This is a genomic window from Thermococcus fumicolans (genome assembly GCF_055386755.1).
Genome location: NZ_AP042424.1, coordinates 761051 through 813841, shown reverse-complemented (window position 1 = coordinate 813841; position 52791 = coordinate 761051). Strand labels below are relative to the sequence as shown.

Below are 52791 nucleotides of genomic sequence, written 5' to 3'. Positions count from 1 at the left end.
AGCTGCACTGCCTCTGGAACCGACGTCACAGGCGGGATCTGCAACAAGCTCCGCGAGGCCAAAAAGATAGCCGAGCACTCCGAGGTCTGGTTCGTGAACGGGAAAGTTCCGGGAAGGCTGAGCGGCGCCGTAAGGGGAGACGGCTTCGGGACGAGGATAGGGGGGTGATGGCTTGCTGGCCGAGGTCATAACCGTTGGGGACGAGCTCCTCACTGGAAACACCGTCGACAGCAACTCGGCATTCATAGCCAAGAAGCTGACCGAGAGGGGCTACTGGGTGAGGAGGATCACCACCGTTGGAGACGACGTTGAGGAGATAAAGAAGGCAATCAACGAGGCCCTTGGGAGAAAGCCGGAGGTTCTCGTTATCTCCGGCGGACTTGGGCCAACGCACGACGACGTTACGATGCTGGCCGTTTCAGAGGCTTTGGACAGGAGGCTCGTCCTTTGCGAGGAGTGCCTGGAGAAAATCAAAGCCTTCTACGAGCGCCTTTACAGGGAGGGCTACATAGACGATCCTGCTTTGAACGAGGGCAGGAGGAAGATGGCCTACCTACCAGAAGGTTCCGAGCCGCTGGAGAACAGCGAAGGTGCTGCCCCAGGAGCTTTCATAGAGCACGGCGGCGTTAAGATCTTCGTCCTCCCAGGGATGCCGCGGGAGATGAAGGCCATGCTTGAGAATGAAGTCCTCCCGAGGCTCGGCGAGAGAAAGTTCGTCCAGCTCAAGTTCCTCGCTGAGATAACCGACGAGAGCAAGCTCGCGCCAATCCTAAGGGAAGCCCTGGAGCGCTTCAACGTCAGGATCCACTCGTCGCCGAAGGGCTTTGGAAAGTACATAGGCGTCATAATCTTCGCCGAGAGCGAGGAGAAGGCAAGAAAGGCCGCCCGCTTTCTGGAGGAAAGGGGGATCCCCCTGGAGAGGTGGAAGCTCTGATCATCAAGCTTTTCGCACTTTTTTCGCAGAAGTTTTCATCAGAGACCTGCAACTCGAAACCCTTTCGCAAAATTTGGTTAAACGGAGAAGCTTATTTGGCCTTTTCCGTTAAACTAGAATGTTTTAGGACATGGGGAGAATTAAAGCCTTCTGTGAACCCAAAAGGTTTATTAGAACCTGCACACAAGTGAACGCGGGTGATCTTCTATGCATGGGTACTGGGGAAAGATCCTTAGGGTAAACCTGACTACAAAGGAGGCCAAGGTGGAGCCCCTCCCGGAAGAGTTCCCGAGGAAGTACCTCGGCGGCGTTGGCTTTGGAACGAGGCTTCTCTACGACGAGGTGCCGGCCAAGGCAGATCCCCTCGGGGAAGAGAACAAGATGATAATCACTCCGGGCCTCTTCGTTGACACAGGCATAGGAACCGGCTCGAAGACGGCCTTTAACTTCAAGAGCCCGCTGACAGGTGGCTACGGCAGGTCGATGGCCGGTGCCGAGCTTGGAGTCCAGCTCAAGAGGGCCGGCTACGACGTGCTCATAATAGAGGGCAAGAGCGAAGAGCCGGTTCTCCTCGTCATAAACGACGACGAGGTAAAGATCGTCCCAGCGGACGGCTACTGGGGACTCACCACCGGCGAGGCTAGGACTAAGGCCAAGGAGGAGTACCCGGGCTACGCCACGGCCTTCATAGGCCCCGCCGGCGAGAACCTCAGCCTCATCTCGATAATCGAAACCGACGAGAGACAGGCCGCTAGAGGTGGCCCCGGAGCAGTTCTCGGAAGCAAGAAGCTCAAGGGAATCCTCATCAAGGGGAGCAAGAAGGTGCCGATAGCCAACCCCGAAAAGCTCCGCGAGCTGATAAAGAAGTGGGCCCTCATCTTCAAGGACCACCCCGCCACAAAGGCCGACATGGACTACGGAAGCGGTGAGTTCCTCGACTGGATGAACAGGGAAAGGGGAACCTTCCCAGTCAGGAACTGGCAGATGGGCTTCTTCAAGAAGGCCTACGAGAAGGCCAAGGAGGAGGGAAGGGAGCACATAGGCCTCGACCCGTACTTCTGGGCCCCGAAGTACAGGAAGGGAAGGAGGCCGTGCCCGCTCTGTAACAAGCCGTGCAGCCAGTACGTCCACGTGGAGAGCGAGAAGTGGGGAACCTTCGAGGTCGACGGTCCGGAGTACGAGACCCTCTACTCCTTCGGTGGAGTGCTTGAGATAGACGACTTCGAGACCGTTGCCTACCTCAACAAGCTCGCCGACGAGTACGGCCTCGACACCATCTCCGCCGGTGTCACCATAGCCTGGGCCATGGAGGCCTACGAGAAGGGACTGCTCACCAAGGAAGAGGCCGACGGCCTTGAGCTCACCTTCGGCAACGGCGACGCCGCTGTGCAAGCCCTCAGGAAGATGGCCTACCGCGAGGGCAACCTCGGAAAACTCCTGGCTGATGGTGTCAAGAGGGCCAGTGAGAGGCTTGGTAAGGAGAGCTGGAAGTTCGCCATGCACGTCAAGGGAATGGAGCCTCCAGCCTACGACGTCCGCGGCATAAAGGGAATGGCGTTGGCGTTCGCAGTGAACGTCCGCGGTGCAGATCACCTTACAGCAGGAGCCTACGGAACCGAGCTGGTCGGCAAGTGGTGGAAGTTCGACGGCGTTGACAGAACCAAGGGCGAGAACAAGGGCTACGAGATAGCGGTGCACGAGAACCTAATGGCCGTTTACGACGCGCTCGGCGTCTGTAAGTTCTCGAGGCACATGTACTTCCTCGAGGGCTTCCCGGAGCTCATCGAGGCCGTTACTGGCATGCACATGAGCGAAGCCGAGATAATAACGGTCGGCGAGAGGATAATGAACGTCGCCAGGGCCTTCAACGTCCGCGAGGGCTTCAGCAGGAAGGACGACACGCTCCCGTACAGGATAATGTGGGAGCCGATCCCAGAGGGGGTCAGCAAGGGCCTCCACGTCCCGCCGTGGGAGCTCGACAGGATGCTCGACGAGTACTACCAGGCAAGGGGCTGGAGCAGGGATGGAATTCCGACCAAGGTCAAGCTGCTCACCCTCGACCTGCCGGACATCGCGGAGGACGTTGGGGCGGGGATCTGAAGTTTCCCCGTTTCTCTTTTGAATTCCTTTCCCTTATTGAGAAACCAAAAGGGCGGAAAAGTTTTATACAATCGAGTCGATATGATGACACGCATAAAACAAGAGGTGAACGAAGATGGTTAAGATCCTTGCCTCAAAGCTAAGGGACGTTGAGCTGATTACCGACACCGGCGTAAGGCTCGGCTGGGTCTACGACCTCAGCTTCGATGAGAAGACCGGGGAGCTTCTCGTCATCGTTGCCGAGCCCGATGAAGACCTTGACACCAGCGAGTTCGTGACCGACCACGAGGGGCTCCTTCTGATACCCGTCAGCGCCGTCAGGAGCATAGGTGAAGTTATAATCATCGACTCGGGCAAGCTCGCGGTTAAGTCAAAGCTGAGGGGGATAAGGCACCGTTAATAGCCCTCATAGAGCCTCTCCGCGAGGAAGCGCGGGAGGCCAGCTTCCAATATCTTTCTGGCCGCTTCTTCCACATCGTACTCAACGCGGCGAAACTCGACGTTGTCCGGCGGTTCCTCTTCGGTGTCCACAATGGCGTAAGCGGACCTCCAGTCCCCGTCCCTCGGCTGCCCAACGCCGCCAGGGTTGATTATCCTCCTCCCATCTATGACCCTCATCATCGGCACGTGGGTGTGGCCCACCAAAAGGTCGTCCTGCCTGATGTAGCTCAGAACTGCCCTGAACTCGCTATCCGGGAGCCAGGGAAAGAGGTACTCGTCGAGGGGAGCCCTCGGCGAGCCGTGTATGAGAAGGTAGCTCCGCCCGGTGTCGTCGGTGAAGAGCCTCCTAACGGGAAGCCTCCTGAGAAACTCGAGGTTCTCAATGGTCATAACACGCTGGTGCCACCGCACGGCTTCTCGCGCGTAGGGGTTGAAGCCCCACTCGGCCCCGAAGGCTATCGCGTTGTCGTGGTTCCCGCGAACGCAGAGGAAAGTCCGTTTCTTCATCTTCTTTCTCACAAACTCAACAACCTCGTTTGGTGAAGCTCCGTAACCTACTAAATCCCCCATGCAGAGAATCGCGTCCGCTTTCTTAACCTCCCCCCAGACGGCCCGAAGGGCCTCAATGTTGGAGTGGATGTCCGAAATGAGGGCGATGATCATGGCACCACCGGGATAAATATGGAAGGAACCTTAAAGGCCTTTGCCGGCCCTCATGCCCATCCCGAAGGTAGCCAGACCCAGCAGCATAAGGGCAAGACCTGCGTAGGGCTGGTACCTTGGGGAACCGCCCTCCTCGCACCTCCTCTTGACTTCCTCAAAGTTCCGGCTGCAGTTCCAGAACTGGAGGTAAGCCCCGGGGTCATCGTAGAGCTCGAGCTCCTCAACAGTGAGGCCCCTGACGAATAGAACCCCCTCGATATCTACTTTCAGGTTTTCGCCCCGACCTTCAAGGACTCTGAGAGTGCCGTTTGTGTAAACGAGGGACAGGTTGTGTTCCCCACCGTTCCGTATGACGAGCGTTTTGCCGTTCACTTCCCATGAGACGCCTTCTTTCGATCCAACCACGAGGGCGAAGGAGCTGATCTTTAGCGAGTAGTTCTCAGTGAAGGTGAAGGAGCCGTCGGTTTCCTGAACCTGAGGCGGCAGTTTTCCAAACCCAGTGGACAGGGGACCCAGAGGGGGCAGCATGCACGTAACGCCGCCGCAGTTGGCAGGGCTGTACGTCACCACCAAGAGCATCCCGAGGACGAAGAGCAAAACCCCGAGTGAGTACAAGGCATTCCTCATGGCCATCAAAATTACCATGGAGAAAAGGTATAAAAGGTTTTGGGCAAAATGCCCAGAGGTATCACTTCTTCTGCTTCTTCTTCCAGTTGCTCCACTTGTAGAGCGCCGCGAGGGACTTGATGGCCCTCTCCGGCTCCGGATAAGCAGGAATGCCCTCCTCGTTGAGCATGTCGATGGCTTCCTTGGCCTCTATTCCACCGACGATTGCAACGACGAGCGGCTTCTTCCTTCCGCTCTCGTTGTACTCGCGGATGACTATCTTCGCCAGATCCCTCGGGTCGAGCACAGCCGTCTGGCAGTAGAGCACCGCTATGGCGTGCATGTTCGGGTTGGCGAGCGCGTCGCGAACGGCACCCTCGTAGGCCTCAGCCCCGGCCATACCGGTGAGGTCAACCGGGTTCTTGTATGAACCGAAGGGCGGCATGTGGTTGGCGAAGACCTTGAGGTCCTCGAGGTTGTCGTAGAGGTGGAGCCCCTCCTCCTCTGCCGCGTCGGTGGCCATGACGCCTATTCCACCGCCGTTGGTGAGGATGACGACGTTCTCTCCCTCAGGCTCCGGCAGGTTGCTCAGCGTTCTCGCCCAGTCGAAGGCCTCTCCGATGGTTAAAGCGCGGAGAACGCCGCTCTGCTTGAACGCTGCCTCGTATATCTTGTCGCTTCCGGCGAGTGAACCGGTGTGGCTTGCTGCAGCCTTGGCACCGCGCTCGCTCCTCCCGGCCTTTATGATGATTATCGGCTTCTCCTTGCTGACCTCCTTCGCGACCTCCATGAACTTCCTCCCGTCTTTGACGCCCTCCATGTAGATGAGTATCGCACCGGTGTTCTCGTCCTCCTTGAAGTACTCGAGCAGATCAGCGTCGTCTATGTCGCTCTTGTTACCGATGCTGACAACAGCTGAGAGGCCCACCTTCTCAAGGATCGTCCAGCCCATTAGGGCTATTCCCAAGGCCCCGCTCTGGCTTATGAGGGCGAGCTTTCCGGGCATAACGTCGGTGGGACCGAAGGTGGCGTTGAGCTTGGTGGGGGTGTAGACGACGCCGAAGATATTCGGGCCGAGGATCCTCATGCCGTATTTGCGGGCAGTCTCGACGAGCTGCTCCTCGACCTTCTTGCCCTCTGGACCAAGTTCGCCGAAGCCGGAACTTATGATCGGGAGAACCTTAACCCCCTTCTTTCCGGCCTCCTCGACGACCTGCGGAACGAACTTGGCCGGGACGATTATGACGGCCATGTCGACCTCGTCGGGAACGTCGAGGATGCTCTTGTAAACCGGGAACCTCCTCCCGCTGATCTCTATCTCGCCGCCCTTAATGTTGACGGCGTATATCTTGCCATCGTAGCCGTACTCGATCAGGTTTTTCATAACAGCGTACCCTATCTTTCCCGGCTTTCCTGAAGCGCCTATAACCGCGACGCTCTTGGGCTTGAAAAGTGCCTCAATCCTTGGATCGGCCATTCTTATCACCTCGATGAGATTCACAGTTTCACGTCGATAAAAGCCGTTAAAACCTTTCCCCTCTCCTTTTGACGATGATATCATCGACGGTCGTTAAAAGCAGCCGAAGGCCAATTCCCAACCGGTTTCATCGCCAAACGCCTTTCTCGAAGTAGTTTCGCTTTCCCACATGTTTTCGAAAAACTTTTTAGGAGACTCTGTACCCCAGATGGCAGACCCTCCCAGTATGGCCGAACGGGGTTTCCCATAAAGTCATAGCCCTTGGAGGTGGCCGATGAGGAACCTTCCCCTCCCTGAGGGGTGATGAGCAATCCGGTAGGCCGAGGCAAACCCTAAATACTCCCATCACCTCTCTTTTTCCAGGTGGTGCGTATGGGCGTACAGATAGGTGATCTTGTGCCGAGAAGGGAGATAGAGCTCCAGAACCTCTACGGGAGGAAGGTTGCCATCGACGCTTTCAACGCCATGTACCAGTTTCTGTCGACCATAAGGCAGCGCGACGGTACGCCGCTCATGGACTCAAAGGGCAGGATAACCTCCCACCTAAGCGGCTTCTTCTACAGGACGATCAACCTCATGGAGAACGGTGTGAAACCGGCCTACGTCTTCGACGGAAAGCCGCCGGAGTTCAAGAGGAGGGAGATAGAGAGGAGGAGAGAAGCCAGGGAGGAGGCAGAGGAGAAGTGGCACGAGGCCCTCGAGAGGGGTGATCTGGAGGAGGCGAAGAAGTACGCGATGAGGGCAACGCGCGTTAACGAGGGGCTCATAAACGACGCCAAGAAGCTTTTAGAGCTCATGGGGATCCCGGTTGTTCAGGCGCCGAGCGAGGGTGAGGCCCAAGCTGCTTACATGGCCGCCAAGGGGAAGGTCTACGCCTCCGCCAGTCAGGACTACGACTCGCTCCTCTTCGGGGCACCGAAGCTCGTGAGGAACCTAACGATAACCGGGAGGAGAAAGCTACCGGGTAAGAACGTATACGTTGAGGTCAAACCCGAGCTGGTGGTTCTGGAGGAGGTGCTCAAAGAGCTGGGAATAGACAGGGAGAAGCTCATCGAGATGGCCATTCTAGTCGGAACCGACTACAACCCCGGGGGGGTAAAGGGTATAGGGCCGAAAAAGGCCCTGACGATAGTCAAGAGGAGCAAAGACCCCCTCAAGAAGTACAATCGGGAGAGCGAGGTTGACCTCTACGCGATAAAGGAGTTCTTCCTCAATCCCCCAGTGACGGATGAGTACGAGCTGAAATGGCGCGAGCCGGACGAGGAAGGCATTCTGAAGTTCCTGTGCGACGAGCACGACTTCAGCGAGGAGCGCGTTAAGAACGGCCTTGAAAGGCTTAAAAAAGCCGTGAAGGCTGGGAAACAGAGGACGCTGGAGAGCTGGTTCGGGGGGTGATCAGCCCATCGGAACCTTCAGGTTCAGTTTTTCTATCAGCTCTTTGTAGCGGTTCCTCACGGTCACCTCGGTGACCCTCGCGACCTCCGCCACTTCCCTCTGAGTGCGCTTTTCCCCCTCGATCAGACCGGCTATGTAGAGTGCCGCCGCGACGAGGCCGGCAGGACTCTTTCCACTGGTGAGCCCGCGGTTGTAGGCCTCTTCAAGGAGCTCTATCGCCTTCCTCCTCACCCTCTCGCTGAGGCCCAGCTCATCGGCAAACTTGCTCACGTAGTCGGTGGGCTTGACGAAGAGCTTCTTCGGGGTGAGGTTGAGGTGCCTGGCTATGAAGCGGAAGCTCCTACCGATCTCCTTCTTGTCCACGCGGGAGACCTCGGCTATCTCGTCGAGGGTCCTCGGTATCTTGAGGAGCCTGCATGCGGCGTAAACACACGCGGCTATGACGCTCTCAATCGACCTTCCGCGTATGAGGCCCTTCCTCACGGCCTCGCGGTACAGACGAGCGGCCTCCTCCTCAACGTGCCTCGGAAGGCGGAGGTTGCTGGCGAGCCTGTCGAGCTCGCTCAGGGCAAAGGCGAGGTTCCTCTCGGCGGCATCGCTGACGCGAAGGCGGGACTGCCACTTTCTAAGCCTGTACATCTTCTCCCTCATCAGCCCAGTGAGGGAGCGGTCGATGCCGATGTCGGTTGAGAGGCCCTTATCGTGGAGGAGTATGCTCTCAGGGGCCCCTGCGCGGGCCCTCTTCTCCCTCTGGCTCGCGTCAAACGCCCTCCACTCCGGCCCCATATCGACGACGTTCTCTTCGATAACGTAACCGCAGACCTTACAAACGACTTCTCCCCTACTGGGGTCGTAAATGAATTCAGTGGAGCCGCAGACAGGGCAGACCCTCTTCTTACTCACTCAAACACCCCCACGGGCGGCCCTATCGGAACAGGCCTTATAAACCTTCCCCAGGGTTTTTCCTCCCACCCTTCTTACCCGGAAGGTAGCGGAAGATCCAGGCGACATCTTCTTTCTTGAAGGTTATCCTCTCAAGAACCCTCACGTCCTCGTCGTCCTCAACAACGTTGGCGTAGATCCAGAGGAAAACGGGATCGTCCTCACTCCCCAGGTGGAGGTTCCGGTAGAGTATGTCAACTGTGCCGTCGCGATTGTTCTTAACCGAGATGGCCTTCCAGGTATCCAGGCTGACCTCACCCTTAGAATCGAGGAGTTCTATGATCCTCTTGACGTCCATTCCTTCACCTTCCGCTACCACTTGATCCTGAACTCCCTCCTCGTCCTCGCGTCTATCTGGGCCAGGATCCTCTTGAGCTTCTCATCGCTCAGGGGCTCCCTTATCTGGCCGGCCTGGTAGAGCTGGACGAGTATGAGCTCAACCTGTCTCGCGAGCTCCGGCCGTACAAGCTTCACCCTGGCGAGCCTCTCCCTCGCCTCGGGACTGAGAACCTTCCTCATTATTGCGTTTATCTGGGCCTCAAGCTCCATCTCCTGCTTCATTGCCTCCTCCTGAGCCTTCTGCTGCTCAAGATAGCGCTTCTGAAGTTCCATGAGCTTTCTCTTCCTGATCTCCTCGATGTCCTCGGCCATGGTCTCACCCCACTCTAACCTCGGGGTCCAAGTTAAAAATGTATCCTCGGGACAAAAACATGTAGGACAAAAGTGAAGGAACTCAGTACTTCTTGAGCTCGGGGATCTGCTCCTCGAGCTCTTTCTTGAGCTCCGTCGCAACCTTATCAAGGAAGCTCTGGCCCTTGGGAGTTACGACCCTTCCCTCACCCGGAACCTTCTGGACGAAGCCTGCCTGCTCGAGCTGCTGGAGGGCCTTCCTGATTATGCTCCCGCCGGCCTTGTAGAAGTGCTCGGGGGCGTGTCCGCGGTTCTTCCTGCCGCCGTACCATGTGCGGAGCCTTTCGATTCCGACCGGCCCGTCGATGTAGACCTTCCTGAAGACGCTGGCGACGCGGTAGTACCACCAGTCCTCCTGCTCCGGAAGCCTCTCCTTGTGCCTGCCGGTCTTGACGAACTTGGCCCACTCGGGCGGCTTTATCTCCTCAACCTCTTTGAGCTTCTGGGCGACCCTCTCAACGAGCAAATCACCGGGAACGTCATAAACCGTAGCCATCCTTCAATCCCTCCCTTTCCTGAATTTCTTCCGGAATCCAGCGATATCGAGCTTGACTTTCTTAACGGGCTTCTCCTCCCGCTTTTCCTTCGAAAGCTCCTTTCTCTGGAGCTTCCTTAAATACTTTTCCCAGCCTTCCCTCGGCCTGAACAATATAAACCTTTTGCCGCGCACGTCTATGAGCTCGCTGTCCGTGAGCTCAGCCACCCTCCTCGCGAGAGCGGTCCTATCGAGCCCAGTGCTTATGAGGGCCCCCTTCCTTATTTCAACCTTAAGGATCCCGTCCTTCTCGAGCTGGGCCTTTATCTCCTCGATGACGCCCTCTTCCAATCCCCTCTTCCCTATCCACGCTCGCGGGGGAATGTCGTAGTATCTCGCGCGAATGGCCCTTCTCACCTTTCCGGATAAGCGTTTCTCCATACCTCTCACCTCTAAGCCTCTCGCGGTTTGCTGAAGGCCTTATAAAGGTTGGCCTTTTAAAGGTGTTGGAGGCTCAGCTAGACCCCGAACTTCTCCATAAATTCCCCCGGAGTGTAAACCTCGGGAAGCCAGTCGAAGTGCCTCTTGTTGTTCGTGACCAGTGGGGCGTTCAGTTTCAAAGCAAGCGAGCCTATCATGTAGTCCCTCGCGTTCTTAGAGAAGTCCCAGCGGCCGAGGACGCTTTGGACAACTATCTCAGCTGATTCTTCATCAAAATCCATGACCTCTATGGAAATCGATCCGAATACTGCCTTCAATTTGCTCTTAGCCTCGAGTAACCCTTTTCTCCGCGCGTATCTGTAGAGAACCTCCATATAGACCACTGAACTCGTCACGGGTTGAAACGGAGAATCCATAAGCCACTCAAGAAACCTTCTGTCATTGAAAACGCTAGTGTCAAGTACAACTTTCACTTTTCTCCCTCCAGCTCTTTTAGAGTCCTCTCAATGCCCCTAGCTAGGCCCCGTCTCGTTTCCTCGACGGTCTCATCGATATCTCTCATGATCTCCGTGAACTCCCGGAGGAGATCCTCGAACTTCATCAGAACATACGAATTCCCTTGGCGCACAAAAACCACTTCGTCCCCCGCCTTAATCCCAAGGGCTTTTCGAACTTCTTTCGGGATCGTTACCTGGTATTTCTTTGTCACTATCGGCATTACACTCACCGTTTAGGTATTACACATCTTGACCTAATAATACTTTCGCGGGAAAGAGTTTAAGAGGCCAGAACCAAACCCTAGCCGGTGGTAGAATGCTCGTCCATCACCTCTACTCCGGAGGCAAGGACTCCAGCTTGGCCGCGTGGATACTAACGAGGCTCGGCTACGATGTCGAGCTGGTGACGGTGAGCTTTGGCCTTCTGGACAACTGGCGCTTCGCGAGGGAGACCGCGGAAAGGCTAGGCTTCGAGCACAGGGTGTTATACCTACCACAGGAGGTTCTGGGGAGAGCCGCAGATATGGCGATAAAAGACGGCCATCCCAACAACGCCATCCAGTTCATTCACGAGAGGGCCTTGGAGGCGCTCGCTTCTCTCCCGGAAGTTGAGAGAGTAAGCGACGGAACCAGGAGGGACGACCGCGTTCCCTTCCTCGATCTGCCAAAGGCCCGCTCGCTGGAGGATCGCTTTAACGTTGCATACATAAGACCCCTCCTCGGCCTCGGCTACAAGACGATAAGAGAGCTGACCGAGAGGCTCTTCGTCGTTGAAATCAGGGAGAGCGAAGAACTCCAGAAGGCAGACTACGAGGTCGAGCTGAGGCACCTTCTCCGTGAGAATGGGGTCGATCCGCTTGAGATCTTCCCGAAGAGCCACTACCAGTCGAGGGTTTTGGGATGGAGGGATGGGAGTGGGAACGATTGACCTCAACAAAATCGCCCACGAGATGATACACAACGGCACCTGGAAGTTCGAGGATGGTGTATTCTACCAGGCGTTCCGGAACGGCATAGTGGGTTACGACGGGGAGGACTTCTTCTTTCCGGATTCGTGGTCAAGGCGAGAGAAAAAGGAGGCCAGAGAGAAGCTCTCATTCATCCTCGGCCTCGAAACGGATTTAGATTCTTTCTACTCGGAGATAAGCGACTCGCCCTTCGCATTCTTAATCGATGAGTTCTACGGTCTCACAGTCCCAGCCGCCCCGAGCCCGTACCAGGCTCTGGTTGAGGTCATAGCGCAGCAGCAGGTGAGCTTTGACTTCGCCCAGAGGACGATTGAAAACCTCGTGAGGCTCGCCGGTAAACGGGTTGGGGGTATCTATACATTCCCAACCCCAGAAGAGGTGGCTCAACTGAGCAAAGAAGAACTGAAATCCGCAAAGCTCGGCTACCGGGCTGATTACATAAAGAACATCACCAGCCTGTACCTTGAGGGTGAGCTCAACCTCGACCTGTGGGACTGGGGCGTTGAGGAGGCCATAAAGTACCTGACCCGGTTCCGCGGGATAGGGAAGTGGACGGCGGAGCTTTTCCTTGCCTACGGCCTGAGGAAGAACGTTTATCCCACAGGAGACCTCGGACTGAGGCGCGGAATAGCAAAAATTTTCGGGAAAAGCGTGAAGGAAGTAAGGGAGAAGGACGTGCGGGAGATAATTGATCCCTACGGAAGATGGAAGGGTTTGCTGGCCTTTTACGTGACCTGCTACGACAGGAAGACGGAGCTGGAGAGGAAACTTAAAATACAAAACCCGCGAAAAAGTTCCGGGTGATGGAATGCTCATCGATATGAAAACCCTCTCCGTGCTGATGGAGATCCGGTCCAAGAGAGGGGGTAAAAAGGGATCCTCCGAAAAGATGCTCGGCATACTGGAAGGAAAGCTCCCCAGGGGAATGAGCAGTGTAGAACTGCTTAGAAGGATGAGGGAGGAGGAGTATGATTAGGGTTTATCTCGACACAAACGTCCTCTTGAGCGTCTGGTTCAAAGAAGAGGATCCCAAAACCGGAGATGAGCTTTGGAAAGCCCCACTTCAGATTTTGAAACTTATCGAGAACGGAAAGATTGAGGGCCTCGTTTCGATATTCACGCTGATGGAAAGCGCCCACGTGTTCAAAAGAAACAAGTTAAACCCGGAAAGAGTCAAAGAGATTGAAGACGTTGGTATTGAGGTTTACATCCCCAATGAACTGGCCTTGATTGATGCATTCTCCTTTCAGTTGAAACTCGGCACTGACCCCTACGATTCTGTGGCTCTGGCATCTGCACTGGCATCGGGGTGTGATGTCCTGATAACGCGAGACGAAGACTTTAGAAAGAAGGCGGATGGGCAGATAATGGTTCTGAGCCCCGAAGAATTCCTCGAATGGATTGCCATGAGTGAAGAGTTATGAAGATAGAAGTCATTCTTCCCCGCGAGAGGTTCAAAGCCCTAAAGGGGCGGGATGTAAGGGAGATACTTAGGGAAAACCTGCCAGAGGTAGAGGAAACCCTCACCGCCGAGCGGGAGGAGTTCCTCCGGGAAAAGGTGGAGAAACTCGAGGAAAAGCTCCGCGAGATGGAGGGCGAAATCGAAGAGCTTAGGGAGTTCTATGAGAAAGCCCTAAGGGACAAGGAGCTGATGATGGTGGAACGCGACAGGCTCAGGAAGGAGAACGCAGAGCTGAGGGCGAAGTTCGAGGAGAAGAGAAGTGGGCTGGAGAAAGTTCACGGATCGTGAACGAGTCGTTCATGGAGTGTGAACGAAATGAAGCTCATCATCAGACCCGAAAGGGGCTTTGGAAAGATTGAAGTCGAGCTGGACGATGAACTCGCGGGAGAAATCGAGAGACTGAGTGAGAGGTACGGCGTTCCGGTCGAGAGGGTAATCGAGATAGCCCTCACCGGCGAGTTTAGAGAACCTTCGGGAGACCTTGAGGAGCTGGAGAGGAAGGTCAAAGAGCTCGAGGAGAAGACCTGGAAGCTTGAAAGGGAGTACGCGCCGCTCCGCTTCAAGGCCTACGGGCTGAGCGAGGACAACAAGGTTCTGGCTATAGAGCTTTCCGGCCTAGTGGCGGAGAACAGTCAGCTCAGGCGCTTCTTGAGGCTCAGACCGGAGAGGAACATTGAGCTGAGAAAGCTTATATCCTACTATCTACAAGGCTAAACCGCGGATGATGACAGCGAATTGCGCGGATCGGTGAAGAGCAACGCTATCTGACGCCGTCCCGGGCGGGCCGTGACGATTCCAAGACGGGCTGAGCAAGGGCGATGACGTACCCTATGAGCGCCGAGCCCGTCCGGGGCGTGAAAAGAGGTGGTCGGGATGATAATAGCCGTAACCGGAACACCCGGGGTGGGAAAGACAACGGTCTCAAAGCTCCTCGCGGAGAGGCTGAGATACAGCTACGTGAACCTTAGAGACTACGCCCTTGAGAAGAACCTCGGAGAGATGAAAGGCGACGAGCTGGAGCTGGACGTTGACGAGCTAGCGCATAACTTCGAGCGGGACTTTGCAGGGAAAAACGTCGTCGTTGACAGTCATCTAAGCCATTTCCTCAGGGCCGATCTGGTTATAGTTTTGCGCGCCCATCCAAAGCTTGTAGGCGAGAGGTTGAAGGCCAGAGGTTATTCAAAGGAGAAAATTGGGGAGAATGTTGAGGCCGAGCTCGTTGATGTAATCCTTGTCGAGGCCCTCGAGGAGAACGAGAACGTTATAGAGGTCGACACGACGGGAAAGACGCCGGAGGAAGTCGTTGACGAAATCCTCGAGCTAATTAATAAGGGCGTTAAGAGAAGGGTAGGCATTGTTGACTGGAGTGAGGCTTACGACGAGGTGATTCCCTACCTTAGGCTCTGAGTTACGGTGTTCTTATTCAAAAACAAGTTCATTCGGTCCGTGTACAGGATAATCCAGGGTTCAGCTGCACAAGATTATTCGCACAAGCTTTATAACGGGCTTTTTGAGTAGTGTCCATTAATGCCCTGGAGGTGGTTGCGATGAAATTAAAGGCACTGTTTGTTGCAGTTCTATTCCTCGGTGCCCTATTATTGACGCCAACAGCCGGAGCCAGTACCTACAACCTAAGTGGTTATACAATCTGCATCGATGCAGGCCACGGCGGAAAAGACCCCGGAGCGGTTGGATACGTAGTTGAGAAGGACGTAAACCTCGCGATAGCGCTTAAAGTTGCAAAAGTCCTTGAGATGGACGGGGCAAACGTTGTTCTCACCAGAGACGGGGACTACTTCGTTACCCTCTCCGGCAGGGTCCAGATGGCCAACTCAAACAACTGTGATATCTTCATCAGCATACACGCGAACTCCGGACCGAGTTCGGCAAGTGGCTTCGAGGTTTACCATTACTACGGCTCCTACTGGGGCAACGTTCTGGCCACCTACGTGGATCAGGAGATCGCAAAGCTAATCACGCTCAAGAACCGCGGTGTCAAAGAGGCTGGCTTCTACGTTCTCAGGTACACCAGAATGCCCGCCATACTAATCGAGACGGGCTTCGTAACGAACTCCTACGACGCGAGTGTGATAAGCGACGAGTCCTACCAGTGGCGCTATGCTTACGCTATTCTCCACGGCATTCAGAGGTACTTCGGCGTTCCAGTTCACGACCCGGTTCCGACTGTAATGGGCATAAGGTTCGCCGACCACAGGAGCTATTTCAGGGTGGTCCTTGACATGAGCGAGAAGGCCAGCTACCACGTCTACTACACCGCCTACTCCAACGGCTACCATCTGGTTATTCAGGTGGACAACGCCCAGCTTGCCGACCTCGGCTGGCCGGTTTACAACGGCTGGTACTACACCTACACCGGCTCGGGCACGGCTCCGGTAATCTACGCCACCCAGAGCGGGAGCGTTGTCTTAATCGTCGTCGAGCTTAGCAGTCCCTACAGGCCTTACAGCGACTTCACGCTCTCGAATCCGGACAGAATAGTGGTGGACATCTATCCGTGATTTCTTTTCCGCTTTTTTCTCTTCCTTGGGATTAATCTCACCGGGCTTCCGCAGTCGGGGCATATTCCTTCGGGGGGCATTTCTTTGAAGCGCTTCCCACAGCCTATGCAAACGTAGTTCCAGCGGATTACCCTTTTTATGCCCCGCTTTAGTGTTCTGAACTCTATCCCAATTGTTTTCGCTATATTCTGGAGGTTGTAGTCGTCGGTGAGGAGGATTCCTTTGAGCTCGTATGTCAGCGCGAGAACCTCCAGGTCTGCCTCGCTCAGCTCGTTAAGCTCGCCCGTTCTCCTCGCGGCATTTTTAACGGCCTCGATGCTCTCCCGCGACGGGGCTAAAACCTTAACCTTCCCCGCGCTGATCAAACCTTCCAAGAACAGCCTCGACTCGGGGTCCTTCACTTCCTCGACGACCTTAGGCGTAGTTACGCCCTCAACATCGACACCCTGTATGAATATCGCAGCGTCGATTACCTGAACCTTTTCTTCCTCCCTCATGGCCCCAACTTGGAGAAACCCTTTTTTAGATTTCCGTCGAAAGGAGAGCGGTGGTGATATGAAGGTCGACCTAAACTCCGACCTCGGCGAGAGCTTTGGGAGGTACAAACTTGGCCTCGATGAGGAGGTAATGAAGTTCATAAGCTCGGCGAACGTCGCGACGGGCTGGCACGCTGGCGACCCGCTGGTGATGAGGAGAACCGTGAGGCTCGCAAAGGAGAACGGCGTTGCCGTTGGTGCGCACCCCGGTTACCCGGATTTGCTCGGCTTCGGGAGGAGGTACATGAAACTCTCCAGCGAAGAGGCGAGGAACTATATTCTCTACCAGATTGGGGCCCTCTATGCCTTCACGAGGGCAGAAGGAGTTGAGTTACAGCACGTAAAGCCACATGGCGCACTTTACAACGCCCTTGTGAAGGAAGAGGAGCTGGCCAGGGCCGTAATTGAAGGAATAGCGGACTTCGATAAGAACCTTATCTTCGTAACCCTCTCCGGCTCCAAGCCAGCGGAAATAGCGGAGGAGATGGGCGTTAGGGTTGCCCACGAGGTTTTTGCCGACCGCGCTTATAATCCCGACGGAACGCTCGTTCCACGCTCCAGACCGGGCGCGGTGATACACGATAAGGAAGAGATAGCGGAAAGGGTAATTTCCATGGTCAAGGACGGCGGGGTTAAGGCGATAAACGGCGAGTGGGTCGAGCTGAAGGTAGATACAATCTGCGTCCACGGCGACAACCCGAAGGCAGTTGAGATAGCCAAGCACGTTAGGGAAGTCCTTGAAAGAGAAGGCGTCAAAATAGTTCCGATGAGAGAGATCGTCCGGTGAGACCATGAAAATCGAACCCCTCGGCGATTCTGCACTTTTGATTTCCTTCGGCGAGAGTATTGACGAGAAAATAAACGAAAAGGTTCACGCTCTAGCAAGGGCCATAGAAAAAGCAGGCTTTGAATGGCTTGTCGAGGTTGTTCCTGCGTACTCTTCCCTCGCGGTGATCTATGACCCGGCTTTGGTGGACTTCGAGAGCGTTAAGCGGGCCATTGGGGGAATCGAGGTTACCCGGGAGCGCTTTGAGGGAAGACTCGTGGAGGTTCCCGTTGTTTACGGTGGCAAATACGGCCCGGATTTGGAGTTCGTTGCAGAATACAACGGTTTGAGCGTTGATGAAGTCATCGAGATTCACTCAAGGCCGATCTACCGCGTCTACTTCCTCGGATTTCTCCCAGGGTTTGCTTACCTTGGCGGGATGGACAAGGGGATAGCCACTCCCCGTCTAGAGATGCCCCGCCTGAGAGTTCCGGCCGGTTCGGTTGGCATAGCTGGAAAGCAGACTGGAATTTATCCCCTTGAAAGCCCCGGCGGCTGGCGTCTCATTGGAAGAACACCGCTCAGGCTCTTCAACCCGGCAGAAGATCCGCCAACCCTCCTCCAGCCCGGTGATAGGGTGAAGTTCGTGCCAATAGATGAGAACGAGTTTATGGAGCTGTACGAGAGAGTGGGGTGAAGGCGTTGATTGAGCTTCTCCACGTTCCGTCGTTGCTGACGATTCAAGATGCTGGAAGGCCCGGCTACAGAAAGCTCGGCGTCCCGGTGTCCGGCTTCATGGATGACTATTCCGCAAGGATTGCCAACTACCTCGTCGGAAACCCGGGAGATGCTCCCCTGCTGGAGTTCCTCCTCAGGGGGCCGGCTATAAAATTCAATGCCTCCGCTGTTTTTGCCGTGGCCGGGGACGTTGATTTAACGCTCAACGGCATTCCCATTGAACCGTGGACGAGCCATTGGGCCAGGAGAGGCGATGTCCTTGAGGTGGGAACGCTGAGGAGCGGCCTCTACGGGTACATAGCCTTCGCAGGCGGAATAAAGTGCGAAAAACTACTTGGAAGCTGCTCCACCTATCCGAGGGCAGGACTTGGAAGGCCGCTTAAAGCAGGGGATAGGTTAAGCCTGGGCTACGCGCTTTTGACCGGCAGGGAGGGGCGCTATCTTCCAGGGGAGCTTAGACCGGACTATTCAAGCATGGAGAGAGAGATAAGGGTCGTCCTCGGGCCGAACCTGGAGCATTTTACTGAGGAAGGCATCGAGACGTTTCTAAGTGAGCCCTACACTGTAACACCGGAATCAGACAGGATGGGTTACCGCCTCGACGGAAAACCAATAGAGCACTCCAAAGCGGGAGCCGACATCGTAACCGAACCTCTCCTGCCTGGAGCCGTTCAGGTTCCAGCAAACGGAAGGCCGATAGTGATGATGACGGACGCCCAGACAACCGGCGGCTACGCGAAGATAGCCACTGTAATAAGTGCCGATTTGCACCTTTTGGCCCAAAGCAGGCCTGGGACGAAGGTGAGATTTAGGGCTGTGGAAGTCGAGGAAGCCCGGGAAATACTCAGAAGACGCGGGAAGATGATGGAAGCCATAAGATCCTTTTTGGAAGGAAAGATGAGAGCATATAAAGTGAAGGTTAGCGGAAAAGAGTTCACGACCTTCTCGGGAAAGGTTAAATACTAGCTCCCTTTTTCTCCGCTTGGTGGGGAAAATGAAGGTTAAGGCAATCTCGCTCGACATAGACGGCACGATAACCTACAGGGACAGAACGCTCAGCATAGAGGCCCTGAAGGCGATAAGGCTCGCCGAAAGGCTAGGCCTTCCGGTTATGCTCGTCACGGGAAACTCCGTTCCGTTTGCAGAAGCCGCTGCAGTTTTCATAGGCACGAGCGGGCCTGTCATAGCTGAAGACGGTGGTGCCCTCTCGCTGAAGGGCGAGGGAACTATGAGGAAGCGTGTTTTTCTAACGGACATGGATGAGGAGTGGATCCTCTGGAGCGAGCTCAAAAAGCGCTATCCTGAGGCGGAGCTGAGCTACTCGACGATGGAGAGGAAGGCAGGCCTCGTGATAACGCGAAAGGTTCCAGTTGAGGCGGTAAGGGAAATCATCGAGGAGCTCGGGCTGAACCTTACCGCGGTCGATTCAGGCTTTGCGATACACATCAAGAAGCCATGGATCAACAAGGGCACTGGGATAGAGAAGGCCTGTGAGTACCTGGGGATAAAGCCGAGCGAAGTGGCCCACGTTGGCGACGGCGAGAACGATTTGGACGCCTTCCGCGTCGTCGGCTACCGCGTTGCCATAGCTCAGGCTCCGGAGGGCTTGAAGGAGAAGGCCGACTACGTAACGGAAAAGCCCTACGGTGACGGCGGCGCCGAGGCGATAATGCACATCCTGGAGAAGTTCGGCTACCTCGGTGAGGGCCATGAAGATCAGGAAGGCGACACTTGACGACGTTAAAGCTATAGTTGACGTTCACACCACCGGAGAAGACCTCTCCGGCCTTTCCGTAGGGGAACGCTACCTCCGCGGCGGCCCGTGGATGAGCGTCGAGACCCTCGCAATCCACATCAACAACCTTCTCCTCGAGGGCCAGCTACCGGTAGTTGCAGAACTCGACGGAAGAATAGTCGGAGAGGCAGAGGTCTTTTTCTCGGAGGAACCTTTGGATGGAAAAACGACAAGAATAGCTCACCTCGACGTCATAGAGGTTCATCCCGATTTCCGAGGCCAAGGCGTTGGAAGGGCCCTCGTCGGGTTCGTAGAAGAAGTCGCGAGGGAAAGGGGGGCCGAGTTCATAACAACACAGCCCGATGAAGAAGCCTGGGGCTTTTACAAAAAGCTGGGCTTCAATGAGATCCTCTACGAAGGGTTGCTCGTGGAAATCCCGGTTGAGGGGTTCGTGGGCGGAAAAGTTGAGTCGCTTCCGTTCTTCCCGTGGGAGGCCGTTAAGTCCCTTGAGCTCGTCGCAGGTCGCTTCCAGAGCTCCTACGATATGTGGTTTTCGAGCTTCAGGGACATCTTCGCCGGAATTCAAGAACTCATAGAGGCCGGAAAAGCCGGGAGCTCATACTACGCTCTGAAGTCCCTTCCCGGGAGGCCCGGAAAGGTGGCCCTCTTTCTATGGGGGTCTAGTGATGACATCCCAAAAGCCGTCGGGAGGGCAAATAAGCTCGGCTTTGAGAAAGTTTTGACGGTCCTAGATGCGGAGACGGCTGAGTTGTTAGGGGCGGAAAAGAAGGGGAGAGTGCCGATAATAGGAAAGGCCCTCACCTGAGGAACTCGAAGGCCAAAGCGACCTCCATGGCAGTGCCCAGGTAGAGGACGTCTTCGTCAACGTCGAAGCGCGGGTGGTGGTGCGGGTGGACTATCCCCTTCTCCTCGTTCTTTATGCCCAGCGCCAGAAAGGCTCCCGGCACTTTCTGGAGGTAGAAGGCGAAGTCTTCCGCCCCCATAGTCGGCTGCACTTCGCCGTACTTGAGACCGTATTTCTCAGCCACTTTTCTAGCGAAATCGGCCATCTCGGGTGAGTTTATCGTTGGCGGTGTAAGCTCTTCAATGCTCAGCCCGTATCCTGCACCATGGGCCTTTGTTACACCTTCCAAAATCTCGTGCATCCTCCTCTGGATCAGCTGGCCGATTTCGGGCTTGAAGAAGCGGAAGGTGCCTTTAAACTCGACCTCCTCCGGGATGACGTTGAATGCCGTTCCGCCGTGCACACTTGTGACGCTCACAACGCCGGTCTCTATCGGCGGGACGTTCCTGCTCACGATGGTCTGGAAGGCCAAGATGGCCTCGGCCGCTATCGGGATCGGGTCAACGGTCTCGTGAGGTGAGGCACCGTGGCCGCCCTTTCCGATTATCTTTCCGCCGAATATTCCGGCTCCGGCCAGGAAGGGGCCGTCTCTGATTCCTATAAGTCCACTCGGCAGATCCATCCAGACGTGGAAGCCGAATATGGCGCTGACGCCTTCTAGAGCACCGCCTTCGATCATCTTGACCGCTCCGTTGCCGCCCTCCTCGGCCGGCTGGAAGATAAGTCTTACCTTTCCGTTGAGCTCATCTCTATGGGCGGCTATTATCTTTGCCGCACCCAGGAGCATTGCCGTGTGGGCGTCGTGGCCGCAGGCGTGCATCTTGCCCGGGATTTTAGACTTGTATGGAACGTCGTTCTCCTCCTGGACTGGCAGGGCGTCCATGTCCGCTCTTAAGGCTATCGTTCTCTTGCCTTTTCCGATGTCCGCTATAATCCCCGTTCCAATGCGCTTGATCGAGTAGCCCCACTCGCGCAGGTGCTCCTCAACTATCCTCGATGTCCTCTCCTCCTCGTAGCCGAGCTCGGGGTGCATGTGGAAGTCCCTGCGCCAGGCTATTATTTCCTTCTCAATCCCCCTGGCCTCAGAAACCGGGTCAAAGTTCATGGTCTCACCGATGGGGGGATGGCAAAAGAGGGATATTAACTTTTCGATGAGTATCTTAATGGTCAGTGCCTCCCGTGCCTCTCGTACCAGCCCCACTCCTTCTTTGGCCCGAAGGCCCTAACCCCCCTCTTCGTCAGCGTGATCCTGAGGTCTTTCGCCATCTCCGGCGTTATCTCCCCTCTCGCTTCCATCCAGTTGATTATCTCAAGGGCCTCCTCGTCGGTCTCGCATCTCCTCAGGAAGTCTATTATCGTCGGGTTGTAGCCAGAGAAGTCCTGGAGTCCGAGTTCTTCATCTTCAAGGGCCTCTTTCTCCGAGGTGCGATAGGCGGTTATCCTGAGTTCGGGTTCGTCCTCCAGCTCTCTGGCCAGGGCGGGGAAGGTTCTCTCAAACTCCTCTTTATCGTACTCCTGCCAGGCGAAGTCATCTGCAGGGCTTTTCTTTTTCTTCTCGTCCATCGTTCACACCGTATCCCCCTCGGGTCGAGGGTTTATAAATGGTGGGTGAAACCTGCTCACATGAAAGGCTCCTACTTCCTCGTGATATTCCTTGGAGAGGATAAGACGATAAGGACGAAGGCTAGAACCTTTTCGCTGAGGAAGGGCTACTACGTCTACGTAGGCTCCGCCATGAACTCCCTCGAAAAGCGGGTTAAACGGCACTTCTCAAGGGAAAAGAGGCTCCACTGGCACATCGACTACCTCCTGAAGGAGGCCGAGCTTTTGAGGGCCTACCTGATTCCCAGCGACGAAAGGCTCGAGGAGAAGCTGTCGCTGGAAGTGGCAAGGCACGGCGAGCCCGTCGAGGGCTTCGGTGCCGGCGACGTCAAGGTTAGCACGAACCTCTACAGGTTTGAGAAAGAGCCCGATACAGTTCTTGTGGATCTGCTTGAAAACCTTGGCCTACGCTGGAAAACCGTTAAAAGAGCGGAGGAGATAGATAGGTAAGGTGAGAATATGGGAACCGTGGTTGAGGCCATCTACGATGGGGAAACGTTCAGGCCCTTGAGAAAAGTTAAACTTCCAAGGGGCACGAAGGTAAAGGTTATCATCGGTGAGACCCTACTGGATCTCATGGAAGAGATTGATGGCATAAAAGTCAACGCCAACTTGGAGGAAGTGTTTGAAGATGTTAGAGGACGAAAGAGGGTTCGTTATTGATACCAACGTAATCGTTGGGGCTTTCTTTTACGGCTCGGATTATCCTCAACTCAGACGTTCAAAGGATGTGCTCTCCAAATGCAGACTTGCACTTAGACTGGCCCTCAAGAGAAACGTGGCCGTACCTAAAGTAGCGGTGGTAGAAGTAATCAGTGTTACGAAGAGAATAAGCGGAGACAGCAAACTGGCAATTCGCCTTGGAAATGCCTTAGAAAATTCCGCAGAGATTGTTCCGGAGGAGGTTGTATATAAACTTGCCAAGAAAATTGCCTCCGAGGTCTCTCCCTCCGGGTTTGATACGTACTTTCTCGCACTGGCAAAGAACTTGGGATATAAACTGATAACCCGGGATAAATCACTCTGCAATCATGCCCGCAAGGAAAACGTCGAATGCCTTCTGATAGATGAATCCACCGATGAAAGTGAAATAGAGGCATTTGTGGGGGTGTAAGAATGCCCGAGATTGGAAAGGTCGAATCTTACATCCACGAGAGGCTCAAAAAAGAAAAGCTCCACTTCGTCCTGCTCGACCCTGACGATGTCCCTCCAGAAACGGCCGGAAAGATAGCGGAGATGAGCGAGGAAATAGGCGTTGACGCTATAATGGTCGGTGGCTCCACCGGAGCAGAGGGGGATGTACTCGACGGCGTCGTGAAGGCCATAAAGGAATCCTCCTCCCTGCCAACGATACTCTTCCCGGGTTCCCACGGAGGGATAAGCAGGTACGCCGATGCCATATTCTTCATGAGCCTCCTCAACTCAAGAAATCCCTTCTTCATCACCGGAGCTCAGGCATTGGGCGCTTTCCAGGTGAAGCGCTATAACCTAGAGCCCATCCCGATGGCATATCTCATAATCGAACCCGGCGAAACCGTCGGCTGGGTCGGCGATGCCAAGCCAATCCCAAGGCACAAGCCGAAGATAGCGGCTGCCTACGCCTTAGCCGGCCAGTATCTGGGAATGAGACTCGTCTACCTTGAAGCTGGCAGCGGGGCAGAAAAGCCGGTTCCTCCCGAGATGATAGCGCTCGTAAGAAGGGTCATAGACGTTCCTCTCATTGTTGGCGGGGGTATAAGAACGGGGGAGCAGGCAAGACAAGCCGTGGAAGCCGGCGCCGACATAGTCGTTACGGGGACTGCAATAGAGAAGGCCGGTTCACTGGAAAAGGCCAGAGAAAAGCTTGAAGAGCTCAATAGGGGGATAAAAAGCTAGTCAGGCCTCGGTAAGTACCTTAACGTCCAGCTTTCCGCCCTTGATGATCCTCCTTAGTTCTTCCATCAGGCCTGCGGGGTCGTCGGAGGCGACCTCCATCCTGACCTCGGTAACACCTTGGACGTTTGGCGGGGAGAAGTGGATGTCCCTTATCCTGCCCCTGACCTTCTCAAGCAGGGGCGTTAAGATCTTTCCCCTGCCCTCGTAGGGCAGTTTGAGGTTGAGTTCTACTATTTGCATCGCAATCACCACTCGATTTTATGTAAAAAGGCCTATAAAACCTTTTTCATGCGCCATAGTAATGGGCCGGGCCCCGGGATATTCCCTCGAGTTATGCCTCTCAACCGCTTCCCTGCGGCAAACTTATATAAGAAGTGCCGCCATTTTCGGTCTTAGGTGTCGAGTATGCCGTACATCGAGAAGATTGAAATGAAGGGCTTCAAATCTTACGGTAACAAAAAAGTCGTGGTTCCGCTCTCAAAGGGCTTCACGGCCATAGTAGGGGCGAACGGTTCTGGGAAGAGCAACATCGGCGACGCGGTTCTCTTCGTTCTCGGCGGACTCTCGGCCAAGGCCATGAGGGCAACGAGGATCAGCGACCTCATCTTCGCCGGCAACAAGGCCGAGCCACCGGCTAAATACGCCGAGGTTGCCATGTACTTCAACAACGAGGACAGGGGCTTTCCCATAGACGAGGACGAGGTAGTCATCAAGAGGCGCGTTTACCCTGACGGGAGGAGCGCCTACTGGCTCAACGGGAAGAGGGCGACGAGGAGCGAGATCCTGGACATGCTGAGCGCGGCGATGATATCCCCCGAGGGCTACAACCTGGTTCTCCAGGGAGACATAACGAAGTTCATCAAGATGTCCCCGACCGAGAGGAGGCTCATAATCGACGAGATATCCGGAATAGCCGAGTACGACGCCAAGAAGGAGAAGGCACTGGAGGAGCTGAAGCAGGCCGAGGAGAACCTTGCTAGAGTTGATCTCCTAATCAAGGAGGTCAAGAAGCAGTTAGACAAGCTCGAAAAGGAGCGCAACGACGCTTTGAGATACCTCGACCTCAAGGAGAGGGTGGAGAGGGCAAGGGTGGCCCTCCTGCTGGGGGAGATAAAGAGGCTGGAGTCCCTGATCTCGGAGAGCGGGAATCGGGAGGGCAATATTGAAGGCGAGATAAAATCCGTTGAGGAAAGCCTGAAGGCCCTGGTCAAGGAGATAATAGCTAAGGAGCGCGAGCTGAACGAGGTTGAGAGGGAGCTGGAGGAGAAGAGCGAGGACGGCATTTTAGAGGTGACCAGGAAGATCAGCGAGGTCAAGTCCAAGATTGAGATGGCCAAACGGAACATTGAGAACGCGGAGAAGGAGATAGAAGAAGACCAGAGACGGCTCGCCAAGGCCAAGGAGGAGCTCAAAAAGGTCTCAGACGAGATAGAGAAGAGCAAGGGGGCGATAGTGAGGTGGAGCAAGAGGAGGGAGAAGCTCCTCGTGGAGATCAAGGAGAAGGAGACCGCTAGGAACGAGCTGGTCGTCAAGCTGGGCGAGATCGACAGGAGCTATGCGGTGGCCAGGGAGGAGTTCGATAAGGTAGTGAACGAGCTGGAGGAAGCTAAAAAAGAACTCTACACCAGGGAGGCGGAGGTAAAGAAGTTCGAGGAGGAGATAGAGAGGGCCAAAGCTAGGATAACCCAGGCAAAGCTCAGGAGGAAAGCCCTCAAAGACGCCCTCGAAAGGGCGAAGAAGGACCTGGAGGAGAAGCGCTCGGAGCTGGCAGAGGTAGAAGGCAGGATGTCAAAGGCTGAGTCGAGGCTCAGGAAGGCGGAGAAGGAGCTAGAGGAGAAGGTTGGGAAGTTAAAGAAGGTTGAGGGCGAGCTTGCCAGGGCCAGGGAGGAGCTCATAAAGGCGGAGGCCCAGAGGGAGGTAAGGGGCAACAGGGCGGTCGAGTTCCTGAAGGGGGCTGAGATAGACGGCCTATACGGCACCCTAGGGGAACTCATAAGCGTCGGAGACGAGAAGTACGCCCTGGCGGTCGAGGTGGCACTCGGCGGAAACTACGACAACGTCGTCGTTGAGGACGATAAGGTCGCGGAGAGGGCTATAAAGCTCCTGAAGGAGAAGAAACTCGGAAGGCTCACCTTCCTCCCGCTCAACAAGATAAAGCCCCGCTCGATGAAGGAGAGGCCCTCCCTGGGCGTCCCGGCTATGGACGTCGTGAAGTACGATCCAAAGTTCAAGAACGCCGTCGCATACGCACTAGGGGACACGCTGATAGTGGACGACATGGACGAGGCTAGGAGCGTTGGAATAGGCAGGGTCAGGATGGTCACCCTTGGCGGCGAGCTCCTCGAGAGGAGCGGTGCGATAACCGGCGGCCACTACAGGCCCAGGGGCAAACTGGCCGTTAACACCGACGAGATAAGGAAAAGGGTCGAGAGGCTGGAGCGGGAGAAGGAGGCCCTGGAATCGGCCGTGAACGCTCTCAAGGTCGAGATAAACGGCCTGAGGAACGAGCTCTTCGAGCTCCGCATGAAGAAGAGCGACCTCACCAAAGACCTCCAGGTGGCCCAGAGGGAGATGGAGAGGCTCCTCTCCGAGGATCGGGCGTTGGGGGAGGAGATCCGTGAGGCCGAGGAGACGATAAAGGGGCTCGAGGAGAGGATCCACGAGTACACGGGGGAGATGGCCAAGCTCAGGGGGAGGATAGAGCGCCTTGAGAAGAAGCGCGAGAAGCTCAAGAAGGCCCTCGAAAACCCTGAGGCCAGGGAGCTGAACGCGAAGATCAGGGAGGTCGAAGCGGAGATAGCCAAACTCCGCGAGGAGCTCAGCAGGGTGGAGAGCAAGCTTGAGGGCCTCGAGAGCAGGATAAACGACGAACTCCTCCCGAGGAAGGCCGACCTCGAGGAGGAGATTGAGGGTCTAGTGAACAGGATAAACGCGCTGAAGGCCAACATAAGGGAGAACGAGGAGGCAATCAAGGGCCTAGAGGAGGAGCTGAAGGAGCTCAAGGAGGCCGAGGAGAACGTCAAAGACGAGCTCAAGGAGCTCCGCGAGAAGCGCGAGAGACTCAAGAACGAGATAGTCGAGCTGAGGGAGAAAAAGGACGAGCTATCGGGCAGGCTCAACGAGCTCCGCATAGAGGCGAACACCCTGAGGATAAAGCTGGCCCAGTACGAGACCGAGCTGAAGGAGAAAAGGGCCGAGCTCAAGCACTATGACGCTAAGCTCGTCAAATCGATAAAGCCAGAGGAGATACCCGAACCCGAGAAGCTCGAGGAACTCAAGGAGAAGATCGAGGAGATGGAAGATGAGATCCGCTCCCTCGAGCCCGTCAACATGAAGGCCATCGAAGATTTCGAGGTCGTTGAGAGGCGCTATATGGAGCTCAGCAGCAAGCGCGAGCAGGTTCTGGCGGAGAAGGAGAGCATAGAGGACTTCATAGCGGAGATAGAGGGGCAGAAACGCGAGGTCTTCATGAGGACGCTCAACGAGATAGCCAGGAACTTCTCCGAACTCTTCGCAAAGCTCTCCCCAGGAGGAAGCGCGAGGCTTATCCTCGAAAATGAGGAGGATCCGTTCGCTGGAGGCCTCGAGATAGAGGCCAAACCGGCGGGAAAGGACGTCAAGAGGATTGAAGCCATGAGCGGCGGCGAGAAGGCTTTGACGGCCCTGGCGTTCGTCTTCGCCATACAGCGCTACAAGCCGGCACCGTTCTACCTCTTCGATGAGATCGATGCACACCTCGACGACGCCAACGTCAAGCGCGTGGCGGATCTCATAAAGGAGTCCTCCCAGTCGAGCCAGTTCATAGTCATAACCCTCAGGGATGTCATGATGGCCAACGCGGACAAGATCATCGGTGTGAGCATGAGGAACGGCGTCTCAAGGGTTGTCGCCCTGAGCCTTGAGAAGGCCATGAAGATCCTTGAAGAAGCCAGGAAGAGGAGCGAGGCAGAGCACGCGGAGATGTTCGGCCACCTGGCGGGGTGAAGGTGGAATGTTCGACAGAGAGGAGTTCGAAAGGTGGATAGCACAGGCTGAGTACACACTAAAGAGCGCCCAGAACGATCTCTCGGCCGGATTCTACTCGTGGGCGTGCTTCAAAGCACAGCAAGCGGGAGAGTACGCCGTAAAGGCCCTGCTCCTTGGGATGGGGATCATGGCCTACGGGCACTCAATAAAAAGACTCCTGGACGTTTTGTCCCAGCATGTTGAGGTTCCCGAGGAACTTTTTGACGAAGCTAGGCTTTTGGACAGGCACTACATACCACCTAGGTATCCCGACGCGTACATAGAGGGGGCTCCATACGAGTATTACGGAAAAAAGGACGCAGAAAATGCGATAGCCTCATCAAATAGGATTCTGGACTTTGTGAGGAGGGTGGCCGGTGACATCAAGTGAGACACCCTACAAACGCGAGATCGACGAGTACGTGAACGCTATCGTGAAGAAGTTAAAGCCTAAACTCGTGCTACTCCACGGGTCGTTGGCAAAGGGCACCTTTGGGCTGGGGAGTGACGTTGATATACTCATCGTGGCCGAGGAACTTCCCAAAAACCCCAACGCCCGGCTGGAGCTACTCTACTCCCTCGACAGGACAAGGGCACCGATAGACGCCAAGGCCTACACACCGGCAGAGGTTAGAAGAATGCTCTCCAAGGGGCACCCCCTCATAATGGACGCACTAGAGGACGGGAGAGTACTCTACGCTGATAAAGAGTATCTAAAAGAAATCCTTCGGGAGTTCAGAGATGCAAAGAGGAAATTCCGGCGGATTGAGAGGGGATGGATCCGAATTGAAAGGTGATAAAGATGGAATCCAGGTTTGAAGCCGAGATAACGCCCGTAGATATACTCCTCCAGCTTGTCAAGATGGGAAAGGTCGACCCCTGGAACATCGACATAGTGGATTTAACCGAGAAGTACATCAAGATGCTCCGCGAGATGAGGGAGCTGGACCTCAGGGTTTCCGCCAGGGCAATTCTAGCCGCTTCGATCTTGGTCAGGATGAAAACTGAAGCACTGCTGAGCGAGGAGAACGGGACGGAGGAGGAGAAAACCGAGGAGCGCATTAGGGTCGAGGTCGAACCGCTCGCGCCGCCCATAAGGAGGGTCGAGAGGTATTACACCTTCGATGACCTGCTGGAAGCCTTGATGGACGCGCTGGAAGAGGCGGAGAGGAGAAAACCGAGGAAGAGGAAGAAGGAGAACATCGAGGAGCAGGTCTTCGTGGTGGACGATTTCCGCGTTGACATAGAGAAGCACGTTTACAGGCTTCACAACATCGTGGTAAAGCTCTACAGGGAGAAGGGGGAGCCGATAAAGTTCTGGGAGCTCGTCTTCGACCCGAGCCCAAAGATAGTTGCCAGGACCTTCCTCTACCTCCTCTTCCTCTCAAACATGGGCAAGGTCGACCTCATTCAGGAGGAGCCCTTCGGGGAGATCTTAGTTGTTCCGCTTGAGGGCTCCGAGGGCAGCCAGCCAGCCTGAGGGAGGAGAGAATCTTTTCCGCCTCTTCCCGGCTTATCCTGCCCTCCTCAAGGGCTTTTTCCAGCAGGTACTCGCTCATGAAGCATTGGGCCGGGAGGAGGGGGTTCCGGGTTAGGGCGTAGCTCTGCTCCCGCTTGTACATGAAGTGCCAGTCCACCTCCGCCAGGACGATGAAGCCCAGAACCGCGATTGTGTATGCGATCACCATGAACTCCCGGAAGGTGAAGTGCCTTCCTATCCACGGAACCGAGTACAGCTCCTTGGCGAAAACGAAGAGTATCATGAAGCTGTTCGCGATGCTGAGGTAGCTCGCGGCCCTAGTTATCTTGAGCTTCCAGAGGACGACCCTATCCCTCGCGCCAACCAGTTTTCTCAGATCCATTTTATCACCCGTTCACCCTTCGCGTCTGAAAGATAAGGATTTTGCCAGATCCCTCTCACTCTTCTTAGCAGGCCGGAAGGTTATCGCCAGCAGCGGCGGCTCGCTCCCGATGTAGAGGCTCTTCTTCTCACGGTTGAGGTAGAAGCAGTAAACGCCGTCTGGGATCGTTTCCAGGAACTTCCTCGGAACGGTCTCCCTAGCGAGCCTTCCATCGAAGAAGACGCACTCGTAGGGCCACTTTATACCCTCTACCCTGCTTTTGATTTCCTCCAGTGAAAGCCTCTCGCACTCGAGCCTGGCGCAGACGAGGCTCTTCCTCCCGTCCGTGAAAATCACTACTCTCTCGTTTACCTCCACCCTGACCGAGCGATCCAGGAACTCCCAGAGTTTGGAATAGACGCGCTCGGGCTTTCTCCTCTTCGCAAGCCTCTTGACAAGCCTCTCCTTTGCGTGCCTAGTGAGGAGCATGCTTCCCGATAAGCGGAGGTCTTAAAACGTTTTCCACATGCATATGTACCTACACATGTAGGTTCTAACTAAGGCAAAAAGTATTTAAGATCAAACGAGCAAAAAGGGGCGATTGAAATGAGGGCTAAAACGGAAGGGCTAAAATACGCCCTCCTCTTCGTGGTGTTCTCGCTCATCGACGCCCTAACCACCTGGTCAGGAGCTCGCAGAGGGTTCACCGAGGCCAACCCGGTTCTGGCGGGGAGGCTATCGAGTCCGATCCTGTTCTTCGGGAGCTTCACGTTCTTCACGCTCCTCGGGGTTGGGGTCATAATCCTCTCCCCCCGGCTGGCCAGAAGGGTTCCGGCTATGGTATACTTTCCGGCGCTCTTCGTGGCCTTGAAAGCCCTTCCCGCGCTGAACAACATCGTCCTCCTAACGGGGCTTTCTCCGTTGAAGTTCATCTCGCTGACAACGGCCCGTTGGCTCCTGGGCTTTTCATGAGAACCTTTTTATCCCCCGCCTCGTTCCTTAAAGTATGGGCTACCTCAGGAGAGACTCAATCAAACCCCGCGTTTACCAGGAGGTCATCTACGCCAGGTGTAAGGAGTGCAATTGCTTAGTTGTCCTGCCCACCGGGTTAGGGAAGACCCTCATAGCGATGCTTATAGCCGACTACAGGCTCTCGAAGTACGGCGGAAAGGTGCTCTTTTTGGCCCCCACGAAGCCCCTAGCCGTTCAGCACGCGGAGAGCTTTAAAAAGCTCTTTAATCTTCCGCCGGAGAGGATAAACGTTCTCACCGGCGAGCTTTCCCCCGAAAAGAGGAGAAGGCTCTGGGATGAGAGCGTTGTAATCACCGCAACGCCCCAGACCGTTGAGAACGACATCCTGACCGGCAGGGTTTCCCTCGAGGACGTCGTTCTACTCGTTGTAGACGAAGCCCACCGGGCGGTCGGGAGCTACTCCTACGTCTTCATCGCGAAGGAGTACCTAAAGACGGCGAGGCATCCCCTCGTTCTTGGCTTAACAGCTTCACCGGGGAGTGACGAGGAAAAGATACGCGAGATAGTGGGGAACCTTGGAATAGAGCACATCGAGGTGAGGACCGAAAGCTCGCCCGATGTGAAGCCCTACGTCCAGAGGATAGCCTTCGAGTGGGTCAAGGTCGAACTCCCCGGGATTTACAGGGAGGTGCGCTCGCTCCTGAGGGAGATGCTGAAGGAGAGCCTGAAGCCGCTCGCCCACTTCAAGCTCGTCTCCACCTACTCGCCGGACATATCGAAGAGGGAGGTTCTCCAGGCAGGCTCAAAGATAAACCAGGAGGTCGCGAGGGGCAACTACGAGGGGGGAAGGCTGAGGATGCACCAGGCCAAGGCCATAAAGCTCCTCCACGCGATAGAACTCCTGGAGACGCAGGGGCTGACGGCTTTGAGGGCCTACCTCAAGAAGCTCCGCGAGGATAAGAGGACGAAGTCGAGCAGGGAACTCATGGACGACCCGCGCATGAGGAAGGTGATCTACCTCCTCGTCCAGGCCAAGGAGAGCGGAATAGATCATCCAAAGATGGAGAAGCTGAGGGAGCTGGTGAGGGAACAGCTCGGGAGAAAGCCGAACTCCAAGATAATCGTCTTCACCAACTACCGCGACACCGGGAGGAAGATCGTTGAGGAGCTTGGGGCCATGGGGATTTCCGCTGAGCGCTTCATAGGCCAGGCCAGCAGGGGAAAGGACAGGGGGATGAGCCAGAAGGAGCAGAAGGAAACCCTTGAGAGGTTCTCCCACGGGGAGTTCAGCGTTTTAGTGGCGACAAGCGTCGGCGAGGAGGGTCTGGACGTTCCCGAGGTTGATTTAGTGGTTTTCTATGAGCCTGTGCCTTCGGCAATAAGGAGCATCCAGCGCCGCGGCAGAACCGGAAGGCACAGGCCCGGAAGGGTCGTCGTCCTGATGGCGAAGGGTACGAGAGATGAAGCCTACTACTGGAGTTCAAAGCGGAAGGAGAAGGGCATGTTCGCGGCGATAAAGAAAATCGCCCGGGAGCTTGAGGAAGAGAGACCGAAAGAGGAGAAGGCTGAAATAAGGGAAAAAGCTCCGGAGAGTGCCGGAATGGGGAGGGGAAAGATAACCCCGCTGGACGCGTTCCTGAAGCCGAAACGGGAAGAGATGGAGGAATCCCCCAAGGATAGTGCAGGTAAAGAAGAAAGCCCAAAGGCCGAAAGGGACAAAGCTAAAGCCGAAAAGCACGCTGGAGAAGTTAGGGAACTCCCGATAAAGCCGATTTTCGTTAGGAAGCCAAAGGGCATCGTTGTCTACGTTGACTCGCGCGAGCTTAGGAGCGGCGTTCCAAAGCTCTTGAAGGAACTTGGCGCCGAAGTAGAGGTCAGAACGCTCGACGTTGCCGACTACGTCGTCAGCGAGGAGGTTGGCATCGAAAGGAAGAGCGCCAACGACTTCATACAGTCGATAATCGACGGCAGGCTCTTTGACCAGGTCGAGAGGTTAAAGAGGGCCTACGAGAAGCCGGTCATAATCATCGAGGGAGAGCTTTACGGCATCAGGAACGTTCATCCAAACGCGATTAGAGGGGCAATAGCCGCGGTGACGCTCGACTGGGGCGTTCCGATACTCTTCTCCTCCGGCAAGGAGGAAACCGCGCAGTTCATCTACCTGATGGCGAAGCGCGAGCAGGAAGAGAGGAAGAAGGAAGTCCGCTTGAGGAGCGAGAAGAAGGCCTTAACGCTGGCGGAGAGGCAGCGCTTGATAGTAGAAGGCCTGCCCAACGTTTCCGCGACGCTGGCGAAGAGACTCCTTAAGCACTTCGGCAACGTCGAGAGGGTCTTCACTGCCACGGAGGAGGAGCTTAAGGAGGTCGAGGGCATCGGCGAGAAGAAGGCGAGGGAGATAAGGAAGGTTATTACGGCTCCATACGTCGAGGACAGAGATGAATGATAGCCCCAGCTCGCCCAACTCCCGGGTAAGGTTGGACTGTGCCCCCGGGGAGCGAAGGGGACTCACGGCTCGCCGAGACGCTCATCCCCCGCGGTTTCCCGGGGGCAGCTTAAAATGGGCTTCAAAGTTTAAAGGCTTGACCCCGCAAAACTTAATAACATCCTGAGTTTTCTTGAAACATGCACCGTTCAAGGGACCGCAGACTGACGTACATAGGGGCAACGTACATCGGGAACTTCACCGACAAAGAGCTGATATTCGAGATCTTCGACGAGGCCAACCGCTATTTGAGCCAGAACGGTCTTCCCGTGAGGTTCGTCTACCTCGGAAAGCTCGAAGTCGGCCCAGGCTACCTTATCAACATCCCTGTTGGGAGCGAACAGGTAAAGGGCTACCCCCTGGAGGCCATTATAGAGGCACTCTACGCGAGGCTTCTGGAGGAGATCCACAGGGACGAGAAGTTCCCGATGAGGAGGATCTTCGGTCTGACGACCTTTCCCCTGGTTTCCCGCAACCAGTACTTCCACATATACGAGAAGTTCCTCGGCTTCCAGCAGGAGATACTCGGGATGAAGATAATGGTCCTCTCGATGAAGCCCTTTGAAAGCGAGAACAGGGAGCTCATGAAAGCGCGGATTTTCAAAGGCGTCCTCCACGAGCTCGGCCACAGCTTCGGCCTGGATCACTGCAACAGCGAGTGCGTTATGAACCCCCCGCTGGACATAGACGAGTGGGACAGGAGGCCCCTCTCGTACTGTCCTTCGTGCATGAGAAAGCTCCAGAGCGCCCTTCTGGCCGAACTTGCGCTTAAAAAATGAGAGGGTCGGCAACGGCAGGGTTCTTCATCGGCAAAGCCTCGCCTAGCGAAATTCTCGTCATCCCCCTCCCCATCATCTAAGCCTCTGGTAAGCGGCGACCATTCTCTGGGCAACGGTTATCCACGCGAGCACTCCGACGAGGTAGACGCCGTATTCCACGTATCTGGCTCCAGCCAGGGAGAATGCTATGAGTATGAGCAGCCTTTCGGCCCTTTCAGCTATCCCAACCGCGAGCTTGCCCGAACCCGCTAGCTCAGCCCTACAGCGCTCGTAGCTCACCAGGTAGGCACCCATAAACGTGAGGAAAGTCCAGCGCCAGTCGGCAAGACCCCCGAGGGCTATACCGAAGAGAACGGCCCCATCGCTTATCCTGTCGAGGGTTGAATCGAGGAAGGCCCCGAAGCGGCTTACCTTCCCGGTCATTCTGGCCAGAGTGCCGTCGAGGGCGTCTATGAGGGAACCAAAGAGGAGGACGAGTGCGGCAAACCTCGGCTCGCGGAGGTAGAAGAGATACGCCCCGGCGAGGCTTATGAGCAGTCCTAGGATGGTTATCGTGTTCGGGGTGACGCCAATCTTAGCCAGAGGCCTCACGATCGCTTCAAGATAACCCTTGACGTTCTCCCTGTACCTGTTGAGCACCATCGCGACCACCGGTCAGAGCTCGATTACCTTCTTCCCCCTCTCCTGCGGGACTATTTTGAGCTTGGCGTTCTGGAATTCTTTTCTAAGGCCTTCCCCATCGAGAAGCCTGTCGAGGAAGACGGCCAAAGCCGCAACCTCGCTGTGGGGCTGATTTCCGACAGCCACGTTGTAGTCGGCAATCTCGTAGACTTCCCTTGGTACCTTCTCAGCCCCGACGACGATCATGACGTCTTTGCCGGCTTTCAGGTCATCTTTTATCGCCGGGAGGGCTTCGTCAACGTGGATCCCGTACATCGTCAGGTGAACTATGATCCCACCTTTCTCCTTCCACTCCCTCATGATCTTCTTCCAGCTGGGGTTGAACCCTATCTCGAAGGGTCCCCCCCACCTTTTCACGACGTCCTCAACGCTCTCCTTGACGTGCTCGTCTTCCTCTGCCGCGATTACTATCCTATCCGCCCCAAAGGCCCTCGCCGTTAGAGCGACATGCGTTGTTATCCTCTTATCTCTCTCTGGCCTGTGTCCCAGCCTAAGCACGACTATCATGCTCCCCCTCCGGCAACCTCTTAAACGATGGGAATAAATCCTTTCCGGTGGTGGAGGTGATAACGCTCACAACCGACTTCGGGCTCAAGGGTCCCTATGTAGGGGAGATGAAGGTGGCGATGCTTCGAGTCAATCCCCAAGCGAAGCTCGTTGACGTTACCCATTCAATAACCCGGCACTCCATCGTCGAAGGTTCCTTTGTTATGGAGCAGGTCGTCAAGTACTCTCCGGCCGGCACGATCCATGTTGGCGTGATAGACCCGGGCGTTGGGACGGAGAGAAGGGCTGTAATCATAGAAGGCGACCAGTGGCTGGTCGTTCCAGACAACGGATTAGCTACTCTTCCCCTCAAACACATAAACGCCAGGAGGGCCTGGGAGATAGATTTCGAGAGGATTAAGCACTTCACCGGCTGGAGGATAAGCTCGACCTTCCATGGAAGAGACGTCTTCGGCCCAGCTGGGGCGCTAATCGATAGAGGTATTCCCCCAGAGGAGTTCGCGAGCGAGATCCCCCTAGACTCTCTCGCTAAGCTCGATTTGGAACCGAGGAGGGAAGGAGATACGTGGCTACTCAGGGTAATCTACGTTGACGACTTCGGGAACGTTATCCTGAACCTTGAAAACTACGAAAGACCGAAAGCCGTTGAGCTGCCGGATTTGGGCATCAGAATTCCATATCTCGATACCTACGGCCAGGTTAAACCCGGCGAGCTCCTCGCTTTGCCCGGAAGCCACGACTACCTTGAGATAGCCGTCAACCGGGGTAGCGCGAGCGAGAGGCTTAATCTAAAGGTCGGGGACGGGGTGAGAGTGAGACTCGTTCAAAAATCATGAACGAAAGGTTCAAAAATTTTGAACATAGCCAGTTCGAGCTGAGAAGATTTATCAACCCTACCTCCAAGATTTTAGTGGTGAGCAAGATGGGGGAAATAACGGTGCGGGTTTCAGTTCCAGATGGGCTTGAGGAGATTTTCAAAAAGGAACTAAAGGCCCTTTCAGCAGGCCTCTCACGGCTGAAGAAAAAGCCATCGGTCACCGTTGATGACGTCTTTGGCATTATGCCTTCGGAAAAGTCTGCAAAAGAGATGAGGTTGGAGCTGTATGAGGAGCTATTTGGTTGATTCCTCCGTGATCCTTGAGGCCTTGAAGGGCAATCCCCGAGCAAGGGACGTGCTGAATGACCTGGGGGAGAGTCCAAAGTTCATAAATTCCATAATATTCAGCGAGGTTCTATTCATATTTCTGAAAAACGTCACCGGGAAAAGTTACCGCTCGTTGAGGGGCAACACAAAGGAATTCTTGGCTCACAGAGAAGAGCTTTCCAAGCTTTACAGATTTCTTCGAGAAAATTTTGTTGAAGTTCCCCTGACCGAGGAGATAAGCGACCTGGCCTTTGAGCTGATGACAAAGCACGCGCTTCTCCCAAATGATTCGCTGATTCTTGCCACTGCAAAGTTTTATGGGCTGACGTTGGTAACCCTCGACTCAGATTTTGAGACGCCAGCCAAGGCGGAGGGAATTTCTCTGTTTGGAGGTGAAACCGATGGTTAAACGCGGTCTCTTCGTCGGCCGTTTCCAGCCGGTTCACAACGGCCACATAAAGGCCCTTGAGTTCGTCTTCTCTCAGGTTGACGAGGTTATAATTGGAATTGGAAGCGCCCAGGCGAGCCATACCCTGAAAAATCCCTTCACGACGAGCGAGAGGATGGAGATGCTGATAAGGGCTTTGAACGAGGCGGGTGTAAAGAAGCGCTACTACCTGATTCCGCTCCCTGACATCAACTTCAACGCCATCTGGGCCACCTACGTGGTCAGCATGGTTCCCCGGTTTGACGTCGTCTTCACCGGCAACTCCCTCGTTGCACAGCTCTTCCGCGAGAAGGGCTACGATGTGATAGTCCAGCCCATGTTCAGGAAGGACATCCTCTCGGCAACGGAAATAAGGAGGCGCATGATTGAAGGCGAGCCCTGGGAGGAGCTTGTGCCAAAAAGCGTAGCCGAGTTCATAAGGGAGATCAAGGGCTGCGACAGGATCAGAATGCTCGCGACGAACCTCGAAAAGAACGAGAAGGAATTGCAAGCGCCGATAAGGATTCCGGAGTTCTGATGCCCATTTCTCTTTCTCATCTGCTCACCTCCGAGCAAAAACCCTTTAGGGTTGAGCAGACAACCAACCAACATGCCCGATGAGGAACTGGCCAGGGAAGTCCAGGAGCTCAGGAAGGCCCTTGAAGCGCTCAGGGCCAGCTTCGAGGTCGTTTCTCGTATGGCCCAGTCCTACCTAAGGCTCCTCAACGTTTACGCCGAGTACGGCGGGCTGAGCATAGACGTCGTCGTTCCCGAGATAAAGCACGACCCGATAGCGAGGGAGATAGTGAAGGTCCTCTTCGACCTCAGGAAGGCCAACGTGAGCCAGATAGCGAGGGAGCTCAAGGGCAGGCGTGGTAGGGCCTCTAGGAACACCGTCCGGGCCAAGCTGGAAGAGCTCAAGCGGCTGGGCGTCGTGAGGGTGGTTCCCTCAGAGAGGGGCAAAACCTACGCCCTCTCCCGGGACGTGGTCAGGAGGTGGTTAGAGCTGATCGGAATGCCGATTAGGTTTGAGCAGACTAAAGATTACTGAGGTGGTTGACGTGGGGGAAGTTGAGAAGGGCAAGCTTGAGGAGCTCCTCAGGGAGCTGGTCGAGGAGATAAGGAGCGCTAAGAGCGAAGAGGAAGTTAAACTCCTGGAGAAGAAGGTTGACATGGTGGAGGACCTCATAGAGGCCTACTACGGCGACAGGGACATCGAGCAGGCGGCGAAGCTCATGGACAAGATAGGGCCGATGATAGAGGACATCCTTGAGCCCTTGAAGGACCTCCTGACCGAGCTCTACAGCCCGGAGAAGATGCAGGCCATGGGCAAGAGCGTGGCGGAGTTCTACAAAAACCTCGTCGAGGCGGGCATGGACAAGGAGGCCGCCCTCGAACTGACCAAACAGTACATGGAGAGCATCAACGCGGCCAAGATCCTCCTTGAGACCTTTACAGGGCTTATGAAAGGTAGAGGAAGCCACTTCGGAGGAATAAGCATGTCCCGCGGAAAGAAGGAGGAACCCGGGGAGGAGGACGAGTGATTCTCCGCCCCCTTCTTAAATTTCTCCTCTTCCACCTGCCGAGGATAGCCTTCCGGGTTGCCGGCCTACTCCGCGTTATAAACCGGGGGAAGAGGGCCTTTGGGAAGGCCCTTAAGGCGGAGGGGCTTCCGGAAGAACTCGTCGAGGAGCTCCTGAGGGAGTTTAATCCTCTTCAGAACGTTAGTCTCCTGGAGCAGATTAACCAGTGGAGGTTTAAAAAGGAACGCTAACAATCTTTTTCCCAAGAACTGTTAACATGGCACTGTAACCATTGAGTACATACTACAAAGGCTGTCGAGCCACTTTCTTCGCCTCTTCCTCGACGAGACTTTCAATTTCCTCCAAGAATTTGGTGTAACTTATAACATCCAAGCCGTACTTGGAGAACATCTCGTATTTCTTGGCTTTCTTGTCGTTTACTACAAGTAAAGACTCAGTAAGGATAGCCGATGTCGCAGTCATGAGATCTGAGAAATCCGGAATTATCCCCTCCCTTACAATCGCCCCACCAAGTTCGGCCATCTTCTCCATAAGCTGATCCGAGACTTCTACAACATTAAATACCTCCTTGAGGGCTTTTATTTCCTCACCAATATCTCCCATTAGTAGGGCTTTTGTTATAAGATACGAATTTGCAGAGGGCAGGGGAACGTAGACCTGAAACTCAGCCAGAATGAACTCAAGTATCTCCTTGTTCTGCTTCCTTGTTATCTTAAGGAATGAAACTGGATCAAAGGAAATTCTCTCCGGAAGCATCCTCAAGACGAACCCTCCCTCCTCACTCCTCATAACTCTCAAGCAGGGATATTATCATGTCGGCCTTGTCATCATCCAGAGCTACCTTCTCGGCCTTCATGTCAAGCTCAACTGAATGCCAGACTTCTATGAGCTTCTTTAAAACCTCAGTATAAGACCTTGCGTCCAGCTTGGCTTTCAACTGCTTTATTGCCTCCCAAGTTTCTTCATCAACGGCTATGGTCTTCATACACCCCATCACCCCTTATTGCTTGATCCCAAACTCTTTGTGGAGTCCCCTTGTTGTTCCCTCTGACACTATCCTGCTGAAAACTTCTACACTTCTCTTTCTGGGCTTTCTTTCTTTTGTTATTAAGTTTACCTCATAAAGGCCAAAGCGCATCCTGAACCCTAGAGGCCACTCGTAATTGTCAGTTAGGGCCCAATGAAGGTATCCATTTACCTTATGACCCTCTTCATAGGCCCGTTCCACCATAGCCAAATGACTGACAAGGTAGTACGGCCTAAGCACATCCTTTGAATCCGCAACTCCGTTTTCGGTTATATAGAGCGGAAGCCCATACCTCTCCGCTTCGACTATGGAATCGTAGATACCCTCCGGGTAGATCTCCCACCCTATGTCACTCACGGGTCTCCCGGACTTAGAAGTCATCCCCGGCCTACAGGCGTAGCCGTATCCCGGAACCCCCTTAAAGGACACAAGGGGCAACGTTGGGAACTTTGGATCCTGCCACTTAACGACCTCCCTAGTGTAGTAGTTTATGCCAATCCAATCGTTGCCCTTTAGGTAGGGCAGATCAGCAAAAGTCTCCCCATCGAACTCAATGTTGAGTTTTCCCCATGTTATTGCCTCCAGAAATAGCCTGCTGTGGAAGAAGTTGTCCATCTCAGCCGCTTTAACGTCCTTTTCATCCCTCGGGTTTTCAGGATACGCCACTCCTATGTTATTATAGATTATGCCAACATCAGCTGGCGCCTTGGAGTCCCTGTCCGCCCTCTCCCTGTCGAATTTCTTTATCATCCTGTAGGCGAGGGCGTGGGCATTTATCATGTTCAGCATTGCAAGTCTAACAGCCTCTGGATTCATGACCCCCGGAGGGAACCCGGAATATGGAGCTAGGTAGCCGAGTTCGACAACAACCATTGGTTCATTAAAGGTGCTCCACATGTCCACAATATCGCCGAATTTATGAGCCATATAAGCGGCAAATTTAGCAAACTCTACCACGGATCTTTTACCTACCCAGCCGTTTCTGCCGTTTGTGAGTGCTTTTTCCCTCGCGGCTATTGGATCATGGAGCCAGTAGGGGAGGGTAAAGTGGTTGAGGTTTACAATAACCTTGAACCCCTTCTCCCTGAGATTGGATATGACTCTACGATAGTATAGAACCTCTCTCTGATTGGCAATCTCATCCAGCTCTTCAATGGTGTCTTTGTCGATTTTGACGCTTTCCACGAGGTCATATGAACTATCAATGGAATAATCTACATCAACTGGAGTGGTTGGCCAAGGAAATATTCGGCTCCATTCAATCCCTATGCGGTATGCATTGAGATTCAACCCCCTTGCTATCTCGTGGTCTAGTTTGTACAATTCATAACTGTTTACCCCATCCTCAGGCAGATCCCCGCTGACTAGTCCCTTCTCAATGTTATCCTTGTCCCGAACCCAGTGCCACCAATCCGTGTTTGTATCTATATGCCTCCGGTATTTATCTCCCATCTCAAACTGGAACCCAGACTGCGAAACTCCCCAATAAAAATCCTCAGGGAACATGACATTGGCCTCCCGGTTTTCCTGAGATTATAAACTTCACCATTATTTATAAATATTTCCCAGATTCCATAAGAACTGTCCCAGTATTATAAATAATAGCAAAACTTATAAGACATGGGGCCATGTTATATAACGATGATGCCCAAGTTGGAGGTGCAATGAATGAAGAAATTTATTGTGGCCATGGTTGTGGGAATGTTCTTTTTGAGTATTTTTGGTCAGTACAGTGCAGCGGCGGACCAAATTCAACTCCCCCGCGATGAAACACTCTACGTCGGAGGTGGCCTTTGGAGCCAACCAAACAACTTCAACCCCACTGTCAGCTGGGCAGCAGTTACTGGGACTATCGGGCTTATCTACGAGACCCTTTTCAGTTATGATCCCCTAAAGGACCAGCTTGAGCCATGGCTAGCTGAAAGCGGTAAGTGGATCTCAGACGACACGTATCGCGTGGTGCTTAAGAAAGGACTTACATGGCAGGACGGAAAACCCCTCACTGCAGAGGACGTAAAGTTCACTTTCGACTATGCTAAGGAGAATCAGGGGTTGAGCTACTCACCAATCTGGGGATGGCTGAAGGAGGTAAAAATCGTTGATAACAGAACCGTGGATTTCGTTTTTAGTGAACCGCACTATGAAGAATGGAAGTATTGGCTATACAGCATTGCTATAATACCAAAACACATCTGGAAAGACATAAAGGAACCGCAGAGCTTTGCAAACACTGAAAACCCAATTGGATCCGGAATGTATAAACTCTACCGCACTGACCAGATGAGGTTCATTCTCATAAGGAATGACAACTGGTGGGGAATCAAGTACTATGGAAAGCCCGCTCCGAAGTATATTGTTTACGTGATAGTCTACAGCAACAACCTCGCCCTCTCAATGCTTGTTAAGGGTGACCTTGACTGGAGCAACTTCTTCATTCCCGGAGTCCCGGACGTTAAGTCACAGTATGGGATCGTGACATGGTTTGACAAGCAACCCTATCACCTGCCGATAAACACGGCTTTTCTGTTCCTGAACACTCAGAAAGGACCCCTAAGCAACCCAGAGTTCAGGCGTGCCATCGCATATGCCATAAATCCAAAAGAGATAGCGGCAAGGGCCTCCCAGAACCAGGTTAAACCCGCCGATCCAACGGGGTTACTCATAGACTATCCAGTTTTCAAGAAGATATATTACCCAGATGCAGTTAAAGAATACGGTTTCACCTATGATCCAGCCAAGGCCAGCCAGATCCTTGACCAGCTCGGGTACAAAGACATAAACGGCGATGGTTACAGGGAGACCCCCGATGGAAAACCCCTCAAGTTCACAATAGAGGTTCCCTACGGCTGGACTGACTGGATGGAAATGACGAGGGTCATAAGCGAGAACCTTCAGATGGTAGGGATAAGGGTCGATCCAAAATTCCCGGACTACAGTAAGTACTGGGACGACATAACAAAGGGTCAGTTTGATATGGCGATCAACAACTTCGGAAGCCAAGTTTACGCGACTCCCTGGCAGTGGTTCAACTGGGTGCTCGATCCGAATGTGGCCCCCATTGGGAAAGCAACTTACTCCGGGAACTGGGGCAGATACAAGAACGACCGCGTTGCCGAGCTCCTCCATATGATAAACGTGGAGAAAGATGAAAACAAGAAGATCCAGTACTACCACGAGCTTCAGGAGATATTCCTCAAAGAACTGCCATACATACCGCTGATATACAACGGAGCCTGGTTCGAAGCAAGCCCTCAGCACTGGACCAACTGGCCGACGGAGCACAACCCCTACGCACTGCCCATAACCTGGCAGAACTACTGGCAGATGGGAGGAGCCAAGGTTCTCCTTAGCATAAAACCGGTTCATGCAACTCAAACCACCGCAACATCAAGTACGACATCATCAACAACTAGGCCATCGACTTCATCTCCAACCACAAGCAGCCCCAGCCCAAGGACAACTACCACCAGCAAAGGCAAGAGTGGAATCTGTGGACCAGCCTTGATCATTGGCCTGGCCATCGTCCCGTTACTTTTAAGAAGACGCAGGTAATTGTTTTATTTTTCTTTTTTTAAATTTCAAAATTAATAATCTGGAGGATTTCAAAATGACAGGGATAAAGAGGTACCTCCTACGAAAGACACTTATATACATACTGACCTTTTTCTTTGCAGTCACGATAGACTTTATAATCCCCAGGATAATGCCGGGCGACCCCATAGGGGTTCTCCTCTCAAGGTTTGCCACTCTACCACAGGCGGCTAACTATCTTCACAGCTATTTTATCCAAGCGTTTGGCCTTGACAGGCCTCTGTGGCAGCAATACCTCTCATTCTGGAACGCCGTCCTTCATGGTGACCTTGGCATAAGCATTTATTATTATCCCAAACCCGTGGCCCAGATACTAAAGGACGCCCTTCCGTATGATATCGCACTTCTCTTCCCGGCCCTGGTGGCAAGCTGGTTTGTTGGCAACTGGTTAGGCGCCATTGCCGGGAAAAATAGAAAGCTCGACAACTACCTGATGCCCGTTTTCTACTTCCTTCAGGCATCCCCGTATTTCTGGCTTGCGATTATACTCTCCTATCTGTTCACGTTTAAACTCGGATGGTTTCCAATATCCGGCGCTTACAGTTACGGCATAATTCCCTCCCTCAGCTGGGAGTTTATAAAAGATTATCTACACCACTGGATACTCCCCTTCCTGAGCCTTTTCATGATTCAACTTGGGGGCTGGGCTATTGGAATGCGCAACATGATACTCTACGAGGTCGAAGCCGATTATGTCAGATATCTAGAGGCGCTGGGGGCAAGCGAAAGAACTCTGATGAAGCATGCCTTCAAAAACGCCATGTTGCCTCAGGTTACTGGACTAGCCATACAGCTCGGTCTACTGGTTGCTGGAAACGTTACGGTCCAAGTTGTTTTCTCGTATCCGGGCATTGGCTACGTCTTGATGCAGGGCATAATGAACCAAGACTATTTCCTGATTCAAGGAGCGTTTCTTGTGATAATCCTGACAGTATTAGCCGCCAACTTCGTAATAGACATACTCTATGCATTCATTGATCCAAGGGTGAGGGCAAGCTACACAGAGGAGGGAGTATAAATGTCATTAAAGAACACCCTCAACGTGGCACTTAGGAATACAAAATTCAAAGTAGGCATAGGAATAGTCATTATTATGGCACTATTGGCCCTGTTCGGGCCTTTAATAACTCCCTTTGACAGCATGGGATATTATCCGATCGAATTCGGGAATCGGACGTTCCCAAAGCCCACTACTCCATCCCTTCCTCCAATGTCCGTAGACACAGTTTACGGCCCTAAAGGTGTTGCCAACGTCACCCACTACCTTGGAACCGACAGCTTCGGCAGGGACATTTATGCCCAACTGACATATGGAATGAGGTCTTCATTTCTGATCGGGATCACAGCGGGGGGGCTTGCAACTTTTCTCGGACTGATAATAGGTTTCATAGCGGGATACAGAGGAGGATGGACGGATGAGATCCTCATGATGATAACCAACATTATGCTCGTCATACCCACCATGGCCCTTCTCATTATAATTGCGGCATACCTCCCGTACAGGGGTATTGGAATAGAGAGCTTTATCATCGGGTTGACCGCATGGCCTTGGACTGCTAGGGCCGTTCGCGCTCAGACGCTGTCCCTGAAGAATAGGGAGTTCGTACACTTGGCCAGACTCTCAGGCCTAAGCGACCTAAAGATAATCTTCGGAGAGATAATGCCGAACATGATATCCTATGTGTTCATGGTGTTCATCCTGCAGTTTGGAGGTTCAATACTCGCGGCAGTCGGGTTAGACTTCATTGGTCTGGGCCCAACTAGGGGCATGTCCCTTGGGATAATGCTCCAGCAGGCTGTCCTCTGGAACGCAATAACTCTAGGATACTGGTGGTGGATCATTCCGCCGGGACTAGTCATCGCGATTTTGATAACCGGCCTTTACTTCATCAACACCGGCTTGGACGAAGTCTTCAACCCGCGCCTCAGGAGGGGTGGAGAATGAGCCTCCTCGAAGTCAAGGACCTCAGAATCTACTACAAAACACCCATGGGACCTGTCAAGGCCGTCGATGGAGTGAGCTTCGACATCAAGGAGGGCGAAGTCTTCGGAATTGCCGGTGAGAGCGGGTGTGGAAAATCAACCCTCGTCCACTCGCTCATCCTCAGAAAGCCGCCCATGTTCCACGCCGGCGGAAAGGTCCTCTTCAAGGGGAAAGACCTGATGGAGCTGAGCGAAGAGGAAGCGAGGAAAATCCGCTATACCGGGCTTTCCATAATCCCGCAGTACGCCATGAACGCGCTAAATCCAACCAAGAAGATAAAGGACATCGTCTGGGACTTGGCAAGAGAACACGGGCACGACGACAGGAACGAGGTTGAGAAACTCCTCCGCGAGAGGCTGGCAATGGTAAAGCTCTCGCCCAAGGTGGCTGATATGTATCCCGTCGAGCTGAGCGGCGGAATGAGGCAAAGAGCAACAATGGTCGTCTCCACGTTGCTCAACCCAGACCTCCTCATAGCGGACGAGGTAACCTCTGCCCTGGACGTCACAACGCAGAGGGTTGTGATAGAACTCCTCCACCACTTCATGGAGGAGGGCATCGTCAAGTCCATCATCTTCGTCACCCACGATTTAGCCTTACTCGACAAGATTGCAGACAGGACGATGATACTCTACGCTGGCAAGGTGGCGGAGATGGCTCCAACGGAGGAGATGATCTCCAACCCGGCGCATCCCTACACGAAGCTTCTCCTCGACTCGCTTCCCAAAATGGGCGTCCAGTACAGGAAGCAGAAACTTCGGGGAATTCCGGGCTATCCGATCAGCCTCCTCAACCCGCCAAAAGGCTGCCGCTTCTACACCCGCTGTCCCTACGTCATGGATCGCTGCAAAGACGAGGAACCGCCGCTCGTCAAGGTAGGGGAGGAGCACTACGCGGCCTGCCACCTTCTAGGAGGTGAATCACAATGAAAGAACTCCTCAAGGTCGAGCACCTGACGAAAACCTTCACCTCGGGAATGATCGGCGGTTACGAGATCAGGGCAGTCGACGACGTCAGCTTCGAGATAAAACCCGGGGAGATAGTCTCACTCGTCGGCGAGAGCGGAAGCGGCAAAACAACCGTCGGAAAACTCATCCTCCGCCTCCTCACGCCAACATCCGGCAGAATACTCTTCGAAGGCAAGGACATAATGAAGCTCACCAAAAAAGAAATCAAGAGGGACTACTACCGGAAGGTCCAGGCCGTCTTCCAGGACCCGTTTGCGAGCTTCAATCCCCTCCACGAGGTTGACAGGGCCTTTGATCTGGTCTTCAGCTCATTCCTTCCGGAGGTTGGGGCGGAAGAGCGCGAGGAGATGATTAACGAGGCCCTGAGAAACGTCGGCCTCAACCCTGCAGAAATCCTCGGGAAGTATCCCCACCAGCTCAGCGGCGGGCAATTACAGAGGATTCTCATAGCAAGATCCCTCCTGCTCAAGCCGAAACTCCTGGTTGCGGACGAAGCGGTCTCGATGCTCGATGCGAGCACGAGGATAGACATTCTAAACCTCCTCGGCGACTTCAGGGATAAATACGGCACCTCGGTTCTCTTCGTCACCCACGACCTGGCTCTCAGCTACTACATCAGCGACTCGACGATAATCATGTACCGCGGGACGATAGTGGAGATGGGCGACACGGAGAGGGTCTTCCACAATCCGCTCCACCCGTACACTCGGATGCTCCTCGAGAGCGTTCCCGATTTGAATGTGAAGTGGGAGTTCAAGGGGATTGAGCCTGAAAAAGAGGAGGAGGCTGTTTACTCGATTCAGGGCTGTCGTTACGCTCCAAGGTGCCCGAGGGCCAAGGATGTCTGCTTCAAAATCCGCCCGGAGCTGAGAGAACTTGAGAAGAACCACTGGGTTGCATGCCACCTCTACTAACTGTCACGGGAGAGATATTAAAGCCGCTGGCCGTGGCAACCACCCACCGTGGGTGGGGGTGACCTCCCCCCACCCTCTTTTCTGGTTGAGGGTCTTTGTGGTTTTATTACTCCTCACATTTTTCACAGCCCCCCCTGTTGCCGCCATTGACTATACGACGGTCAACTACACCACGGGAGAAGGTCTTATCTTCATTCACAACTCCACAAATAATGAGACAAAGCCCCTCTATCTTCACGGTGTCAACTGGTTTGGCTTTGAGCTCAAAGATCACGTGGTCTACGGTCTCGATAGAAGAAACTGGAAGGATATACTAAACGACGTCAAAAGGCTGGGATTCAACGCAATCCGGCTTCCCTTCTGCAGCGAATCCATAAAACCCAATACAAAACCCAATCCCGAGAGAGTAGACTACTCCCTAAATCCGGACCTCAAAAACTTAACGTCCCTTGGGATCATGGAGAGAATAATCTCCTACTCAAACGAGATCGGGCTCTACGTCCTCCTTGACTACCACAGGATAGGATGCACAGAGATAGAGCCCCTCTGGTACACTCAAAATTACACGGAGGAACAATACATCGAGGACTGGCTTTTCCTGGCTAAAAGATTTGGAAAGTACCCCAACGTAATAGGTGCCGACATCAAAAACGAACCCCACGGGGAAGCTGGATGGGGAACAAACGACGACAGGGATTTCCGTCTCTTCGCTGAAAAGGCCGGAGAGAAGATACTCAGAGTGGCCCCCCACTGGTTAATCTTCGTTGAAGGAACGCAGTACACCCACGTGCCAGAGATAGACGGCATCATTGAGAAAAACGGCTGGTGGGCTTTCTGGGGCGAGAACCTGATGGGCGTGAGGAATTATCCTGTAAGGTTGCCTAAAGAAAAGGTCGTGTATTCCCCCCACGTTTACGGGCCGAGTGTTTACGTAATGGACTACTTCAAAAGCCCGAACTTCCCCGACAACATGCCAGCCATATGGGAAGCCCACTTCGGATACCTCACAGGTTTGGACTATACCATTGTAATCGGGGAATGGGGTGGAAAATACGAAGGTTCGGACAGGGTGTGGCAGGACGCCTTCGTCAAGTGGCTGACCGGAAAGAAAATCTACAACTTTTTCTACTGGTGTTTGAACCCTGAGAGTAGCGACACTGGAGGGATATTTCTCGACGACTGGAAGACCGTCAACTGGAACAAAATGAGGCCCGTTTATCGCCTCATAAAAGCCTCCAATCCGCAATTTGAAGAACCTCTCTATATAATCTTGAAGAGCAACACGACAACGTCAGTTCTCGGATATGGAGAGAAAGTTAGGATATACTGGTATACTAGTGGAGAAGTCATTGAGTCAAACTTTGCAAAAGGAAATGAGGGAGAGGCCAACATGACGTTGACAAAGAGCACGACGTTCTACATAGTGGCGAAGAAGGGAAACCAGACCCTTAGAAAGGAGTTAAAGCTCTACATTATAGGCACAAAACCTCAGAACACCACTAACACCAGAAACAAAAGCAGTTCCTCCACAACTATTCACACGACAAAGCCACCAGAAAAGATAGGTAAAGGCCACTATTCAGCAGGATATCTGATCCTTTTTCTGACCCTTGTGATAATCCTCGGCTACCTGCTGACCTCCCAGAGAAGGGGCGAGGGGTAGTTACCCCCTCTTGAGAGAAACACAAACATCATCCCCGCCAGCATGAAGAAAGTCAAACTAAAAGCGTACGGCAACGTCGCATGGACGCTCGCGAGAAAGCCGGCTACGATGGGCGCGATGATGCCTATTACCTTTCTGTAGCTCGATATCGCCGCGTGGAACTCGCTCGCCCTCTCCTTCGGGATCAGTTTGAAGGTCCAAGAGCGATAGAAGGGGAACCAGAGGGTGTTGCCGAAGTCGCCGAGCGCGTGGACGGCCAGAACGGCCCAGAACGGTGGAGAGAGGGCCATCAGGAGGGCGTAGAGGGCGTTGAGGAACATGCCGAAAGCTATCGCCTGGAAGCCCTTCCCCCTGGGAACGCGCTCGCTCGCGTAGGTCCCTATTATCGAGGCGAGACTGCTCACCACTGCCACGAGGGTCACCTCGAAGACGGTCTTCTTCAGGGTGAAGACGATGTAGTTGATGAGGACTATCTCGGGAGCCAACTCCCAGGCGAGGGTGAGCAGGGCCTCGAACGCCAGGAGAACCTTAAACTCGCCCGCTCTGAACGTAAAACCCTCGGGTGTTATCCTCTCCTCCCTACCCACCGACGGGAGAAAGAGCTGGATGTAGGCGACGGTAAAAGCGGAGAAGAGGCCGAAAAATATGAAGGCCCAGCGGTAGCTCTCCGGGCCGGGGTAAACGTAGCCGAGGACGTAGCCCATTACCGGAAACGTCAGGAGCCTTGAGATTTCCGGCAGGCGGAGGTGCCAGGCGAATATCTCCTCGTACTTATCTTCAGGATAGATTATCTGCTCGTAGGCCCGATAGAGCGGGTAGAGCATGGCGGAGAGCTTCTCTATCGTCCTTCCTGCGAAGAGCAGGAGTGGAGCGACGGCGCCCTTCGCGAGGCCATACAGAACGTAGGCGACCCCATCGAGGACGTCAATCGCAATGAGGCCCTTCTTGATGTCCCAGCGGTTGAAGGCCCGGCCGAGGAGGTAAGTCAGCGGAATGGAGGCGAGGTTTACAGCCGTGAAGAACGCCCCCACCTCGAGGATGGAGTAGCCGGTCTCCATGAGGTAGAGCGGGAAGAGTATCCAGACTATCAGGCTCGGAGCGATGAGCGTATGGTAGAGCATGTAGGCTTTGGCATCTCGCGGAATCTCACTCCAGCGCATGTTTTCACCTTCGGCTTAAACGGCTTTAAGCAGAACGTTTAAAAAGATTTAGACGCTCTTTGTTTTGGGGATTACAATGAAGAAAGATAAGATCCTGGCCGCGCTGCTGGTGGCTCTTCTCGTTTATTCTGCCTTTGCGACGTGGGAATGGTATGAAGCGGGAAAATCCCGGGACAGGGCACTCGGCTATCTCGAGGGAACCGCCAACCACGCGGCAATCTGCCTTGAGCAGTCCGGAGTTATATCTAACCTCCTCGACGAAAACGCCTCCGATGAGACGCTCCTGGCTTATTCAAGGCTGTTTGAAGGGTGTGCATACGTCCTCGAGACGACGGAGCTTGACCTCTACATCCTCACCAAAGATTCCAAACACTACGACCTCCATGTCTTCGGGAGTACTCTGGAGACCCTCTTCCACAAGGCGGCGTTCGATTCCATAAACGGGCCGAGGCCAATCCTGCTTAAAAACAAAGATCGCATTGCCAACATTTCCAGAACACTCGAGGAGTTAATGGTGGAGAGAAAAGGACTCCGGAACCTGACTCCGGAGGACATCAAGAAGCTGAGGAAGATGGCCGAGGAAATTGAGTGGAATTGAATATCCTCTGCTTCTTTACCTTTTGAGGCACTTGGCGTAAATCAGCGCCTCCTCGCCCCACTCTGGGTAGGGGTCTATCAGGGCAACTCTGACGAAGCCCCTCCTCTCGTAGAACTTTCTTGTCTCGTCGTATGGTTTGTATGAAAGGTTGCCCGACGTTTTTACGACAAGGACTTCGAAGCTTCTCTCCTTTGCCCATTCCTCCACAAACCCCAACAGCTCACTCTCGATGCCACTTCCCCTCAGCTCTCTTCTGACGGCCATCCAAAGGATTTCAAGGGCCTTCTCATTGATGGGTTTGACGGTTATGAAGCCGAGAACTCGGTCTCTCTCAATTGCAACGAACGTTGTTTCACTTTTAAGGTCGCGTTCCATGGCTTTAAGGCCGGACTCGTTGAACCACTTGGGTAAACCCCTCGCTATCTCAAGGGATGCGCGCCTTTCAAATTCGGTCTCGAGTGATTTTATAATTGGCATCTCCCTCTAAGACAGTCTCTTCCTGAACACCAGCACGTTCGGTTCCTCGGTCTCGTCCCAGAGGTGGAGGCCTAGCCTCTTCAGGCCAATCAGGAGTGACTTAACGCCGCTGGTGAGCATGACGTCAAAACTTTCCTTTCCCTTCTTCTCGGCCACCCACGCCATGGCCGGCAGCATTGCCCTAAGAGTAGCCAGGCCGACGTCAAGGGGCGTGAAGGTAGCTCCCTCCTTTGAAACCAGAAAGTGGAAGCCGTTGAAGTCGTAAACTTTGGCGTTCCTCTGTATCCACTCCAAAGCTTCCTCGCTCCTCCTCACGAAGCGCCAGCCGACTGGAATTAGGCCGAGGATCAGGTCTTCGAGGGTTGGCTCTACCCTCTCGGGTTCCTCCGGCTCAAAGTCCTCTGTTCTTGCACCGAAAACGAAGAATTTTGCTTTAACGCGAAAGCCAGTCCTTTCCGCCAGCGAGATGCTCTCGCGGTTGAGAAAGTAGGTGGCGAACTCAAGGGCCTCAATTTTGCCCTCTTGGGTGAGCTTCTCACCGAGCTGGAGCATGAAGTTGTGCAAAAGCCTTCCGTAGCCCCTCCCGCGGTAGTCGGGGTGGACGCGAAGTCCCTCCAGCCAGCCTACTTTTCCTGGCAAAAGGGTGAGCTTCGCCGTTCCAATTACCTTACCATCAACCTCTAGGACGTAGAAGTTCCCGTCTTTTACCCATTCGTCGAATACCCTAGCCAGGTAGTCCTCGCCGCCCCAGGTCAGGCGCGCTATCTCCTCGATGAAGGGTTTATCCTCAGGTCTGGCCTCGCGGATTACTGGGTTCATGCCATCACCAACTTACCATAACCGCCGGAGGTTTTAGGCTTTTCCTCTCAGATGGACATCTTAACCGACAAATATTTATAAGAGCGAAACCAGACATCTCTATTATGGGGGACTCACTGAAGGACATGGCCAGACTGCTGGAGTACCTCAGGGGACACGCCCTCCACTTCTCCCTGGGCATGGCGTTAATGATCCTGATGGCCTACACCAGTGGGGTTGTTCCTGTCCTCATAAGGGAGGCCATCGATGGGGGAATCTCGACCGGGAACTACGGGGTTGCCATTCGCTACGCTGCCCTCGTACTCCTGGTGGGAGTTCTCAACGGTCTCTTCAGCTTCACGGGGAGGTACCTGCTGATCAAATCGGCCCAGTACGCCCTTTACCGCCTCAGGATGGACGCCTTCAGGGCCATACAGAGGCAGAGGATGGAGTTCTTCGACAGGACCTTTTCGGGCCAGCTCATAAGCAGGATAACCAACGACACCGAGAGGATAACGAGGTTCCTCTCGTTCCGGCTGAGGATGTTCGTCTACTCGGTCTTCCTGATAGTGGTCTCGCTCTACTACATGGTGAGGATGAACGCCGCCCTTACCGCCGTGGCAGTGGCGACGATAGCGGTCGTCGTGGCCCTGAACACGGCCTACGCTATGAAGGTCAGGCCCATCTACGACAGGATAAGGCACCAGACCGGGGTCATAGCCTCGACCGCCACCGGGACGATAGCGGGGGTGAAGACGATAAAGGCCCTCTCCGTCGAGGAAGAAACGCAGGAGAAGTTCGAGAGGGAGAACGAGGAGCTCTACTCGCTGAACGTCAGGGCCACAAGGATCATAGCCGTCTACGGCAACGCCTCCTTCCTCGTCCTCGGGCTGGCTATGAGCGCGATGCTCTACTTCGGCGGACGGGCCATCATAGGGAAAACGCTGACTGTCGGGGAGCTCGCGGCCTTCCTCACTTACATGCTCACCATGACGTGGCCCCTCAGAGCGCTGGGCTTTACGATAGCCGACATCCAGAGGAGCCTGGCGGCGGCTTCGAGGCTCTTTGAGGTCATCGACTCCGCTCCAGAGAGCGTTGACCCGCCGAATGCGGTCGAGCTCAAAAACCCGAGGGGCGAGGTCGAGTTCAGGGACGTGTGGCTGACATACCACACGGGGAAGACGGTGCTCAGGGGGCTGAGCTTCAGGGTAAGGCCCGGCGAGAGGGTCCTGATAACCGGCCCGCCCGGTTCCGGGAAGAGCACCGTCCTGAAACTGATAGCGAGGCTCTACGAGCCCGAGAGGGGGGAGGTGCTCATAGACGGCGTTGACGTGCGGAGGATAAAGACGGAGAGCCTGAGAAGGACAGTAGCCTACGTCCCCCAGGAGCCCTTCATCTTCAACAGGAGCATAAGGGAGAACATCGCGCTGGCCAAGCCGGAGGCGACGATGGAGGAGATAGTAAGGGCCGCAAGGATAGCGAAGATACACGATTTCATAGCC

Annotated in this window: 68 protein-coding genes (2 of these 68 only partly in view); 44 read left to right on the top strand and 24 right to left on the bottom strand. The window is 54.3% G+C overall.

Annotated features, from left to right (window positions below; translation table 11 throughout):
* From ACZ5AM_RS04630 to ACZ5AM_RS04615, 4 genes are all read left to right on the top strand, one after another.
* A protein-coding gene (locus ACZ5AM_RS04630) for an isopentenyl phosphate kinase (RefSeq protein ID WP_464915697.1) crosses the window boundary here: on the top strand, positions 1-168 show its 3' end. The gene continues 624 nt to the left of window position 1, outside the view; the window shows 168 of its 792 coding nt (coding positions 625-792); its start codon lies beyond the left edge, outside the window; the stop codon is at positions 166-168.
* A 4-nt stretch (positions 169-172) separates the two neighbouring features.
* The gene (locus ACZ5AM_RS04625; protein ID WP_464915696.1) at positions 173-934 is read left to right on the top strand and encodes a molybdopterin-binding protein; all 762 of its coding nucleotides are present in this window, start codon (positions 173-175) and stop codon (positions 932-934) included.
* 207 nt (positions 935-1141) lie between these two features.
* A complete protein-coding gene (locus ACZ5AM_RS04620) occupies positions 1142-3034 on the top strand; it encodes an aldehyde ferredoxin oxidoreductase family protein (RefSeq protein WP_464915695.1) in 1893 nt (630 codons plus the stop codon).
* Positions 3035-3149: 115 nt separating this feature from the next.
* Complete coding sequence (locus tag ACZ5AM_RS04615) at positions 3150-3434, top strand: PRC-barrel domain-containing protein (protein WP_464915694.1); 285 nt, start codon at positions 3150-3152, stop codon at positions 3432-3434.
* On the opposite strand, the gene ACZ5AM_RS04610 is transcribed toward ACZ5AM_RS04615, so the two are convergent.
* From ACZ5AM_RS04610 to acs, 3 genes are read right to left on the bottom strand one after another with little or no spacing between them, the layout of a single operon-like run.
* Complete coding sequence (locus tag ACZ5AM_RS04610; protein ID WP_464915693.1) at positions 3431-4138, bottom strand: metallophosphoesterase family protein; 708 nt, start codon at positions 4136-4138, stop codon at positions 3431-3433. The genes ACZ5AM_RS04615 and ACZ5AM_RS04610 overlap by 4 nt on opposite strands.
* Positions 4139-4168: 30 nt before the next feature.
* Entirely contained in the window at positions 4169-4771 is a 603-nt protein-coding gene (locus tag ACZ5AM_RS04605) for a hypothetical protein (protein ID WP_464915692.1), read from the bottom strand.
* Between the two features lie 55 nt (positions 4772-4826).
* The gene (gene acs / locus ACZ5AM_RS04600) at positions 4827-6221 is read right to left on the bottom strand and encodes an acetate--CoA ligase alpha subunit (RefSeq protein ID WP_464915969.1); all 1395 of its coding nucleotides are present in this window, start codon (positions 6219-6221) and stop codon (positions 4827-4829) included.
* A gap of 372 nt (positions 6222-6593) precedes the next feature.
* Here acs and fen point away from each other — a divergent pair, with 372 nt between their 5' ends.
* Positions 6594-7616 carry a flap endonuclease-1 gene (fen, locus tag ACZ5AM_RS04595; RefSeq protein ID WP_464915968.1) on the top strand — a complete coding sequence of 341 codons (1023 nt, stop codon included), beginning with the start codon at positions 6594-6596 and terminating at the stop codon, positions 7614-7616.
* Here fen and ACZ5AM_RS04590 read toward each other — a convergent pair whose 3' ends face one another.
* From ACZ5AM_RS04590 to ACZ5AM_RS04560, 7 genes are all read right to left on the bottom strand, one after another.
* Complete coding sequence (locus tag ACZ5AM_RS04590; RefSeq protein ID WP_464915691.1) at positions 7617-8519, bottom strand: transcription initiation factor IIB; 903 nt, start codon at positions 8517-8519, stop codon at positions 7617-7619.
* 37 nt (positions 8520-8556) lie between these two features.
* Positions 8557-8856 carry a hypothetical protein gene (locus ACZ5AM_RS04585; protein ID WP_464915690.1) on the bottom strand — a complete coding sequence of 100 codons (300 nt, stop codon included), beginning with the start codon at positions 8854-8856 and terminating at the stop codon, positions 8557-8559.
* A 14-nt stretch (positions 8857-8870) separates the two neighbouring features.
* Positions 8871-9209 carry a DNA-binding protein gene (locus ACZ5AM_RS04580; RefSeq protein ID WP_464915689.1) on the bottom strand — a complete coding sequence of 113 codons (339 nt, stop codon included), beginning with the start codon at positions 9207-9209 and terminating at the stop codon, positions 8871-8873.
* A gap of 82 nt (positions 9210-9291) precedes the next feature.
* Positions 9292-9744: a 30S ribosomal protein S19e gene (locus tag ACZ5AM_RS04575; protein WP_464915688.1), complete on the bottom strand. Its 453-nt coding sequence runs from the start codon at positions 9742-9744 to the stop codon at positions 9292-9294.
* A gap of 3 nt (positions 9745-9747) precedes the next feature.
* Positions 9748-10164, bottom strand: coding sequence for a YhbY family RNA-binding protein (locus ACZ5AM_RS04570; RefSeq protein ID WP_464915687.1), 417 nt, complete (start codon positions 10162-10164; stop codon positions 9748-9750).
* Between the two features lie 77 nt (positions 10165-10241).
* Positions 10242-10580: a type II toxin-antitoxin system VapC family toxin gene (locus ACZ5AM_RS04565; protein WP_464915967.1), complete on the bottom strand. Its 339-nt coding sequence runs from the start codon at positions 10578-10580 to the stop codon at positions 10242-10244.
* Positions 10581-10633: 53 nt separating this feature from the next.
* The gene (locus ACZ5AM_RS04560; protein ID WP_464915686.1) at positions 10634-10882 is read right to left on the bottom strand and encodes an AbrB/MazE/SpoVT family DNA-binding domain-containing protein; all 249 of its coding nucleotides are present in this window, start codon (positions 10880-10882) and stop codon (positions 10634-10636) included.
* A gap of 95 nt (positions 10883-10977) precedes the next feature.
* Between ACZ5AM_RS04560 and ACZ5AM_RS04555 the strand changes: the two genes are divergently transcribed.
* The 8 genes from ACZ5AM_RS04555 to ACZ5AM_RS04520 all read left to right on the top strand — a co-directional run bounded on the left by ACZ5AM_RS04555 (position 10978) and on the right by ACZ5AM_RS04520 (position 15610).
* Positions 10978-11589: a DUF7411 family protein gene (locus ACZ5AM_RS04555; protein WP_464915685.1), complete on the top strand. Its 612-nt coding sequence runs from the start codon at positions 10978-10980 to the stop codon at positions 11587-11589.
* Complete coding sequence (locus ACZ5AM_RS04550; RefSeq protein WP_464915684.1) at positions 11570-12433, top strand: DNA-3-methyladenine glycosylase family protein; 864 nt, start codon at positions 11570-11572, stop codon at positions 12431-12433. The genes ACZ5AM_RS04555 and ACZ5AM_RS04550 overlap by 20 nt, the downstream gene beginning before the upstream one ends.
* 4 nt (positions 12434-12437) lie before the next feature.
* A complete protein-coding gene (locus tag ACZ5AM_RS04545; protein WP_464915683.1) occupies positions 12438-12605 on the top strand; it encodes a hypothetical protein in 168 nt (55 codons plus the stop codon).
* Positions 12598-13053 (top strand): type II toxin-antitoxin system VapC family toxin, encoded by a 456-nt coding sequence (locus ACZ5AM_RS04540; RefSeq protein WP_464915682.1) that lies wholly within the window; start codon positions 12598-12600, stop codon positions 13051-13053. The genes ACZ5AM_RS04545 and ACZ5AM_RS04540 overlap by 8 nt, the downstream gene beginning before the upstream one ends.
* Complete coding sequence (locus tag ACZ5AM_RS04535) at positions 13050-13379, top strand: hypothetical protein (protein ID WP_464915681.1); 330 nt, start codon at positions 13050-13052, stop codon at positions 13377-13379. The genes ACZ5AM_RS04540 and ACZ5AM_RS04535 overlap by 4 nt, the downstream gene beginning before the upstream one ends.
* A gap of 27 nt (positions 13380-13406) precedes the next feature.
* Positions 13407-13805, top strand: coding sequence for a hypothetical protein (locus ACZ5AM_RS04530; protein ID WP_464915680.1), 399 nt, complete (start codon positions 13407-13409; stop codon positions 13803-13805).
* A gap of 159 nt (positions 13806-13964) precedes the next feature.
* Positions 13965-14498 (top strand): adenylate kinase family protein, encoded by a 534-nt coding sequence (locus ACZ5AM_RS04525; RefSeq protein ID WP_464915679.1) that lies wholly within the window; start codon positions 13965-13967, stop codon positions 14496-14498.
* Positions 14499-14638: 140 nt separating this feature from the next.
* Positions 14639-15610: an N-acetylmuramoyl-L-alanine amidase family protein gene (locus tag ACZ5AM_RS04520; RefSeq protein WP_464915678.1), complete on the top strand. Its 972-nt coding sequence runs from the start codon at positions 14639-14641 to the stop codon at positions 15608-15610.
* Here ACZ5AM_RS04520 and ACZ5AM_RS04515 read toward each other — a convergent pair.
* A complete protein-coding gene (locus tag ACZ5AM_RS04515; protein ID WP_464915677.1) occupies positions 15601-16107 on the bottom strand; it encodes a type II toxin-antitoxin system VapC family toxin in 507 nt (168 codons plus the stop codon). The genes ACZ5AM_RS04520 and ACZ5AM_RS04515 overlap by 10 nt on opposite strands.
* A gap of 58 nt (positions 16108-16165) precedes the next feature.
* Here ACZ5AM_RS04515 and ACZ5AM_RS04510 point away from each other — a divergent pair, with 58 nt between their 5' ends.
* Genes ACZ5AM_RS04510 through ACZ5AM_RS04490 form a run of 5 tightly spaced genes read left to right on the top strand, consistent with a single transcriptional unit; the run spans position 16166 to position 20211 of the window.
* Positions 16166-16933: a LamB/YcsF family protein gene (locus ACZ5AM_RS04510; RefSeq protein ID WP_464915676.1), complete on the top strand. Its 768-nt coding sequence runs from the start codon at positions 16166-16168 to the stop codon at positions 16931-16933.
* Between the two features lie 4 nt (positions 16934-16937).
* On the top strand, positions 16938-17609 hold the full coding sequence (gene pxpB, locus ACZ5AM_RS04505) for a 5-oxoprolinase subunit PxpB (RefSeq protein WP_464915675.1): 672 nt from the start codon (positions 16938-16940) through the stop codon (positions 17607-17609).
* A 5-nt stretch (positions 17610-17614) separates the two neighbouring features.
* Positions 17615-18616: a 5-oxoprolinase subunit C family protein gene (locus ACZ5AM_RS04500; protein WP_464915674.1), complete on the top strand. Its 1002-nt coding sequence runs from the start codon at positions 17615-17617 to the stop codon at positions 18614-18616.
* A 28-nt stretch (positions 18617-18644) separates the two neighbouring features.
* On the top strand, positions 18645-19385 hold the full coding sequence (locus tag ACZ5AM_RS04495; protein ID WP_464915966.1) for a phosphoglycolate phosphatase: 741 nt from the start codon (positions 18645-18647) through the stop codon (positions 19383-19385).
* Complete coding sequence (locus ACZ5AM_RS04490; protein ID WP_464915673.1) at positions 19360-20211, top strand: GNAT family N-acetyltransferase; 852 nt, start codon at positions 19360-19362, stop codon at positions 20209-20211. The genes ACZ5AM_RS04495 and ACZ5AM_RS04490 overlap by 26 nt, the downstream gene beginning before the upstream one ends.
* Here the strand turns inward: ACZ5AM_RS04490 and ACZ5AM_RS04485 are convergent.
* Complete coding sequence (locus tag ACZ5AM_RS04485; protein ID WP_464915672.1) at positions 20204-21355, bottom strand: M20 metallopeptidase family protein; 1152 nt, start codon at positions 21353-21355, stop codon at positions 20204-20206. The genes ACZ5AM_RS04490 and ACZ5AM_RS04485 overlap by 8 nt on opposite strands.
* Before the next feature lie 62 nt (positions 21356-21417).
* A complete protein-coding gene (locus ACZ5AM_RS04480) occupies positions 21418-21813 on the bottom strand; it encodes a DUF2095 family protein (protein WP_464915671.1) in 396 nt (131 codons plus the stop codon).
* 60 nt (positions 21814-21873) lie between these two features.
* On the opposite strand from ACZ5AM_RS04480, the gene ACZ5AM_RS04475 reads away from it, so the two are divergent.
* From ACZ5AM_RS04475 to ACZ5AM_RS04460, 4 genes are read left to right on the top strand one after another with little or no spacing between them, the layout of a single operon-like run.
* Positions 21874-22302 carry a GIY-YIG nuclease family protein gene (locus tag ACZ5AM_RS04475; protein ID WP_464915670.1) on the top strand — a complete coding sequence of 143 codons (429 nt, stop codon included), beginning with the start codon at positions 21874-21876 and terminating at the stop codon, positions 22300-22302.
* A gap of 9 nt (positions 22303-22311) precedes the next feature.
* A complete protein-coding gene (locus ACZ5AM_RS04470) occupies positions 22312-22515 on the top strand; it encodes an antitoxin family protein (RefSeq protein ID WP_464915669.1) in 204 nt (67 codons plus the stop codon).
* The gene (locus ACZ5AM_RS04465) at positions 22484-22966 is read left to right on the top strand and encodes a type II toxin-antitoxin system VapC family toxin (protein WP_464915668.1); all 483 of its coding nucleotides are present in this window, start codon (positions 22484-22486) and stop codon (positions 22964-22966) included. The genes ACZ5AM_RS04470 and ACZ5AM_RS04465 overlap by 32 nt, the downstream gene beginning before the upstream one ends.
* A 2-nt stretch (positions 22967-22968) precedes the next feature.
* A complete protein-coding gene (locus ACZ5AM_RS04460; RefSeq protein WP_464915667.1) occupies positions 22969-23727 on the top strand; it encodes a phosphoglycerol geranylgeranyltransferase in 759 nt (252 codons plus the stop codon).
* Here ACZ5AM_RS04460 and ACZ5AM_RS04455 read toward each other — a convergent pair whose 3' ends face one another.
* The gene (locus tag ACZ5AM_RS04455) at positions 23728-23967 is read right to left on the bottom strand and encodes a hypothetical protein (RefSeq protein WP_464915965.1); all 240 of its coding nucleotides are present in this window, start codon (positions 23965-23967) and stop codon (positions 23728-23730) included.
* A 165-nt stretch (positions 23968-24132) separates the two neighbouring features.
* Between ACZ5AM_RS04455 and smc the strand changes: the two genes are divergently transcribed.
* The 4 genes from smc to ACZ5AM_RS04435 are packed head-to-tail and all read left to right on the top strand — an operon-like array spanning position 24133 to position 29212.
* Positions 24133-27711 carry a chromosome segregation protein SMC gene (smc, locus tag ACZ5AM_RS04450; RefSeq protein WP_464915964.1) on the top strand — a complete coding sequence of 1193 codons (3579 nt, stop codon included), beginning with the start codon at positions 24133-24135 and terminating at the stop codon, positions 27709-27711.
* Positions 27712-27718: 7 nt separating this feature from the next.
* Entirely contained in the window at positions 27719-28123 is a 405-nt protein-coding gene (locus ACZ5AM_RS04445) for a HEPN domain-containing protein (RefSeq protein WP_464915666.1), read from the top strand.
* Positions 28110-28529, top strand: coding sequence for a nucleotidyltransferase domain-containing protein (locus ACZ5AM_RS04440; protein ID WP_464915665.1), 420 nt, complete (start codon positions 28110-28112; stop codon positions 28527-28529). The genes ACZ5AM_RS04445 and ACZ5AM_RS04440 overlap by 14 nt, the downstream gene beginning before the upstream one ends.
* A 5-nt stretch (positions 28530-28534) precedes the next feature.
* Positions 28535-29212, top strand: coding sequence for a segregation/condensation protein A (locus ACZ5AM_RS04435; RefSeq protein WP_464915664.1), 678 nt, complete (start codon positions 28535-28537; stop codon positions 29210-29212).
* Here the strand turns inward: ACZ5AM_RS04435 and ACZ5AM_RS04430 are convergent.
* Complete coding sequence (locus ACZ5AM_RS04430; RefSeq protein ID WP_464915663.1) at positions 29139-29594, bottom strand: hypothetical protein; 456 nt, start codon at positions 29592-29594, stop codon at positions 29139-29141. The genes ACZ5AM_RS04435 and ACZ5AM_RS04430 overlap by 74 nt on opposite strands.
* Before the next feature lie 12 nt (positions 29595-29606).
* Positions 29607-30062: a hypothetical protein gene (locus ACZ5AM_RS04425; RefSeq protein ID WP_464915662.1), complete on the bottom strand. Its 456-nt coding sequence runs from the start codon at positions 30060-30062 to the stop codon at positions 29607-29609.
* Between the two features lie 117 nt (positions 30063-30179).
* On the opposite strand from ACZ5AM_RS04425, the gene ACZ5AM_RS04420 reads away from it, so the two are divergent.
* The 3 genes from ACZ5AM_RS04420 to ACZ5AM_RS04410 all read left to right on the top strand — a co-directional run bounded on the left by ACZ5AM_RS04420 (position 30180) and on the right by ACZ5AM_RS04410 (position 33806).
* Positions 30180-30545, top strand: a complete 366-nt coding sequence (locus ACZ5AM_RS04420) for a DUF5658 family protein (protein ID WP_464915661.1) — start codon at positions 30180-30182, stop codon at positions 30543-30545.
* Positions 30546-30579: 34 nt separating this feature from the next.
* Entirely contained in the window at positions 30580-32988 is a 2409-nt protein-coding gene (locus ACZ5AM_RS04415) for a DEAD/DEAH box helicase (protein ID WP_464915660.1), read from the top strand.
* Positions 32989-33167: 179 nt separating this feature from the next.
* Entirely contained in the window at positions 33168-33806 is a 639-nt protein-coding gene (locus ACZ5AM_RS04410) for a zinc metalloprotease (protein ID WP_464915659.1), read from the top strand.
* A gap of 72 nt (positions 33807-33878) precedes the next feature.
* On the opposite strand, the gene pgsA is transcribed toward ACZ5AM_RS04410, so the two are convergent.
* Positions 33879-34448: an archaetidylinositol phosphate synthase gene (gene pgsA, locus ACZ5AM_RS04405; RefSeq protein WP_464915658.1), complete on the bottom strand. Its 570-nt coding sequence runs from the start codon at positions 34446-34448 to the stop codon at positions 33879-33881.
* Between the two features lie 12 nt (positions 34449-34460).
* Positions 34461-34994, bottom strand: a complete 534-nt coding sequence (locus tag ACZ5AM_RS04400) for a tRNA (cytidine(56)-2'-O)-methyltransferase (protein WP_464915657.1) — start codon at positions 34992-34994, stop codon at positions 34461-34463.
* Positions 34995-35050: 56 nt separating this feature from the next.
* Between ACZ5AM_RS04400 and ACZ5AM_RS04395 the strand changes: the two genes are divergently transcribed.
* The 7 genes from ACZ5AM_RS04395 (at position 35051) to ACZ5AM_RS04365 (ending at position 38339) form a co-directional block, all read left to right on the top strand.
* Positions 35051-35830: an SAM hydrolase/SAM-dependent halogenase family protein gene (locus ACZ5AM_RS04395; protein ID WP_464915963.1), complete on the top strand. Its 780-nt coding sequence runs from the start codon at positions 35051-35053 to the stop codon at positions 35828-35830.
* Positions 35831-35916: 86 nt separating this feature from the next.
* On the top strand, positions 35917-36117 hold the full coding sequence (locus ACZ5AM_RS04390) for a hypothetical protein (protein ID WP_464915962.1): 201 nt from the start codon (positions 35917-35919) through the stop codon (positions 36115-36117).
* Entirely contained in the window at positions 36098-36547 is a 450-nt protein-coding gene (locus ACZ5AM_RS04385) for a type II toxin-antitoxin system VapC family toxin (protein ID WP_464915656.1), read from the top strand. Before ACZ5AM_RS04390 ends, ACZ5AM_RS04385 begins: the two co-directional genes overlap by 20 nt.
* A complete protein-coding gene (locus ACZ5AM_RS04380) occupies positions 36540-37103 on the top strand; it encodes a nicotinamide-nucleotide adenylyltransferase (RefSeq protein WP_464915655.1) in 564 nt (187 codons plus the stop codon). Before ACZ5AM_RS04385 ends, ACZ5AM_RS04380 begins: the two co-directional genes overlap by 8 nt.
* Before the next feature lie 72 nt (positions 37104-37175).
* Entirely contained in the window at positions 37176-37616 is a 441-nt protein-coding gene (locus ACZ5AM_RS04375; RefSeq protein ID WP_464915654.1) for an ArsR family transcriptional regulator, read from the top strand.
* 1 nt (position 37617) lies between these two features.
* Entirely contained in the window at positions 37618-38109 is a 492-nt protein-coding gene (locus ACZ5AM_RS04370) for a hypothetical protein (protein ID WP_464915653.1), read from the top strand.
* The gene (locus ACZ5AM_RS04365; protein WP_464915652.1) at positions 38106-38339 is read left to right on the top strand and encodes a hypothetical protein; all 234 of its coding nucleotides are present in this window, start codon (positions 38106-38108) and stop codon (positions 38337-38339) included. The genes ACZ5AM_RS04370 and ACZ5AM_RS04365 overlap by 4 nt, the downstream gene beginning before the upstream one ends.
* Before the next feature lie 52 nt (positions 38340-38391).
* Here the strand turns inward: ACZ5AM_RS04365 and ACZ5AM_RS04360 are convergent, their stop codons facing one another.
* From ACZ5AM_RS04360 to bgaS, 3 genes are read right to left on the bottom strand one after another with little or no spacing between them, the layout of a single operon-like run.
* Positions 38392-38865: a PIN domain-containing protein gene (locus ACZ5AM_RS04360; protein WP_464915961.1), complete on the bottom strand. Its 474-nt coding sequence runs from the start codon at positions 38863-38865 to the stop codon at positions 38392-38394.
* Positions 38866-38887: 22 nt separating this feature from the next.
* Entirely contained in the window at positions 38888-39103 is a 216-nt protein-coding gene (locus tag ACZ5AM_RS04355; protein WP_464915651.1) for a hypothetical protein, read from the bottom strand.
* Positions 39104-39109: 6 nt separating this feature from the next.
* The gene (gene bgaS, locus ACZ5AM_RS04350) at positions 39110-40642 is read right to left on the bottom strand and encodes a beta-galactosidase BgaS (protein WP_464915650.1); all 1533 of its coding nucleotides are present in this window, start codon (positions 40640-40642) and stop codon (positions 39110-39112) included.
* Positions 40643-40804: 162 nt separating this feature from the next.
* Between bgaS and ACZ5AM_RS04345 the strand changes: the two genes are divergently transcribed.
* From ACZ5AM_RS04345 to ACZ5AM_RS04320, 6 genes are read left to right on the top strand one after another with little or no spacing between them, the layout of a single operon-like run.
* On the top strand, positions 40805-42688 hold the full coding sequence (locus ACZ5AM_RS04345) for an ABC transporter substrate-binding protein (RefSeq protein WP_464915649.1): 1884 nt from the start codon (positions 40805-40807) through the stop codon (positions 42686-42688).
* A gap of 55 nt (positions 42689-42743) precedes the next feature.
* Complete coding sequence (locus ACZ5AM_RS04340; protein WP_464915648.1) at positions 42744-43745, top strand: ABC transporter permease; 1002 nt, start codon at positions 42744-42746, stop codon at positions 43743-43745.
* Complete coding sequence (locus ACZ5AM_RS04335; protein ID WP_464915647.1) at positions 43746-44672, top strand: ABC transporter permease; 927 nt, start codon at positions 43746-43748, stop codon at positions 44670-44672. It begins immediately after the preceding gene.
* Positions 44669-45640 (top strand): ABC transporter ATP-binding protein, encoded by a 972-nt coding sequence (locus tag ACZ5AM_RS04330; RefSeq protein WP_464915646.1) that lies wholly within the window; start codon positions 44669-44671, stop codon positions 45638-45640. The genes ACZ5AM_RS04335 and ACZ5AM_RS04330 overlap by 4 nt, the downstream gene beginning before the upstream one ends.
* A complete protein-coding gene (locus tag ACZ5AM_RS04325; RefSeq protein WP_464915645.1) occupies positions 45637-46593 on the top strand; it encodes an ABC transporter ATP-binding protein in 957 nt (318 codons plus the stop codon). The genes ACZ5AM_RS04330 and ACZ5AM_RS04325 overlap by 4 nt, the downstream gene beginning before the upstream one ends.
* Positions 46556-48256, top strand: a complete 1701-nt coding sequence (locus ACZ5AM_RS04320; protein ID WP_464915644.1) for a glycoside hydrolase family 5 protein — start codon at positions 46556-46558, stop codon at positions 48254-48256. The genes ACZ5AM_RS04325 and ACZ5AM_RS04320 overlap by 38 nt, the downstream gene beginning before the upstream one ends.
* Here ACZ5AM_RS04320 and ACZ5AM_RS04315 read toward each other — a convergent pair.
* A complete protein-coding gene (locus ACZ5AM_RS04315; protein ID WP_464915643.1) occupies positions 48220-49416 on the bottom strand; it encodes an MFS transporter in 1197 nt (398 codons plus the stop codon). The two genes, ACZ5AM_RS04320 and ACZ5AM_RS04315, sit on opposite strands and share 37 nt — an antisense overlap.
* Before the next feature lie 76 nt (positions 49417-49492).
* Here ACZ5AM_RS04315 and ACZ5AM_RS04310 point away from each other — a divergent pair, with 76 nt between their 5' ends.
* A complete protein-coding gene (locus ACZ5AM_RS04310; RefSeq protein WP_464915642.1) occupies positions 49493-50014 on the top strand; it encodes a hypothetical protein in 522 nt (173 codons plus the stop codon).
* A gap of 15 nt (positions 50015-50029) precedes the next feature.
* Here the strand turns inward: ACZ5AM_RS04310 and ACZ5AM_RS04305 are convergent, their stop codons facing one another.
* Positions 50030-50491, bottom strand: coding sequence for a GNAT family N-acetyltransferase (locus ACZ5AM_RS04305; protein WP_464915641.1), 462 nt, complete (start codon positions 50489-50491; stop codon positions 50030-50032).
* 6 nt (positions 50492-50497) lie between these two features.
* Positions 50498-51310, bottom strand: a complete 813-nt coding sequence (locus tag ACZ5AM_RS04300) for a GNAT family N-acetyltransferase (RefSeq protein ID WP_464915640.1) — start codon at positions 51308-51310, stop codon at positions 50498-50500.
* A 104-nt stretch (positions 51311-51414) separates the two neighbouring features.
* Between ACZ5AM_RS04300 and ACZ5AM_RS04295 the strand changes: the two genes are divergently transcribed.
* Positions 51415-52791, top strand: partial view of an ABC transporter ATP-binding protein gene (locus ACZ5AM_RS04295; RefSeq protein WP_464915639.1) — the 5' portion only. Its footprint extends 360 nt past the window's final position; the window shows 1377 of its 1737 coding nt (coding positions 1-1377); its start codon is at positions 51415-51417; the stop codon falls past the right edge of the window.

Coding starts and splice junctions, on each gene's coding strand:
- ACZ5AM_RS04525 (WP_464915679.1), top strand. CDS start 13,965: ATGATAATAGCCGTAACCGGAACACCCGGGGTGGGAAAGACAACGGTC.
- ACZ5AM_RS04605 (WP_464915692.1), bottom strand. CDS start 4,771: ATGGCCATGAGGAATGCCTTGTACTCACTCGGGGTTTTGCTCTTCGTC.
- ACZ5AM_RS04580 (WP_464915689.1), bottom strand. CDS start 9,209: ATGGCCGAGGACATCGAGGAGATCAGGAAGAGAAAGCTCATGGAACTT.
- ACZ5AM_RS04550 (WP_464915684.1), top strand. CDS start 11,570: ATGGGAGTGGGAACGATTGACCTCAACAAAATCGCCCACGAGATGATA.
- ACZ5AM_RS04540 (WP_464915682.1), top strand. CDS start 12,598: ATGATTAGGGTTTATCTCGACACAAACGTCCTCTTGAGCGTCTGGTTC.
- ACZ5AM_RS04510 (WP_464915676.1), top strand. CDS start 16,166: ATGAAGGTCGACCTAAACTCCGACCTCGGCGAGAGCTTTGGGAGGTAC.
- ACZ5AM_RS04475 (WP_464915670.1), top strand. CDS start 21,874: ATGAAAGGCTCCTACTTCCTCGTGATATTCCTTGGAGAGGATAAGACG.
- ACZ5AM_RS04455 (WP_464915965.1), bottom strand. CDS start 23,967: ATGCAAATAGTAGAACTCAACCTCAAACTGCCCTACGAGGGCAGGGGA.
- ACZ5AM_RS04305 (WP_464915641.1), bottom strand. CDS start 50,491: ATGCCAATTATAAAATCACTCGAGACCGAATTTGAAAGGCGCGCATCC.
- ACZ5AM_RS04425 (WP_464915662.1), bottom strand. CDS start 30,062: ATGCTCCTCACTAGGCACGCAAAGGAGAGGCTTGTCAAGAGGCTTGCG.
- ACZ5AM_RS04535 (WP_464915681.1), top strand. CDS start 13,050: ATGAAGATAGAAGTCATTCTTCCCCGCGAGAGGTTCAAAGCCCTAAAG.
- ACZ5AM_RS04465 (WP_464915668.1), top strand. CDS start 22,484: ATGTTAGAGGACGAAAGAGGGTTCGTTATTGATACCAACGTAATCGTT.
- ACZ5AM_RS04400 (WP_464915657.1), bottom strand. CDS start 34,994: ATGATAGTCGTGCTTAGGCTGGGACACAGGCCAGAGAGAGATAAGAGG.
- ACZ5AM_RS04575 (WP_464915688.1), bottom strand. CDS start 9,744: ATGGCTACGGTTTATGACGTTCCCGGTGATTTGCTCGTTGAGAGGGTC.
- ACZ5AM_RS04410 (WP_464915659.1), top strand. CDS start 33,168: ATGCACCGTTCAAGGGACCGCAGACTGACGTACATAGGGGCAACGTAC.
- ACZ5AM_RS04445 (WP_464915666.1), top strand. CDS start 27,719: ATGTTCGACAGAGAGGAGTTCGAAAGGTGGATAGCACAGGCTGAGTAC.
- ACZ5AM_RS04420 (WP_464915661.1), top strand. CDS start 30,180: ATGAGGGCTAAAACGGAAGGGCTAAAATACGCCCTCCTCTTCGTGGTG.
- ACZ5AM_RS04570 (WP_464915687.1), bottom strand. CDS start 10,164: ATGGAGAAACGCTTATCCGGAAAGGTGAGAAGGGCCATTCGCGCGAGA.
- ACZ5AM_RS04325 (WP_464915645.1), top strand. CDS start 45,637: ATGAAAGAACTCCTCAAGGTCGAGCACCTGACGAAAACCTTCACCTCG.
- ACZ5AM_RS04340 (WP_464915648.1), top strand. CDS start 42,744: ATGACAGGGATAAAGAGGTACCTCCTACGAAAGACACTTATATACATA.
- ACZ5AM_RS04330 (WP_464915646.1), top strand. CDS start 44,669: ATGAGCCTCCTCGAAGTCAAGGACCTCAGAATCTACTACAAAACACCC.
- ACZ5AM_RS04360 (WP_464915961.1), bottom strand. CDS start 38,865: ATGCTTCCGGAGAGAATTTCCTTTGATCCAGTTTCATTCCTTAAGATA.
- ACZ5AM_RS04485 (WP_464915672.1), bottom strand. CDS start 21,355: ATGAACTTTGACCCGGTTTCTGAGGCCAGGGGGATTGAGAAGGAAATA.
- ACZ5AM_RS04520 (WP_464915678.1), top strand. CDS start 14,639: ATGAAATTAAAGGCACTGTTTGTTGCAGTTCTATTCCTCGGTGCCCTA.
- ACZ5AM_RS04415 (WP_464915660.1), top strand. CDS start 30,580: ATGGGCTACCTCAGGAGAGACTCAATCAAACCCCGCGTTTACCAGGAG.
- ACZ5AM_RS04530 (WP_464915680.1), top strand. CDS start 13,407: ATGAAGCTCATCATCAGACCCGAAAGGGGCTTTGGAAAGATTGAAGTC.
- ACZ5AM_RS04620 (WP_464915695.1), top strand. CDS start 1,142: ATGCATGGGTACTGGGGAAAGATCCTTAGGGTAAACCTGACTACAAAG.
- ACZ5AM_RS04430 (WP_464915663.1), bottom strand. CDS start 29,594: ATGGATCTGAGAAAACTGGTTGGCGCGAGGGATAGGGTCGTCCTCTGG.
- ACZ5AM_RS04435 (WP_464915664.1), top strand. CDS start 28,535: ATGGAATCCAGGTTTGAAGCCGAGATAACGCCCGTAGATATACTCCTC.
- ACZ5AM_RS04385 (WP_464915656.1), top strand. CDS start 36,098: ATGAGGAGCTATTTGGTTGATTCCTCCGTGATCCTTGAGGCCTTGAAG.
- fen (WP_464915968.1), top strand. CDS start 6,594: ATGGGCGTACAGATAGGTGATCTTGTGCCGAGAAGGGAGATAGAGCTC.
- ACZ5AM_RS04615 (WP_464915694.1), top strand. CDS start 3,150: ATGGTTAAGATCCTTGCCTCAAAGCTAAGGGACGTTGAGCTGATTACC.
- ACZ5AM_RS04375 (WP_464915654.1), top strand. CDS start 37,176: ATGCCCGATGAGGAACTGGCCAGGGAAGTCCAGGAGCTCAGGAAGGCC.
- ACZ5AM_RS04300 (WP_464915640.1), bottom strand. CDS start 51,310: ATGAACCCAGTAATCCGCGAGGCCAGACCTGAGGATAAACCCTTCATC.
- acs (WP_464915969.1), bottom strand. CDS start 6,221: ATGGCCGATCCAAGGATTGAGGCACTTTTCAAGCCCAAGAGCGTCGCG.
- ACZ5AM_RS04610 (WP_464915693.1), bottom strand. CDS start 4,138: ATGATCATCGCCCTCATTTCGGACATCCACTCCAACATTGAGGCCCTT.
- ACZ5AM_RS04480 (WP_464915671.1), bottom strand. CDS start 21,813: ATGGACGAGAAGAAAAAGAAAAGCCCTGCAGATGACTTCGCCTGGCAG.
- pgsA (WP_464915658.1), bottom strand. CDS start 34,448: ATGGTGCTCAACAGGTACAGGGAGAACGTCAAGGGTTATCTTGAAGCG.
- ACZ5AM_RS04460 (WP_464915667.1), top strand. CDS start 22,969: ATGCCCGAGATTGGAAAGGTCGAATCTTACATCCACGAGAGGCTCAAA.
- ACZ5AM_RS04555 (WP_464915685.1), top strand. CDS start 10,978: ATGCTCGTCCATCACCTCTACTCCGGAGGCAAGGACTCCAGCTTGGCC.
- pxpB (WP_464915675.1), top strand. CDS start 16,938: ATGAAAATCGAACCCCTCGGCGATTCTGCACTTTTGATTTCCTTCGGC.
- ACZ5AM_RS04355 (WP_464915651.1), bottom strand. CDS start 39,103: ATGGGGTGTATGAAGACCATAGCCGTTGATGAAGAAACTTGGGAGGCA.
- ACZ5AM_RS04585 (WP_464915690.1), bottom strand. CDS start 8,856: ATGGACGTCAAGAGGATCATAGAACTCCTCGATTCTAAGGGTGAGGTC.
- bgaS (WP_464915650.1), bottom strand. CDS start 40,642: ATGTTCCCTGAGGATTTTTATTGGGGAGTTTCGCAGTCTGGGTTCCAG.
- ACZ5AM_RS04345 (WP_464915649.1), top strand. CDS start 40,805: ATGAAGAAATTTATTGTGGCCATGGTTGTGGGAATGTTCTTTTTGAGT.
- ACZ5AM_RS04310 (WP_464915642.1), top strand. CDS start 49,493: ATGAAGAAAGATAAGATCCTGGCCGCGCTGCTGGTGGCTCTTCTCGTT.
- smc (WP_464915964.1), top strand. CDS start 24,133: ATGCCGTACATCGAGAAGATTGAAATGAAGGGCTTCAAATCTTACGGT.
- ACZ5AM_RS04380 (WP_464915655.1), top strand. CDS start 36,540: ATGGTTAAACGCGGTCTCTTCGTCGGCCGTTTCCAGCCGGTTCACAAC.
- ACZ5AM_RS04495 (WP_464915966.1), top strand. CDS start 18,645: ATGAAGGTTAAGGCAATCTCGCTCGACATAGACGGCACGATAACCTAC.
- ACZ5AM_RS04470 (WP_464915669.1), top strand. CDS start 22,312: ATGGGAACCGTGGTTGAGGCCATCTACGATGGGGAAACGTTCAGGCCC.
- ACZ5AM_RS04335 (WP_464915647.1), top strand. CDS start 43,746: ATGTCATTAAAGAACACCCTCAACGTGGCACTTAGGAATACAAAATTC.
- ACZ5AM_RS04545 (WP_464915683.1), top strand. CDS start 12,438: ATGCTCATCGATATGAAAACCCTCTCCGTGCTGATGGAGATCCGGTCC.
- ACZ5AM_RS04560 (WP_464915686.1), bottom strand. CDS start 10,882: ATGCCGATAGTGACAAAGAAATACCAGGTAACGATCCCGAAAGAAGTT.
- ACZ5AM_RS04515 (WP_464915677.1), bottom strand. CDS start 16,107: ATGAGGGAGGAAGAAAAGGTTCAGGTAATCGACGCTGCGATATTCATA.
- ACZ5AM_RS04490 (WP_464915673.1), top strand. CDS start 19,360: ATGAAGATCAGGAAGGCGACACTTGACGACGTTAAAGCTATAGTTGAC.
- ACZ5AM_RS04315 (WP_464915643.1), bottom strand. CDS start 49,416: ATGCGCTGGAGTGAGATTCCGCGAGATGCCAAAGCCTACATGCTCTAC.
- ACZ5AM_RS04565 (WP_464915967.1), bottom strand. CDS start 10,580: ATGGATTCTCCGTTTCAACCCGTGACGAGTTCAGTGGTCTATATGGAG.
- ACZ5AM_RS04390 (WP_464915962.1), top strand. CDS start 35,917: ATGGGGGAAATAACGGTGCGGGTTTCAGTTCCAGATGGGCTTGAGGAG.